Origin of the sequence: Microbacterium azadirachtae, from assembly GCF_000956505.1 — a bacterium.
Classification (GTDB): Bacteria; Actinomycetota; Actinomycetes; order Actinomycetales; family Microbacteriaceae; genus Microbacterium; species Microbacterium azadirachtae_A.
Window position 1 is genome coordinate 112,680 of the sequence record NZ_JYIX01000036.1, and the last position, 56,030, is coordinate 168,709.

The window sequence follows — 56,030 nt, forward strand, 5'->3', positions numbered from 1 at the left end:
CGGGCATTCCTGCGCATGTTCCTCTCCGGGGCGAGCGCCGAGATGCCGGACAGCCAGAACCGCATCACCATCCCCGCCCACCTGCGCTCCTACGCGGGCCTGGGCAAGGAACTCATCGTCACCGGTGTCGGCGCGCACGCCGAGATCTGGGACGCGGCGGCGTGGAACGCGTACGCCGAAGGACACGAAGACGCCTTCGCCGAACTCGAGGAGGAGGTGATCCCCGGCCTGTTCTGAACGGGCCCCTGGCTGTGACTCCCAGCCGCTCCCGCCCCGGCGCACCTTCCCCGGTGCCGGGTCGAGCGGATGGGGATCAGGGCCAGGGACCGGAGGGCCGAAGGAACCATGGACATCCGACGCATACACACCCCCGTGATGCTCGAGCGCTGCGTCGAGCTGCTGGCACCCGCCCTGCAGCACGACGGGGCGATCCTCGTCGATGCCACGCTCGGCATGGGCGGGCACTCCGAGGCCTTCCTCGAGCGCCTGCCGCACATCCGCCTGATCGGGCTCGACCGCGACACCGACGCCCTGCGGATCGCGGGGGAGCGGCTCGCCCGCTTCGGCGACCGCGTCACGCTCGTGCACACGGTCTACGACGCGATCGGCACCCACGCCGAGGGCGCATCCGGAATACTCTTCGACCTCGGCGTCTCGTCGCTGCAGCTGGACGAGGCCGAGCGCGGTTTCGCGTATGCCAAGGATGCGCCGCTGGATATGCGGATGGATCAGTCGAGCGGCATCACCGCCGCCGAGGTTCTCGCCACCTACAGCGAGGGCCAGCTGCGCCGCATCTTCGAGCGCTACGGCGAGGAGAAGCTGGCCGGTCGCTACGCCCGAGCCATCATCGCGGCCCGCCAATCCGCTCCGCTGGAGCGGTCGGGGCGCCTGGTCGAGGTGCTGCAGGAGGCGACCCCCGCCGCGGTGGCGCGCGCGGGGCACCCCGCCAAGCGGGTGTTCCAGGCGCTGCGGATCGAGGTGAACCGGGAGCTGAACGTGCTCGCCGACGCGATCCCGGCCGCGATGGACGCCCTCGTCCTGGGCGGGCGGATCGTCGTCATGTCGTACCAGTCCCTCGAGGACCGGCTCGTCAAGCAGGCGTTCTCCGCGGCCTCCGCCTCGACGGCGCCCGCGGGCCTGCCGGTCGAGCTGCCGGAGCACGCGCCGCGGTTCAAGACGCTCACCAAGGGCGCGGAGCTCGCCGACGAGGAGGAGCGCGCGGCCAACCCCCGTGCCATCCCGGTGCGCCTGCGCGCCGCAGAACGTGTGAGAGACGATCAGAGGAGCGCCGCGCGATGAGCCTGGCCGACAACGCCCTGCGGCAACCGGAGTTCGAAGAGCCGGAGCGCTCGCGCCACCTCCGTGCGGTCGAACGCCCCGCCCGCCGTCGTCGCCCGCGTCTGGCGTACGCCATCGTCGCCCTCGCCGGGGCCGCCCTCATCGCCGGGGCGCAGATCGCGCTCACGATCGCGACCACGCAGGACTCGTTCGAGGTCGCGAAGCTGAGCCAGCAGAACAAGCAGCTGACGTGGCAGGCGCAGGCCGCCGCGCAGGACCTCGACGGGATCAGCTCGCCGCAATCGCTCGCGGCGGAGGCCAGCAAGCTCGGCCTCGTGGTCGGCGGCAGCGCGAGCTACCTGCGACTGAGCGACGGCGGCGTCATCGGGGCCGCCGGTCCCGCACCGTGGGCCTCCACCGTCAACCCCACCGGGGGCAACGCCGTTCCGAACGCCCTGGTCCGCGACACGCCGCCGCCCCCCGAGACCAACCCGGGGGGAGCAGGCGTAGAACCGAAGGCACAGGAGGCGGCGCCGGTGCAGCCGGCGGCGCCGCCGACGGCCGAGGGACTGCCGACGCCGACCATCCGCTGACATGAGCAGCCGACGCACCCGCCCGAGACGATGACAGACCGCGAGCCCCGGATGGAGATCCGATGACACCCCGAGCCAGTCGGACCCCGCGCCGGCGGACCGTCCTCGCCCTCGCCGTGATCGTCGCGGTCATGTGCGGCTTCCTGGTGCGCCTCGTCGACATCCAGGTGGTGAGCGCAGCCGCGAACGTCACCCAGTCCGTCGACTGGAGCCTCGGGACGTCCCGGGAGATCGACGGCGCGCGCGGGAAGATCGTCGATTCGAACGGGACGGTGCTCGCGGAGAGCCAGCTCGTCTACGACATCGACATGGATCCGTCGATCATGCTCGGCCTCGAGACGGCCAAGACCCCTCCGAAGCTGCCGTGGGCACAGGCATCGGACAAGATCGCACAGATCCTCGGCGAGAAGGGCGATGCGATACGCGCCGTCGTCGCGGACAGGCTGAAGGAGGACCCCGAGGCGAAATGGGTCCAGCTGAAGAAGGGCGTGAGCGCCGACCAGTTCCTGAAGCTGCGCGCTCTCGACCTCGTCTACCTGCAGCCCAATCCGCGCTCGGTCCGCGTGTATCCGAACGGAGCGGTCGCGGGCAATCTCATCGGGTTCATCGCCGGAAACGGCGACAAAGAGGGCCTCGAAGAAGTCCAGAACCAGTGCCTGAGCGCGACCAAGGGCAAGGAGAGCTTCCTCACCGGCAAAGACGGCGTCGTCATCCCCGGGAGCCAGCAGGAGAAGCCGGCGATCGACGGCGGCACCGTGAAGCTGACGATCAACACGGAGCTGCAGTGGTATCTGCAGCAGATGATCTCAGAAGAGGTCAAGGCGCAGGCCGCGAAGGCCGGGACGGTCACCGTCGTCGAGGTCGGCACGGGCAAGATCCGCGCGGCTGCGGAGTTCCCGAGCGTCGATCCCAATGACCCGGGAGCGGTGAACCCCGAGGACCGAGGATCGCGGATCTTCTCGACGAGCTTCGAGCCGGGATCCACGTTCAAGGCGATCACCGCGGCCTCCGTCATGGAGTACGCGAACGCCGACGCCTCGACCTCGATCACCGGGGCGTCCAGCCACGAGGAGTTCCCGAACGGCGCGGTCATCAACGACGCCTTCGAGCACCCGGCCTACGACTACACGCTCGCGGGCGCGCTCATCGACTCGTCCAACGTGGCGCTGTCGAAGTTCGGCGACATGGTGACCGATCAGCAGCGCTACGACGAGCTGGTGAAGTTCGGGGTCGGCAGCAAGACCGCGATCGACTTCCCCGGTGAGGCCTCCGGCATCATCCACCCGGTCAAGGACTGGGACTACCAGTCGCACTACACGACGACGTTCGGCCAGTACTACACCGTCACCGCCCCGCAGGTCGCCAGCGCCTACCAGGCCATCGCTAACGGCGGCGTGAAGATCCCGCTGTCGCTCGTGGAGTCCTGCACGGACGGCACGGGCAAGGTCACCGACGCCCCGGCGCCCAAGCCGCAGCGCGTGTTCGACGCGACCAAGGACGCCGAGCTCAGCCGCATGATCGAGAACGTGGCCGAGCAGGGCAGCGTCTCCGACCTGATCAAGGTCCCCGGCTACCGGATCGCGGCGAAGACCGGAACCGCGCAGAAGCCGGATCCTGAGACCGGCGCGTACAAGGAGGGGATCTACTTCACCAGCATGGTGGGTTACGCCCCCGCCGACCACCCTGAGTACGTCGTCGTGGTCACCCTCGACGAGCCCACTAGGGTAACCTCGTCTGCGGCCACCGCGCCCGCCTTCCAGAAGGCCATGACGCAGGTGCTGAAGACCTATCGCGTGCAGCCCTCCACCACACCCATGGAACCGCTGCTGCCCAAGTTCAAGTGATGGCCGCCGTCGCCCGAGCACGGCGACATCGTCCACGGAGGATCCCATCCCCATGATCGCTCTGTCCCTCGCGGAGATCGCCGAGATCGTCGGCGGCGACCTGCGCCCCGCTGCAGGTCACGATCCCGCATCGATCGTGTCCGGTGTCGTCGACACCGACTCGCGGCAGATGACCCCCGGCGGCATCTTCGTCGCCAAGCCCGGCGAGACCACCGACGGGCACCGCTTCGTCGGCGCCGCGATCGAGAACGGCGCCGTGCTGGCCCTGGTCGAGCATCCCGTCGACGAGGCGATCTCGCAGATCGTCGTACCAGACGTCGTCGTCGCCATCGCGGACCTCGCCCGCGCCGTCGTCGCGCGCGTTCGCGCGTCCGGCGACCTGCGGATCGTCGGAATCACCGGGTCGAACGGCAAGACGACCACCAAGAACTTCCTCGCCCGGATCCTGCAGGACGAGGGCGAGACGATCGCGCCGATCGCCTCCTACAACAACGAGGTCGGCGCGCCGCTCACGATGCTGCGGATCACCGACACCACCCGCTTCCTGGTGTGCGAGTTCGGCGCGAGCGCGCCGGGCGAGATCGCGCGCCTCGCGGGACTCGTGCACCCCGACGTGGCGGTCGAGCTCATGGTCGGGCTCGCGCACGCCGGCGGCTTCGGAGGCATCGAGGAGACCGCTCGCGCCAAGGCGGAGCTCGTCGCGGCGGCGGCCCCCGGCGGGACCGCCGTGCTGAACCTCGACGACCCGCGTGTGGCGGGCATGGCGCCGCTCGCCGAGGAGCAGGGACTGCGCATCGTCGGCTTCGGCCAGGGACCCGCTGCCGCCGTGCGCGCGGCCGGCATCGATGTCACCGCATCCGGCACGTCGTGCATCGTGCATGTGGACGGCCAGGAACTGCCGCTGCGGCTGCAGGTGCTCGGCGCGCACCACGTCAACAACGCCCTCGCCGCGATCGCCGCGGCACGCGCGCTCGGCGTCGCCCCGGCGGACGCCATCGTGCGCCTGGAGACGGTGCAGCTCGCTGAGCGCTGGCGCATGCAGCCCATGGGCGGCGCCGAGGTGCGCATCATCAACGACGCGTACAACGCGAGCCCCGACTCCATGGCCGCCGCGCTCCGCACGCTGGCGCAGATCACCGGCCCCGACGAGCGCACCGTCGCCGTGCTGGGCGCGATGAGCGAGCTCGGCGAGACCGCCGGCGATGAGCACGACCGGATCGGCCTGCTGGCCGTGCGCCTGAACATCCAGCGCATCGTGGTCGTCGGCGCCGACGCGCGCCGGCTCTTCCTCGCGGCTGTGGGCGAGGGGTCGTGGGACGGCGAAGCCGTGCACCTCGCCGACGCCGACGCTGCGTTCGAGTACCTCCAGGGCGAACTGCGCCCCGGAGACCGCGTGCTCGTCAAGTCGTCCAACTCCGCCGGACTCCGTTTCCTCGGCGATCGTCTGGGAGAATCGTTCTCGTGAGATCTCTGCTTACCTCCGCCGCGATCTCCCTCGCGTTCACGCTCCTGCTGACCCCGGTCTTCCTCCGGCTGTTCCGGAAGTGGGGCTGGGGGCAGGTCATCCGCACCCCGGAATCGATCAGCAACCCCAGCCACCAGGCCAAGCGCGGCACGCCCACGATGGGCGGCGTGATCTTCATCCTCGGCACCGTCGTCGGATACTTGGTCGGCACCTTCACCGGCGGGAGCTATCCCACGGTCTCGGGCCTGCTGGTGATCTGGCTCATGCTGGGCTTCGGCGCGGTCGGGTTCATCGACGACTACATGAAGCTGCGCCAGCGCAACAGCCTCGGACTCTCCGGGTGGCGCAAGATCCTCGGACAGGTGCTCGTCATGGTGCCGTTCGGCATCGTGGCGCTGACGGTGCGCAGCGCCTCCGGTAACACCCCGGCCAGCGCCTTCGTCTCGCTCTTCCGCGACATCCCCGTGCTGTGGCTGTTCGCGCTCGGCCCGATCGTCGGCTGGCTGCTCTACCTGCTCTGGATCTCGGTGATCGGCATCGCCACCTCCAACAGCGTGAACCTCACGGACGGCCTTGACGGCCTGGCCGCCGGCTGCGCGGTGTTCGTGATCGGCGCCTACAGCCTCATCTCGTTCTGGCAGTTCAAGCAGTCCTGCGCCGCGGAATCGCTCTCGCCGTCGTCCCTGAACGGCTGCTACGACGTCGCGCACCCGTTCGACCTCGCCGTCATCTCCGCGTCGTTCGTCGGCGCGCTGATCGGGTTCCTCTGGTGGAACGCGCCCAAGGCGAAGGTGTTCATGGGCGATGTCGGATCCATGTCGATCGGCGGGGTGATCGCGGCGCTCGCGATCCTGACCCGCACCGAGCTGCTGCTCCTGCTGCTGGCCGGCGTCTTCATCATCGCCTCGGGTTCCGTGATCGTGCAGCTGGCCTATTTCAAGCTCACCCGCGGCAAGCGGCTGTTCCTGCAGAGCCCGTTCCATCACCACCTCGAGATGCGCGGGTGGCCCGAGGCCACGATCGTGGTGCGCATGTGGATCATCGCCGGGCTGCTGTCCGTGTCCGCCTTCGGCCTGTTCTACGTCGAGTGGCTGAGGCTGACCAGCTCATGACCCGTGATCTCGACGCCCTGACCAGCTGGCACGCCGACTGGCGGGGACTGCGGGTCGCCGTGCTCGGGCTGTCCGTGACCGGTTTCTCGGTCGCCGACACGCTGACCGAGCTCGGCGCCGAGGTGCTCGTGCTCTCCGAGAGCGCCACCGAGGAGTACGAGCGGCTGGTGCCGCTGATCGGGGCCCGGCTGTGGATCGGCGATCTCGGGTCCGGTCCGGAGCCGCTCGTCGAGTTCGCACCGGAGATCGTCATCGCTTCGCCCGGATTCGCGCCCGCCCATCCCGTGATCGCGTGGGTCCGCACGCAGCCGATCGCCCTGTGGGGCGACATCGAGCTGGCCTGGCGCGTGCGGGACAAGGTCCTCCGCGACGACGGCACCCCGGCCGAGTGGGTGCTGATCACCGGCACCAACGGCAAGACCACGACGACCCAGCTCACCGCGACGATGCTCGTCGCCGGCGGGCTGCGCGCGGCGCCGTGCGGCAACATCGGCGTGCCCGTCCTCGACGCGGTGCGCGACCCCGGCGGCTTCGACGTGCTCGTGGTCGAGCTGTCCAGTCACCAGCTCTGGTACCTCGGGCTCTCGGATCCCGCCGGTCAGCCGGTGCCGTGGGCGGCCACGTGCCTCAACCTCGCCGACGACCACCTCGTCTGGCACGGCAGCGCGGAGGCGTATCGCGAGGCGAAGGCCCTGGTCTATCGCAACACGCGGGCGGCCTGCGTCTACAACAAGGCGGACGAGGCCACGCAGCGCATGGTCGAGGACGCGGACGTGATCGAAGGCGCCCGCGCGATCGGATTCGGGCTCGGCATCCCGGGCCCGAGCGATCTGGGTGTGGTCGAGGGGATCCTGGCCGACCGCGCGTTCCTCGACGACCGGCGCAACAGCGCGCTCGAACTCACGACCGTGGCCGACCTCGCCGCGCACGGCCTGAACGCCCCGCACATCGTGCAGAACATCCTCGCCGCCGCAGCCCTCAGCCGCTCGCTCGGGACCGAGCCCGCGGCGATCAGGACGGCGCTGGACGGCTTCCGCCTCGACGCGCACCGGATCGAGGTCATCGCCCGGGCGGGTGGGATCACCTGGGTGGACGACTCCAAGGCGACGAACCCGCATGCGGCGCAGTCGTCGCTGCAGGCGTTCCCCGGCGCGATCTGGATCGTCGGGGGGGATCTGAAGGGCGTCGACCTGACGGATCTCGTCGCGGGCGCCGGAGCGACCGCGCGCGCCGCGGTGGTGATCGGCGTCGACCGCGATCATGTGCTCGAGGCGTTCGCGCGACACGCGCCGGCGGTGCAGGTCCTCGAGGTCGTCCCCGGCGACACTGAAGGGGTCATGACCCGCGTCGTGGAACTGGCCGCGGGCATCGCCCAAGAGGGGGACACCGTGCTCCTCGCTCCTGCGGCGGCGTCCTTCGACCAGTTCGAGAGCTACGCGGATCGCGGCCACCGCTTCGCCGAGGCGGTGCGGCAGTGGATCGATCAGGGACGGTCGAGCGATCAGGGGAGCACGGATGACGCAGGTGGCACCACGCCAGACACCGGCGCCTGAGCCCCGCGTCGACGGACTCGCCGCCCGGGTGCGACTGGGGCGCGTCTTCCGACCGATGTCCACCGAGTTCGCGCTGATCGCCTCGACCTCGCTGCTGCTCACCGTGTTCGGCCTGGTGATGATCCTCTCGGCCTCCAGCGCGAACGCCGTGGACCAGGGGCAGGGTCCGTTCTCGATCGTTCTGACGCAGGCGCTCGTGGCTGCGATCGGCGTGCCGCTGATGTTCCTGATGAGTCGCTTCCCCGTGCAGTTCTGGAAGCGCACCGCGTGGCTCGTGCTGATCCTCGCCGTGGGTCTGCAGATGCTCGTCTACACGCCTCTCGGCTACGAGAACGACGGCAACACGAACTGGCTCAAGATCGGCAGCCAGGTGATCCAGCCCTCCGAGTTCATCAAGCTCGCCCTCGCGGTGTGGGCCGGATTCATCCTCTGGCGCAAGCAGGAGCTCCTGGGCCGCTGGAAACACGTGTTCATCCCGCTGATCCCCGTCGGCTTCCTCGCGATCGCGGCCGTTCTGGGCGGCAAGGACCTCGGCACGTCGATGATCCTGTTCCTGATCATCCTCGGCGCGCTCTTCTTCTCGGGCGTGCGGCTGCGGATCTTCATCCTGCCGCTGCTCATCTCGGTGGTCGCGGTGCTCGGCTTCGCTTTCGCCGACGAGCGCCGCCGGTCGCTGATCCTCGGCGTCTTCGACCACTCGAACGACACCAGCTGCTACCTGACGACGTGCTACCAGCAGGTGCACGCGATCTGGGGGATGGCGAACGGCGGCATCTTCGGTGTGGGCCTCGGCAACTCGCGCGAGAAGTACGGCTGGCTCCCCGCCGCCTCCAACGACTACATCTTCGCGATCGTGGGGGAGGAGCTGGGCCTGATCGGCTGCGGGCTCGTGCTCGCCTTGTTCGTGCTGTTCGCGGTCGCGGTGTTCCGGATGATCCGTCGCACGAACGACCTCTTCGTCCGCATCACCGCCGGCGGGATCGTGGTGTGGATCCTCTCGCAGGCGCTCATCAACATCGGCGTGGTGCTGCGGATCTTCCCGGTGCTGGGCGTGCCACTGCCGTTCATGTCGCAGGGCGGCACCTCGCTGCTGTCGGTGCTGCTCGGCTGCGGGGTGCTCCTCTCCTTCGCGCGCACGCTGCCCGCGCCCGCGCAGAGCCTGCCCGCAGGCCGGTCGGGTAGCCTCGGGAAGTGACCACGTATCTTCTGGCCGGCGGTGGAACCGCCGGCCATGTCAATCCGCTGCTCGCCGTCGCCGACGGCCTGCGCGCCCGCGACTCTGAGACGGGAGTCCTCGTGCTCGGCACGCGCGAGGGCCTCGAGGCGCGACTCGTGCCGCAGCGCGGCTACGAGCTGCTCACGGTGGACAAGGTGCCGTTCCCGCGCCGCCCGAACGGCGCCGCCCTCGCGTTCCCCGTGCGGTTCGCGCGCGCGGTGAAGCAGGCGCGCTCGTACATCCGCGAGCACGGCGTCGACGCGGTGATCGGCTTCGGCGGCTACGCCTCGGCTCCGGCCTATGTGGCCGCCCGTCGCGAGCGCGTGCCGTTCGTGGTGCACGAGGCCAACGCCCGTCCCGGCATGGCGAACGTGCTGGGCGCCCGCACGGCGGCGGCGGTCGGCGTCGCGTTCCCCGGAACGCCCCTGCGCGGCGGCGAGGTCGTCGGGATGCCGCTGCGACGGGAGATCGTGGAGCTGGACCGTGCGGCCCTCCGTGCCGAGGCTGCGGCGGAGTTCGGCCTGGACCCCGAGCGGCCCGTTCTGCTCGTGTTCGGCGGCTCGCTCGGCGCGCAGCGCCTGAACGAGGCGATCGCCGGCTCCTGGCAGGACATCCTGGACGCGGGGTGGCAGATCCTGCACGCGACCGGCGACCGCTCCGACATGCCCGATCCGGGCGCTTCCGGCTACGCCCTGCGCCGCTACCTGGACCGGATGGATCTCGCCTTCGCCCTGGCGGACCTGATCCTCTCCCGTTCGGGATCGGCGACGGTGAGCGAGATCAGCGCACTCGGCATCCCCGCGATCTACGTGCCCTACGCCGTCGGCAACGGCGAGCAGCGACTGAACGCCGCCGCCGCCATCGACGCGGGCGCCGCCGTGCTGATCGAGGACGGGCAGCTCACCCCGGAGCGCGTGAGGGAAGAGGTGGTCCCGCTGCTGGGCGACGCCGCCCGCCGCGACGCGATGCGACAGGCGGCCGAGCGTGTCGGATCGCGCACCGGAACCGAGGATCTCATCGCCCTCGCCGATCGCGCACTCGCGCGCTGAGCGCCCCGCAGCCCTGACCCGGCGAGCCGGGCCTCAGGCCTCCTCGCCCCGACTTAGGATGATTCAGCCATGATCAGACCCGACCTCTCCCTGCCGATTCCGGACGACATCACCGCCGCGCACTTCATCGGCATCGGCGGCTCCGGCATGTCGGGCCTCGCCCGCATGTTCCTCGACGCGGGCATCCGCGTGTCCGGGAGCGATCGTGCGGACAGCGCCAACCTCCAGGCCCTGGCGGCTCTCGGCGCCGATGTGCACGTGGGCCATGACGCGGCGAACCTGGGCGATGCGGACACGGTCGTGCACACGGGCGCGATCTGGCCGGAGAACCCCGAGTTCCTGCTCGCCAAGGAGCGCGGTCTGCACGTGATCCACCGATCGCAGGCACTGCACTGGCTGATCCGCGGACGGCGCCTCGTGTCGGTGGCCGGCGCGCACGGCAAGACCAGCTCGACGGGCATGATCGTCACCGCCCTTCAGCAGCTCGGCGCCGACCCGAACTTCGTCAACGGCGGCGTGATCGAGCAGCTGGGCGCTTCCAGCTCCTCCGGCGCGGACGACCTCTTCGTGATCGAGGCCGACGAGTCCGATGGCACGTTCCTGCTCTACGACACCTCGGTCGCGCTGATCACGAACGTCGACCCCGATCACCTGGACCACTACGGATCCGACGAGGCCTTCCACGACGCCTTCGTGACATTCGCGAACGCCGCGAGCGAGGCCGTCGTGATCTCGAGCGACGATCCCGGCGCGCTGCGCGTGCGAGCGGGGATCACTCATCCGAACGTGATCTCGTTCGGCCTCGCGGAAGACGCGGATCTGAGGATCACCGACATCGTCACGGACGGCCCTGTCTCCGCGACCCTGACCATGCACGGGGCTTCCGCCCGCATGCAGCTCGCGGTCCCCGGCGTGCACAACGCGATCAACGCGGCCGGCGCGGTCGCCGTGCTCACGACGCTCGGCTACTCGCTGGCCGACGCCGCCCGCGCGATGGAGGGCTTCGCGGGCACGGTCCGGCGCCTCGAACTGCACGGCAGCGCACGCGGGGTGAGCGTCTACGACGACTACTCGCACCACCCGACCGAGGTCCGCGCCGCCCTGGAGGCCATGCGCACGATCGTCGGAGAGGGCCGGATCATCGCGATCCAGCAGCCGCACACGTATTCGCGCACGCAGCACATGTACCGCGAGTTCGCCGAGGTGCTCGAGACCTACGCCGACCACACCGTCATGCTCGACGTCTATGGGGCGCGCGAGGATCCGGTGCCAGGAGTCACCGGCGAGCTGGTCAGCGGCGCGTTCGCGGACCCGCACCACGTGCACTACGTCGCGGACTGGCAGCAGGCGGCCGACTACACGGCATCCGTCGCGCGCGGCGGCGACTACGTGATCACGCTCGGCTGCGGCAACGTCTACCAGATCATCCCGCAGGTGCTGGACGCCCTGCGCACCACCGCCGAGGGCTGACCGTGCGCCGGCCGTCCGCGATCCCCTCTCCCGCGCCTCCGGTCGAGCCGGAGCGTCCGGCAGGGGCGCAGCCGTTCGACGGCGCACGGAGACGGGCGACGGGCTTCGGCATCGACGCCTCCGCGGGTCCTGAGATGGACGCGATCCCGGCCGTACCGGATGATGCCGACACGACCGCGCCGATCCTGCTCGACCGCGGGGCCTCCGCCGTCTCCTCGACCGCGCGGGAGCGTGCGGAGGAGGCGGATCCGACGGCAGCGCAGGACGACGTGCCGCTGACCGCGCGCGACCTCTGGCATGCGACCAGGGCGCGCCGCAAGGCGCTGCGCACCGAGATCCGCCGCTTCACCCAGCGCTCCCGGCGCCGGAGGATCGGCTGGATCGTAGGAGCGGCGCTCGCCCTGCTCGTCGTGGGCGGCAGTATCGGCGCGGCGTACAGCCCGCTGTTCGCGGTGGAGACCGTCACGGTCGAGGGGACGAGTGCGCTCAAGGCCGCCGACGTGCAGAAGGCGCTGTCGGGGCAGGTCGGCAGGCCGCTGGCGCTCGTGGACTCCAGCGCCGTCAAGGCTGCGCTCGTCGCGTTCCCCCTGATCGAGACCTACCGCCTGGAGGCGCACCCTCCGCACGACCTCGTGGTGCGGATCGTGGAGCGCACGCCGGTCGGCGTCCTCCAAGCCGATGACGGTCGGTTCACGGTCGTCGACGCCGCAGGAGTCGCCCTCTCGACCGCGGAGGCGCGGCCCGCCGGTTACGCCCTGATCGACGTCGCCGGCGGCACAGGGTCCAAGGCGTTCGCCGCGGTGGGCACAGCCCTCCGCTCGCTGCCCGCCGAGTTGCGCGGCCAGGTCGACAGCGCCACCGCGTCGACCCCCGACGACATCGTGCTGAAGCTGTCCGGCGGCGCTCAGGTGGTGTGGGGGAGTGCGGAGCAGTCGGCCCGCAAGACCCTCTCCCTGCAGGCGCTGATGAAGGCGAACCCGAGCGCGGCGTCCTACGACGTGTCCTCGCCGGGCGTCGGAATCGTCGGCTGAGCACGAATATCCGAAACGATCGCGCCCAGGCGCGTGTCGCTTGGCTTCTGCGCGCCGTGCGCCGCTTACCTTCAAACCAGAAGAAAGCAATACCGGGAAATACTTTAACCTTCTGCTTGAGGTTTAAGGTTGCCGGCTCGGGGCTCGAAATACATCGGAGGACGGGATGAGCCAGAACCAGAACTACCTTGCCGTGATCAAGGTCGTCGGTGTCGGCGGTGGCGGCGTCAACGCCGTCAATCGCATGATCGATCTCGGCCTTCGCGGCGTCGAGTTCATCGCGATCAACACCGATGCGCAGGCGCTGCTGATGAGCGACGCCGACGTCAAGCTCGACGTCGGCCGCGACCTCACCCGCGGGCTCGGCGCAGGCGCCGACCCCGAGGTCGGACGCCGTGCCGCGGAGGACCACGCGGAGGAGATCGAGCAGGCGCTGACCGGCGCCGACATGGTCTTCGTCACCGCTGGCGAGGGCGGAGGAACCGGCACCGGTGGCGCGCCGATCGTGGCGCGCATCGCCAAGTCGATCGGCGCCCTGACCATCGGCGTCGTGACCAAGCCCTTCTCGTTCGAGGGTCGCCGTCGGCAGAGCCAGGCCGATGCCGGCGTGGCGAAGCTGAAGGAAGAGGTCGACACCCTCATCGTGGTGCCGAACGACCGTCTTCTCGAGATCAGCGACCGCGGCATCTCGATGATCGAGGCGTTCGCGACCGCCGATCAGGTGCTGCTCGCCGGCGTGCAGGGCATCACCGATCTGATCACCACGCCGGGTCTCATCAACCTCGACTTCAACGACGTCAAGTCGGTCATGCAGGGGGCTGGATCCGCGCTCATGGGAATCGGCTCCGCCCGCGGCGCCGACCGTGCGATCAAGGCGGCCGAGCTCGCGGTCGAATCGCCCCTTCTCGAGGCGTCGATCGAGGGCGCGCACGGCGTGCTGCTGTCGATCCAGGGCGGGTCGAACCTCGGCATCTTCGAGATCCACGATGCGGCGGACCTCGTCAAGGAAGCCGCGCACCCCGAGGCCAACATCATCTTCGGAACGGTCATCGACGACACCCTCGGCGACGAGGTGCGCGTCACGGTGATCGCCGCGGGCTTCGACAGCGGTGAGCCCACGCTGCGCCTCGACCCGCAGATCTTCTCGCGCACGACGACCCCTGCGGTCGCCGAGAAGCCCGCCGTCGAGGAGCGCGAGGACTCGGCCCAGGCCGAGGAGACGCCGCGCGAGACCGCTCCGGTGACCGTGCCCTCGATCCCGCCCGTGCACACCAGCATCGAGCCGGCGTTCGATGAGAGCGATCTCGACATCCCCGAGTTCCTGAAGTGACCGCGGTCGCCGAGCGGCTGTCCGCGATCGATGCAGCGATCGCGGACGCCGCGCGGCGCGCGGGACGGGATCCCGCGGAGATCACGCGGATCGTCGTGACCAAGTTCCACCCCGCCGCACTCGTGAGCGAGCTGTACGGCCTCGGCGTCCGCGAGGTGGGGGAGAACCGGCAGCAGGAGCTCTCCGCGAAGGCTGAGGCCCTCGCGGAGCTGGATGACCTGCGGTGGCACTTCATCGGGCAGGCTCAGACCAACAAGGCCGGCGCGATCCGTCGCGCGGCGCAGGCCGTGCACTCGGTGGATCGTCTGCGCATCGCCGAGGCACTCGACCGGGCCGCGACCGACGACCTGCTGCTCGACGTCCTGCTGCAGATCAACCTCACCGACGACCCGGGCCGCGGGGGCGTCGCGCCGACGGAGCTCGAGCGGCTCGCCGAACAGGTGCTCGCTCTGCCCACGCTGCGACTGCGCGGCGTGATGGCCGTCGCGCCCCTCGACGAGGACCCGGCCGCCGCGTTCGCCCGCGTCCACGAGTCCGCGCAGCGTCTGCGCGCGGTCGCGCCGGGTGCCGAGTGGATCTCGGCCGGGATGACCGGCGATTTCGCCGAGGCGATCGCGGCAGGCGCGACACACCTACGCATCGGCTCCGCAATCACGGGGCCACGACCCGCACAGGGTTAGCCTCGAAACAGAACCACCCCTACACGTTCGGAGGACACGATGGGGAACCCGCTGAAGAAGACCATGGTCTACCTCGGCCTCGCCGATGAGGAAGAGGTCTACGAGGAGCAGGCTCCGGCCGCGCAGAGCGCCCGCCAGGAGCAGATCCGCCACGAGCCCGTCCGCCGCGACGAGGTGCGTCGTGAGCGCGAGGAGGCGAAGCCGGCTCCTGTGACGCCGCTGCGCCGTCCGACCGCCGTGCGCCAGCCGTCCGTCGGCGCCGTGAACGAGATCCTCACGGTGCACCCGAAGCAGTACCGCGATGCTCAGGTCATCGCCGAGAGCTTCCGCGACGGGATCCCGGTGATCATCAACCTCTCGCAGATGAGCGACGCCGACGCGCGCCGCCTGATCGACTTCGCGAGCGGGCTCTCGCTCGGCCTGTACGGGCGCATCGAGCGCGTGACGAGCAAGGTCTTCCTGCTGTCGCCGGAGAGCATCGCGGTGTCGGGACAGGGCGGGATGGCCGGGGGCGACGAGCCCGCGCTCGCGCACTCCTGACGCGTGGTGGTGCCGGCCGCGGTCTCGACGATCGCAGCGATTCTCAACATCCTGCTCCTGCTGTACCTGCTCACGCTGTTCGCGCGGTTGATCCTGGAGTACATCCCCATCTTCAACCGTTCATGGCGCCCACGCGGTGCGGGCCTGATCGTCGCCGAGATCGTCTACACGCTCACGGATCCGCCGATCCGGCTGTTCCGACGCCTCATTCCTCCGTTGAGGATCGGACCCGTCGCGCTCGACCTGGGCTTCACGCTCACCATGATCATCGTGCTCATCCTGATGTCGATCACCCGATACTTCATCTAGGGCGCGTCGCCGCGCCCGCCCGCGCGCGCCTTCGCGGCGCCGCGATCGGAAGGCTATGCTTTTCTGAAGGTGCACGCCGAGGGGCAGGCGCCATTTCCACCCGGCCACCGAGAACTCATCGAAAGAGGAGCCACCCATGGCACTGACCCCGGATGACGTCGTCACCAAGCAGTTCCAGCACGTCCGTTTCAAGGACGGCTTCGACCCGGACGAGGTCGACGACTTCCTCGACGAGGTCGTGCTCGAGTGGCGTAAGGCCCTCGACGAGAACGCCGAGCTGAAGGCGAAGCTGGCCGCCTACGAGTCCGGCGAGAAGGCCGCTCCCGCGGCCGAGGCTCCGGTCGCCGCCGCGCCCGCGCCTGTCGCCGCCCCGGTCGCCGAGACCGGTGCGCCGGCCGCTGCGACCGCAGGCATCATCGAGCTCGCGCAGCGTCTGCACGACGAGCACGTCGCAGAGGGCAAGTCCCAGCGCGACCAGCTCATCGCGGACGCGAAGGCCCAGGCGTCGAAGATCCTCGCCGACGCCGAGCAGAAGCAGCGCGAAGAGACCTCGCGTCTCGAGCGCGAGCGCAACGTGCTCGAGGGCAAGATCACCGAGCTGCACGACTTCGAGCGCACGTACCGCACGCAGCTGCGCAGCTACATCGAGGGTCAGCTCCGCGACCTCGACGAGAAGGGCGGCCCCAACGGGGACGCCTCCTCCGCGCAGTAAGGGGCCCCGTTGACCCGGCGTCAACCGCTTCACGGTTCGGCGGCCGGCGCGATCATTGCGATCCTCGCAGTGCTCGTGCTGGCCGCCGACCAGTTTGTGAAGTACCTCACCATCACACATCTGCCCCAGGAGCAGGTCGTTCCCGTTCTCGGGGGCTTCCTGCAGCTCTTCTACATCCGCAATTCCGGGGCGGCGTTCTCGATCGGCGCGGGCTACACGTGGGTCTTCACGATCGCGCTGGCCGTCGTCGCGTGCGTGATCGTGTGGAAGGCGTTCTCCGTGCGCGCGCGGCTGTGGGCCGTCGTGCTCGGAGCGCTGCTGGGCGGGGTGCTCGGGAACCTCACCGACCGGATCCTCCGCGAACCGGGATTCGGTGTCGGGCACGTCGTCGACATGATCTCGATGCCGTGGATGCTGCCGGCGATCTTCAACGTCGCGGACATCTTCATCGTCTGCGGCATGATCTCGATCGCGCTGCTGATCATCGTGGGGCTCCGCCTCGACGGCACCCGTGAGCGGGACCACAAGGACGAGCCGGCGGAAGGCGCCGAGTCCGCAGCCGCTGTCGCCGAGGGCATCCCTGCCGACGACGCGACGCCCGGCCCTGATCCGAAGCGCACTGCGCGGCGCGACCGCGCCGGATCCGAGGACTGACCGTGGAATCCCGTTCCCTCCCCGTCCCGGACGGATTGGACGGAGTCAGGGTCGATGCCGCGCTCGCGAAGATGCTCGGCTTCTCGCGCACCTTCGCGGCGGAGGTCGCGGAAGCCGGGGGAGTGACGCTCGACGGCACCGTGCTGGGAAAGTCGGACAAGCTGCGCGCCGGCGGCTGGCTCGATGTGGAGTGGGCGCCGAAGCAGGCGCCGCGGATCGAGCCGATCGCCGTGCCGGACCTCGGCATCGTCTACGACGACGACGACATCGTGGTGGTCGACAAGCCCACCGGCGTCGCCGCGCATCCGTCCGTGGGCTGGGAGGGGCCGACGGTGGTCGGTGCCCTGGCCGCCGCAGGATTCCGGATCGCCACGAGTGGCGCCCCGGAGCGTCAGGGCGTCGTGCACCGACTCGACGTGGGAACCAGCGGCCTCATGGTGGTCGCGAAGTCCGAGGCCGCGTACTCGGAGCTCAAGCGCGCCTTCAAGGAGCGCACCGTCGAGAAGATCTACCACGCGGTCGTGCAAGGGCATCCCGACCCGCTCGCCGGCACGATCGACGCGCCGATCGGGCGGCACCCGAACCACTCCTGGAAGTTCGCGGTGATCCCCGACGGCAAGCCCTCGGTCACCCACTACGAGACGCTCGAGGCCTTCCCCGGCGCATCGCTCCTGGAGATCCATCTCGAGACCGGTCGGACGCATCAGATCCGCGTGCACATGGCTGCCCACCGGCACCCGTGCGTGGGGGATCCGCTGTACGGCGCCGACCCGACGATGTCGGCGCGTCTCGGGCTGACGAGACAGTGGTTGCACGCGCACCGGCTGGGCTTCGCCCATCCGACCACCGGCGCATGGGTCCAGACCGAGTCTCCGTACCCCGCCGACTTCCAGCACGCGCTCGACGTGCTCCGCGACGAGGACTGAGCCCCGTCGCTGAGGCCTCGGGCCTCAGAGGGGCAGCTCGCCCGTTGCGGACACCACGCCGTCGAGCGTCGCCTCCAGGAACCGGACGACGACCTGCGGATCCTCATCGCGGTCGATCACGAGGCTGATCAGGGTCTCCTCGGTGAAGGACACCCAGGATCGCAGGGCGATGCGCAGGGCAGGCGTGTCCGGCGTGCCGAGCTCGGTGAAGGCGTCGAGCAGCCGCTCCGCGTTGAGATCGCGCGACTCGTCGACCACCCGCCGGACGGCGGGGTCGCCGCTCGCGATGCCGCGCACGAGCGAGTGGAACGTGCCCTGGTGCTGGCTCACGAACTCCGTGATGCGCAGGAGCGTGTCGCGGATGCGTGCGCGCGGCTCCAGCTCGTCGCGGGGCTCCGAGGCGAGCAGCAGGCTGTCCCTGGCCATGGTGACGACCGCGAGGTGCATGCCCTGCCGGGTGTCGAAGTAGTGGAACAGCAGCGGGCGGGACACGCCGGCGCGCTGAGCGAGCACGTCCATGGTGAGCTCGTCCAGGGAGTGCTCGGCGAGGAAGTTCACCCCGGTCGCGATGAGCTGCGCACGACGCTCTTCCGGTGTCAGTCGGACGCGTCGCAGGTCGGGCATGCCCCGAGCCTAGTGGGAGGAGAGTGCTGACCGTGTCCGGTATTGACTCTGAGTCAATGGGCAATATACTCGACCAGGTGAGCGCCGCCATCGCAGCCGGCGCGCTGGAGGAGGATCGATGAAGTTCCCGAAGACCGACCGTGTCCGCAAGCTCGGCTCGTCCCATGCCGGCCGCATCGCCCTCGTGGCGATCCCCGCAGGCGTCGTCGCGGCAGCGCTGATGGGCGGAGTCGCCCAGGGAGCCGTGCCCGTCTCGTTCGCCGTGTCGGGGAGCCAGTTCCAGATCGGCGCCTCCCAGCTGGAGGGCACAGGCTTCTCGCAGTACGCCGGTGTCGCGAAGGACACGGAGGGCAAGGAGCACACGGTCGCCATCGCGAACATCAAGAGCGCGACGCTCACCGACCTCTGCCAGTCGGTCATCACCGACACACCGCTCGGCAAGGTCGGCGTGCTCATCAAGGCCGGCGGCAACGGCAACCCGGCGTCGGCCAGCGATCTGCAGATCGGCATGACCGGGCTCAAGGGCGACGCGTCGTTCGGCGCGATCCGCATCGGCGTGGACGCCTCGACCGTCAACACCGACGCCAAGGGCTCCGCGGGCGACTTCGCCCAGGACGCCGACACCGTCTCGATCAAGAACCTGCAGCAGACGGCTTGGAGCACCCAGGCCTCGGTGTTCACCCTCACGGGCATGACGCTGGAGCTGACGGACGGTTCGCAGGGATGCTTCTGAACGACGGGGCTGCGATGACCGACGACGCGAGCACCCGCGGGTCCGCACGGCGCGTGGCGCGAGACGCCGATGCGCCTGCGCGGGGATTCCGGCATTGGCGGCGGCAGCGGCCGTTCGTCGGCGGTCTGCTCGTGGCTCTCGGCGGCATCGAGATGTTCTTCTCGGGGCAGCTCGACATCGGACATCTGCACGTGCAGCTGGGGATCGAGGGCCTGCAGGCGACGATCATCCCGATCGCGCTGCTGCTGCTCGGGATCCTCGCCGTCACGATGCCCGCGCATCACGTGTTCTACGGGATCCTGGCCCTGGTCGTCGCGATCTATTCGCTGATCGGCGTGAACCTCGGCGGGTTCATCATCGGGATGCTCCTCGCCGGCACCGGGGCGGTGCTCGTGGTCGCCTGGATGGGACCGCGCGACCCCGCGCCCGTCGACGGAGCCGAGGAGGCGGCGTCGTGAAGCCGCAGCGCCGGCCCGGCGCCGCGCTCCTGGCTGCGCTCGCCCTCGTGGCGCCGATGACCCTCGGCGCCGCCGTGGCCCCGACATCGCAGCCGACGGGACTGTGCATCCCGCTGCTCTGGTGCCCTTCTCCGAGTCCGACGCCGACGACGCCCCCGCCGAAGTCGGGGACGCCCGGTCCCACGGTCCCGGGGCTGCCTGCGGTGCCCGGCGTGCCGTCGACGCCCGGGGCGACGACTCCGACGACTCCGGGAGATCCTGCGCCGACGCCCGCGCCGGCCCCGGTCGCCGCGACGAGGGACGAGAGCGCGCCCGTCTTCACGAAGATCCCGGCCTCGATGGGGTCGCAGGGTCTGTCCTTCACCGGTTTGAGCGGCATCTCGATCGTCGATGTGCCGACCATCGACGGCAGCACGATCCGCGCCCTCAAGATCTCCGCCGACTCGATCACGATCTCGGGGTTCTCGCTCACCGTCCGCCCGCCGGACAAGGCAGGACTCGTGACGAACGCCGACACCATGACCCTCACCGGGCACGTGAGCGTGTACCTCGGGTCGGTCACCGCGACCACGCAGGACGGCCGCGCGCTGACCCTGGGAACCGACACACCCCCGCCGCTGGACGATGTCAAGCCGGGCCTGCTGCGCGTCACGATGGGTCTTGTCGGCACGATCGCCGACTCGATCACCTACACGAACACGGATCAGCGCATCGTCGAGCCCTGACCCCGTTCCGCACCCGCGCGGATGTCCGACCGGCGGGGCAGGATGGGCTCATGAGCATCGAGGTGCGCCCTGCGACCGTCTTCGAGGACGTCGCGACGCTGGTCGGGCCGAAGAACCCGGCATCGAACGTGTGCTTCTGCCTCAGCTACCGGATCGGGAACAAGGAGAACGTCGCACTGCGCGGGCCCGCACGCGCCGAGCGGGTGCGAGAGCTGTGCCATCAGGATCCGGCCCCCGGCGTGATCGCCTATCTCGACGACGAGCCGGTCGGATGGGCGGCGGTGCATCCGCGGCGGGACACGAGCTTCGCGCGCAATCGACTGATCCCGCAGATCGATGATCTCGACGTCTGGTCGCTGTGGTGCCTCCGCGTGCGTCCCGGCCACCGGAAGCAGGGGATCTCGCACGCGCTGATCGAGGGCGCCGTCGCCCATGCGAGAGAGAGCGGCGCACCGGCGATCGAGGGATACCCGGTCGACAACGAGGGCGCGAAGGTGAACCTCACGATGGCCTACGCGGGCACGCGCTCCCTGTTCGAGTCCGCCGGCTTCGAGAAGGCCGCCGACACCGGCTCGGTCCTGGACGGCTTCCCGCGGGTGCTGATGCGACTCGACCTGCGGTGAGTGCTGCTCCGCAAATACCGTGAACCGGATGCGCGGGCTCAGACAATACATAGCGTGAGCACAGACAGCGAGATCATCCAGAGGTCTCTCGAGCAGCCGGAGGCGTTCGCCGAGTTCTTCGACCGGCACGCGAGAAGCGTGAACGCCTTCGCGACCTATCGTGTGGGTCGCGCTGCCGCGGAGGACGTGCTGAGCGAGACGTTCTTGACGGCCTTCCGCCGGCGCGCCGACTTCGACCTCGCCGCCGAATCGGGCGTTCCCTGGCTCCTCGGCATCGCCGCACGGCTGATCCGTCGGCATCGCGCGGTGGAGGCGAAGCACTGGAGGTCGTTCACGGCGTCCGCGCGGCGCGAGGAGCTCACATCGTCGGGCGGCGTCGACGAGGCGCTGTCACGTGTCGACGCGGAACGCGAGGTGGCGTCGCTCACGACGCGGATCGCCGCCCTCGCGCCGAGAGACAGGGAGACGCTCCTGCTCTACGCCTGGCAGGGGCTGAGCTACGAGGAAGTGGCGGAAGCCCTCGGCGTCCCCGTCGGGACGGTGCGGTCGCGACTCAATCGCGTGCGCCGCCGCCTGGATCCGGACCGCCGGATCGAGGCGTTCGAGAAGAAGCAGCAGAAGGGAGAGAGCGTTGGACGTGTTTGAGAAGGTCGAGAAGATCAGGCCCGAGATCGAGGGCGTCGAGGAGAGCCTCGCGGCTGCGCGGATGCGGTTGATGACGGAGATCCGCGGCGAGGAGCGCCCCGTGCGCGCGCGCCCCGTCCGACGGACGTGGTTCCTCGCCGCAGGAGCGGCCGGAGCCTTGGCCGCGGCGACCGCCGGGGTGCTCATCGTCGGTGGCATGACCGCACCGAAGCCGCCCGTCGTCGCGCATCCGGCGCCGACTCCGGCGCAGACCGCTCCTTCCTCTCCCGCACCGAGGCCGACGGCGTCCGCAGTGCCGGAGACGGCGCAAGGCGTGCTCAGCGCCGCGTCCGCTTCCGCGATCCACGGAGGGCTCACGCCGCAGCCCGGACAATACCTGCGCGTCACCTGGACATCGGACCGTGTCCTCCTCGGGGACGACTCGACGATCTCCCAACCCGGCTCCGGCTTGTTCTACCCGGCGGCGACGCACGCCTGGGTGGTGCGGAGCAGCGGCGCCACCTACATCCCCGCCGATCTGACCGGCGACTGGTACTGGGCGGCGGCAGAGCCGGCCGTGGTGACCGCCGCATACGGGCAGGACGCCGACGCCGATGCGCGTTTGCAGCTGCTTCTGGATCGGATGAGCGCCGCGGGCGGCGACGGACGCTTCGTCAGCGGTGGAGGCTCCCTGCCCGAGGGGGACGGGACCACCTACAGCGACTACCTGACGTCACTGCCCGCGGATGCCGACGGGGTGCTCTCGCAGCTCTCCGCCGGTCAGGGCAGCATCTCGGACTACCATCACGCCGCGATGGTCGGGTGGAGGCTGATCACCCTGCTCGGATGCAACGCGGGCACCGGCGACGTGCGTGCAGCGATGCTGCAGGCCCTCGGGCGGCTTCCCGGTTCGTCGATCGTCGACAGTCACGGGTCCCTGCGCACGATCTCGTTCGACTCGTCCTTCGGGAGCGAGCAGGGGGAGTCCGGCGATGTGCAGCGTCATCAGGCGATCACCGTCGATGTGTCCAACGGGCGCGTGACGGGCAGCTCAGACAGCACCAACCCCGGCGGGAGCATCGTCCCCGACGGCGTCCCCGATGTCAGGACCGACTACGTCGTCGACGTCGTGGACGGTCTGCCCGGCTGAGCCGCCCTCGGCGGCCTCCCGCCGCGGAAATGTGCAGGATCGTCCTCCGCCATGGCGAGGGCGATCTTGCGCACGTGGGCGTCGTCGACGTCGCCCATCGCGGCGAGGTCGTAGAAGCCGACCTCGGTGAGCTCACCGTCGGCCGGGTACGGCTCGCCCGAGACCCAGGTGCAGCGGAACACCAGATCGAGGTAGTCGACCTCGTCGCCGTTCGCGTAGGTCACGCGGGGGAGCTGCTGCACGAGGGCGAGACGCTCCACCTTCACCGCCACGCCGGCCTCCTCGAGGCATTCCCGCGCTGCGGCGTCCGCGGGCTCCTCGCCGGGCTCCACGATCCCGGACACCGCCTGCCATGCGCCGTTGTCCGCGCGCCTGCCGAGCAGCACCTTCTCGTCGCGGAACACGATCGCGGTGACGCCGACGAGGTTCAGCGGGGTGTGGCCCACATGCTCTCGGAGCGCGAGGACGAAGTCGGGGGTGGTCATGCGATCCAGGCTATCGGCGGGCGTCCGGGGCCTCGATGTCCCACCCCGAAACGTAGACTCGAAGCATGGCATCAGACTCCTTCGTCCACCTGCACGTGCACAGCGAGTACTCGATGCTGGACGGGGCCGCGCGTATCGCGCCGCTCGTGCAGGAGGCCGTCGCTCAGGGCATGCCGGCGGTCGCCGTGACCGACCACGGCAACACGTTCGCCGCGTTCGAGTTCTACAAGGCCGCGCAGGCGGCCGGAGTCAAGCCGATCATCGGCATCGAGGCGTACGTCACCCCCGGCACGCACCGCAGCGACAAGTCCCGCGTGCAGTGGGGCTCGCCGGAGCAGCGCCGCGACGACGTCTCCGGATCCGGCGCCTACACCCACATGACCCTGCTCTCCGAGACCACCGAGGGCATGCACAACCTGTTCCGGCTCTCGTCGACGTCGAGCCTTGAGGGCTACTACTTCAAGCCGCGCATGGATCGCGAGATCCTGCAGAAGTACTCCAAGGGCCTGATCGCCACCACAGGCTGCCCCTCCGGCGAGATCCAGACCCGGCTGCGGCTGGGCCAGTACGACGCGGCCCGTGCGGCGGCCGCCGAGTTCCAGGACATCTTCGGCAAGGAGAACTACTTCGCCGAGATCATGGACCACGGGCTCGAGATCGAACGGCGCGTCACCGGCGACCTGCTGAAGATCGCGAAGGATCTGGGGATCCCGCTCGTCGGCACGAACGACCTGCACTACACGCACCAGCACGACTCGACCAGCCACGCTGCGCTCCTCTGCGTGCAGTCCGGCTCGACCCTCGACGATCCGAACCGGTTCAAGTTCGACGGCGACGGCTACTACGTGAAGTCCGCCGCGGAGATGCGCCAGGTGTTCCGCGATCACCCCGAGGCGTGCGACAACACGCTGCTCATCGCCGAGCGCTGCGACGTCTCGTTCAACACCGGCGCCAACTTCATGCCGCGCTTCCCGGTCCCCGACGGCGAGACCGAGGAGAGCTGGTTCATCAAAGAGGTCGAGAACGGCCTGCGCGACCGCTACCCCGGGGGGATCCCGGACGCGGTGCGCACCCAGGCGAACTACGAGGTCGAGGTCATCTCGTCCATGGGGTTCCCCGGCTACTTCCTCGTCGTTGCCGACTTCATCAACTGGGCCAAGGACAACGGGGTGCGGGTCGGCCCAGGGCGCGGATCCGGAGCCGGGTCCATGGCGGCCTACGCGATGAAGATCACCGACCTCGACCCGCTCGAGCACGGTCTCATCTTCGAGCGGTTCCTGAACCCGGACCGCGTCTCCATGCCCGACTTCGACGTCGACTTCGACGACCGTCGTCGCGGCGAGGTGATCCAGTACGTCACAGAGAAGTACGGCGACGAGCGCGTCGCGCAGATCGTCACGTACGGCACGATCAAGGCCAAGCAGGCGCTGAAGGACGCGGGCCGCGTGCTCGGCTTCCCGTTCAGCATGGGGGAGAAGCTCACCAAGGCGATGCCTCCCGCCGTGATGGGCAAGGACATGCCGCTGGACGGCATGTTCAACCCGGAGCACCCGCGGTACAAGGAGGCCAGCGAGTTCCGCGTCGTGATCGAGTCCGATCCCGAGGCGAAGACCGTTTTCGACACGGCCCTGGGACTGGAGAATCTGAAGCGCCAGTGGGGCGTGCACGCCGCCGGCGTCATCATGTCCTCGCATCCGCTGATCGACATCATCCCGATCATGAAGCGCGAGCAGGACGGCCAGATCGTCACGCAGTTCGACTATCCGTCCTGCGAGTCGCTCGGGCTCATCAAGATGGACTTCCTGGGGCTGCGCAACCTCACGATCATCTCCGACGCGCTCGCCAACATCCGGATGAACCGGGGTGAGGAGCTCGTGCTCGAAGACCTCGCGCTCGACGACCGCCCGTCCTACGACCTGCTCACCAGGGGCGACTCGCTCGGCGTGTTCCAGCTCGACGGCGGCCCGATGCGCGCGCTCATGCGCCTGATGAAGCCGGACAACTTCGGCGACATCTCGGCCCTCATCGCGCTGTACCGGCCGGGCCCCATGGGCGCCAACTCGCACACGAACTACGCCCTGCGCAAGAACGGCCTGCAGGAGATCACGCCGATCCACCCGGAGTTCGCCGACTCGCTCAAGGACATCCTGGAGGAGAGCTACGGCCTCATCATCTACCAGGAGCAGGTGATGGCGATCGCCCAGCGCGTGGCCGGGTTCTCGCTCGGTCAGGCCGACATCCTCCGCCGTGCCATGGGCAAGAAGAAGAAGAGCGAGCTGGACAAGCAGTTCGAGGGCTTCCAGGGGGGCATGCACGCGAACGGCTATTCGGACGGCGCCGTCAACGCGCTCTGGGAGATCCTGCTTCCCTTCTCCGACTACGCCTTCAACAAAGCGCACTCCGCCGCCTACGGCGTGATCTCGTACTGGACCGCGTACCTCAAGGCGCACTACCCGGCCGAGTACATGGCGGCGCTGCTCACCAGCGTCGGCGACTCCAAGGACAAGATGGCGCTGTACCTGAACGAGTGCCGCCGCATGGGCATCAAGGTGCTGCCGCCCGATGTGCGGGAGTCGATCAACTTCTTCGCGGCCGTCGGCGAGGACATCCGCTTCGGTCTCGGCGCCGTGCGCAACGTCGGATCCAACGTCGTCGAGGGCATCGTGCAGGGCCGCCAGGAGGAGAACTTCACCTCCTTCCACGACTTCCTGAAGAAGGTGCCGCTGCACGTCGCGAACAAGCGCACGGTCGAGTCGCTCATCAAGGCGGGCGCGTTCGACTCGATGGGCGACACGCGGCGCGCTCTCGTGGAGATCCATGAGGACGCCGTCGAGGCGTCGGTGGGCCAGAAGCGCAACGAGGCGCAGGGCGCCATCGGCTTCGACTTCGACAGCCTGTACGACGAGATCGAAGAGGTCGCGCCGCCCAAGGTGCCCATCCGTCCGGAGTGGACCAAGAAGGACAAACTCGCATTCGAGCGCGAGATGCTCGGCCTGTACGTGTCGGATCATCCACTCGCCGGCCTCGAGGTCCCGCTCGCGAAGCACGCCTCGATCGCGATCAACAGTCTGCTGGAGTCCGAGGATCTGCAGGACGGCGATCAGGTCACGATCGCCGGGCTCGTCACGAGCGTGCAGCATCGCGTCGCCAAGGCCAGCGGCAACCCCTACGGCATGATCACCGTCGAGGACTTCGGCGGCGAGATCACCATCATGTTCATGGGCAAGACGTACCTCGAGTTCCAGAGCATGCTGCAGCAGGACTCGATCCTGGCGGTGCGCGGGCGCGTCTCCCGCCGTGACGACGGCATGAACCTGCACGCGCAGTCGGCGTTCACGCCGGACGTCGGCTCCTTCGACGCCGCGGGACCGCTGTCGCTGCTGGTGCCGGAGCAGCGGGCCACCGAGCGCGTCATCGAGGATCTGGCGGACGTGCTGCGCCGCCACGCCGGCGAGACCGAGGTGATGCTGAAGATGCATCGCGGCGGGCGCGCGAAGGTGTTCGAGGTGCCCATGCCGGTGACCGTGACGGCGGACCTGTTCGGCGATCTGAAGTCGCTGCTCGGTCCGCAGTGCCTGGGCTGATCGCGTCCGGACGTCGCTCAGGAGGTCTCCACCGTCGCCGGGTAATATCGGGTCCCGTTCGACGGCCGAAGCCCCCAGCGGCCGCACGACGAAAGGAAACACCGATGACCGGCGACGTCCCCTCCGCTGAGATGACGCAGGAAGTACAGGATTCGACTTCGAACGACGACCCCTCGTCCGACATGGAGGTCGACGAGGGCCCCCTGCCCGCTGCGGCGCCGCAGCAGGGCTGGTTCGGCTTCTCGCTGCGGGAGCTGATCATGATCGGCGCGTGGGTGATCGCCTTCGCGCTCTCCTTCGTGCCCGGCGGAGGGAGCGTCCTGGACAGCTCCGCGACGGTATGGACGATGAACGGCGCGTGGGCGCTCGCCATCGGCGTGCCCACCGCCGCCGTGTTCCTGATCGTGCTCCGCCGGCTCTCTCCCGAGGGGATCCGCCGGGTCGGATCCCTCGGCATCGATCAGTTCGCCTCCGTGGCCTTCTCGGTCGCGCTCGTGAGCTGGGTCGTCCTGCTGTGGCAGCAGCTGGATCTGGTCGGCGCGACCCGGCGGTCCCCGCTGGTCACCTGGCCGCTGTGGCTGGAGATCCTGCTGATGCTGGTCCTCGTCGCGGTGACGGTCTTCGCGGCGCTCATCCCCGGGCTCCGCGAGGACTTCGAGGAGCGGACGGAGACCCTCGCGCACCGCCGTGCGAATCCCGTCCGCCCGGTGTTCTCGCGCCCCCGTCCTGTGCGGGCGAGGGGAAGCGTCTCCGACCCGCAGAACGAGGACGACGTGGATCCGGGTCTGCTGCACGACAACGAGGTCGGCGCCGCCGGACACCTCTCGGCCACGGGCGTCACGGGCGCGGTGGTCCAGGGCGAGACGGGCTACGTCCCCGAGCACCACCGCGAATCCTTCCTGGCATCGGGGGAGACCCCCGTCGTCGCCGTCGTCGAGGCGCAGCCCTCGCCCGGCGCGCAGGAGACGGTGCCCTCTGATGACGCCCTCACCGGCGTCATGCCGACCGCGGACGCCCCGACCGAGACGATCTCGGACGCCGACCGCCCGGCCCTCCAGGACGAGGAGCCGCCGGCTCCCGCCGAGGAGGCGCGGGAAGAGGGCGAGCCCGCCACGCGTGCCGACGTCCGACGCGCCGCGGTCGTCGCGGAGCCGGAGCCCGAGCAGGAGTCCGACTCGTTCCCGGACGCCGCCCGCGGTCCCGTCGATGCGCCGGACTCGAGCGTCGCGCCGCACGATCTCTCCGACACCATGACGGAGGTGCTCGGCGACCTGCTCGATCCGTCGGCCGTGGACGAGGTGGCCACGCACGCGGTCGACGTCGTGCCGCAGGACAGCGTGCACGAGCCGGATGCGGTGAGCTCGGTGGCGACGGGGGAGCAGCTCCAGCCGTTCTGGGCGCTCGCGCCGGACACGCGCGTCGTTCATGACGCGCGGGGCGACTCGATTTTCACGATCGGGCCGGAAGCATGGATCCTTGTTCTCGAGGACCGTGGCGGCGCCTTCGTCGTGCGCCACGACGACGGTCGCGTGGGCTACCTGCACGACACCGAGAACATGACCCGAGGCTGAGGACGCATGCAGACGATCGACCTGAGGGGACGCACCCTCTCCACCGCTGAGATGCTGGCGGCCGTGCCGCGCGCCACTGCCGCGCGTGCGGAAGCGCTGGCCACGGCCACCGCGATCGTGGAAGACGTGCGTGTGCGCGGCGAGGAGGCGCTGCGCGAGCAGGCCGAGCGTTTCGACCACGTCGGCGGGCACGCGATCCGGGTGCCGCGAGAGCACATCGACGAGGCGCTCGCCGGCGTCGACCCGCGGGTCCGCGCCGCGCTCGAGGCCGCCATCGACAGGGTGCGTCAAGGCTCGGCAGCACAGGTTCCCGCGCCGCGCGTGACCGAGATCGGCCCCGGTGCCCGCATCGTGCAGCGCTGGCAGCCGGTCGGTCGGGTCGGCGTCTACATTCCAGGCGGCAAGGCGCCGCTCGCCTCGAGCGTCGTCATGAACGTCGTTCCCGCACAGGTCGCGGGCGTCGGCAGCATCGCGCTCGCCTCCCCGCCGCAGTCCGGTGAGGACGGCCGCATCCACCCGACGATCCTGGCCGCCGCAGGCCTGCTCGGGGTGGACGAGGTCTACGCGATCGGCGGCGCGGGCGCGATCGGCGCCCTCGCCTACGGCGTCGAGGCGATCGGTCTCGAGCCGGTCGACGTCATCTCGGGTCCCGGGAACAACTACGTCGCCTCCGCCAAACGCGCCGTCGCCGGCGTCGTCGGGACGGACTCCGAGGCCGGGGCGACGGAGATCCTCATCGTCGCGGACGCCGAGGCGGATCCTCGCCTCATCGCCATGGATCTGATCAGCCAGGCCGAGCACGACGAGCAGGCATCCGCCGTCCTCGTCACCGACTCCGCCGAGCTCGCCGACCGCGTGGCCGTCGAGGTCGCGAACGCCGCGGCCACGACTCGGCACAGCGTCCGCGTGCAGACCGCCCTGGACGGACCGCAGTCGGCGATCGTGCTGGTCGACGACCGGGCGGCCGCCGTGGCCTTCAGCAACGCGTACGCGCCGGAGCACCTCGAGCTGCACCTCGAAGATGCGGAGGAGGCTGCCGCCTCCTTCACGAGCGCGGGTGCCGTGTTCGTCGGAGACCAGACGCCGGTGAGCCTGGGCGACTACATGGCCGGAAGCAACCACGTGCTGCCGACCGGGGGACAGGCGCGCTACGCGTCCGGACTCGGGTCCTACACCTTCCTCCGTCCGCAGCAGGTGATCTCCTACGATCGGGACGCGTTGGCGCGCGCTCGCGACGGTGTCGTCGCGCTCGCCGACGCCGAGGTGCTGCCCGCGCACGGCGAGGCCGTCGAGGCCCGGTTCACAGCCGCGCCCGAGCCCGCCGCGGCGGCCGGGGCGTAGGCTTTCTCGAATGCACTGCCCGTTCTGCCGTCATCCGGACTCCCGCGTCATCGACTCCCGCACGAGCGACGACGGGCTGTCGATCCGCCGGCGCCGTCAGTGCCCGGAGTGCGGGGGCCGGTTCACGACCACCGAGACCGCGAGCCTGAACGTCATCAAGCGTTCCGGCGTGATGGAGCCGTTCAGCCGCGAGAAGGTGATCTCCGGCGTGCGCAAGGCCTGCCAGGGGCGACCCGTGACCGAAGCGGATCTCGCGATCCTCGCGCAGCGCGTCGAGGAGGCGGTGCGCCAGACCGGCGTCTCGCAGTTGGACACGAACGAGATCGGCCTCGCGATCCTCGGCCCGCTCCGGGATCTGGACGAGGTGGCCTACCTCCGTTTCGCGAGCGTCTACCAGGCGTTCGATTCGCTCGAGGACTTCGAGGCGTCGATCGCCGAGCTGCGCGCCGACCACCGCCGCGCCGCTGCGCAGACCGCGCTCTGAGCCGCCGGTCGGATCCATCGCGTCCGACCGGTAGCCTGGCAGGGATGTATGCCCTGCTCTTCCGCCTCGTCCTCGCGCGCTTCGATCCCGAGTTCGCCCACCATGCCGGCATGGTCGTGGTGCGGATCCTCGGCGTGCCTCCGTTCTCGTGGGCGGCGCGTGCGCTGACCCGACCGGCCTCCGGCGACGAGGTGCAGGCGCTGGGGCTCACGTTCCCCACCCCCTTCGGCATCGCCGCCGGCTTCGACAAGAACGCGGTCGGCGTGCGCGGGCTGTCCGCGCTCGGTTTCGGCCACGTCGAGGTCGGCACGATCACCGCCATTCCGCAGCCCGGCAACCTCAAGCCGCGCCTCTTCCGACTCATTCCGGACCGCGCGGTCGTGAACCGGATGGGCTTCAACAATGCCGGGGCCGAGGCCGCCGAGAAGCGGCTGTGGAAGCTCCGCCGCCGCAGGCCCTCCGCCGTGATCGGCGTGAACATCGGCAAGAGCCGCGTGGTCGCCGTCGAGGACGCGACCGCCGACTACGTCGCCTCGGCCGTGCGCCTCGCTCCGCTCGCGGACTACCTGGCGATCAACGTGTCCTCGCCGAACACGCCGGGGCTGCGCGGCCTGCAGGCCGTGGAGACCCTCGCACCGCTGCTGCGCGCGGTGAAGGCCGCCGCCGGCGCGACTCCGCTCCTGGTGAAGATCGCCCCTGATCTTCCCGACGACGAGGTCACCGCGATCGCGGAGCTCGCGGTCGCCGAAGGGCTGGACGGCCTCATCGCGACGAACACGACGATCTCGCGGGAAGGACTGAGCACGGACCCCGCGAAGGTCGCCGCAGCGGGGGAGGGCGGCCTGTCCGGCGCCCCGCTCAAGGAGCGCTCGCTCGCGGTCCTGCGTCTCGTCCGCGCCGCTGTGCCCGCCGATTTCTGCGTCATCTCCGTGGGAGGGGTCGAGACCGGTGCGGAGGTGCGGGAGCGGCTCGAGGCCGGTGCCACCCTGGTACAGGGCTACACCGCGTTCCTCTACCGCGGACCGTTCTGGGCGCGCCAGATCCGCGCCGGGCTGCGCACCCGCTGACCTGCATACGACGAGAAAGGTCCCGGGCGCTCGCTGCGCACCGGGACCTTCTCGTCTGTCAGGGGGATCCGGATCAGTCCGGGTACTGCCCGCGCTTGACCTGGGGCTTCGGCAGGCGCATGAAGCGCATCTGCAGCGACCGCATGGCGGCGTACCAGGCGAGACCGCGCTCGCGCTTGTCCTTGCCGTACTTCTCGGCGATGCGGCGGTTCACCCGGATGCCGAGGAACACCATGTCGATGACCGCGATCGCGATGAAGCCCCACAGGCCGATGAACGCCCAGTAGGCGACCAGCGTGTTCGGGATCAGCGAGACGACGATCACGACGACCATGAGGGCCATGATCCACTCGCTGACGTGCCAGCCGGCGTCGACGTAGTCGCGCACCCAGCGGCGCTGAGGGCCGCGGTCGCGGACGGGGAGGTACTTCTCCTCGCCGTTGGCCATGCCGATGCGCTGCCGGTCCTGGCGCTGACGCAGGTCGGCGCGCGCCTGGGCCTTGGCCTCCTTGGTGTCCGGCACGAGCGGCCGGCGACGGGCGGCCTCCTGCTCCGCGCGCGTCGGCGTGCGGCGTCCCTTGCCGCTCGCGTCGGCCGAGGAGTCCTCTGGTGCGGGGGTGGGAGTGCTGGGCACGAAGGCTCCTGAAGTCGAGAGACGGGAAACGGGTGTTCTCTAAGATTACCTGCATGACTTCTCCCTCCTTCTCGGTCACCGCCCCCGGTGACGTCGAAGCCGCCGTCACCGCCGCCGTGAGCACCGGGATCCCCGCCGCCCTCAGCGATCTCGGCACCCTGGTGCGCATCCCGGGGATCGCATGGCCCGCCTTCGATCAGACCCAGCTGGTGCGCAGCGCCGCAGCGGTCGCCGAGCTCGCCGAGGGGACGGGAGTGTTCGACAGCGTGCGCGTGCTGCGAGCGGCGATCCCCGGCACCGACGAAGTCGGACAGCCCGCCATCCTGGCTCGCAGGGCCGCGCGCAACGGCAAGCCCACGATCCTGCTCTACGCGCACCACGACGTGCAGCCCCCGGGGGCGGACGAGCTGTGGGAGACCCCGCCGTTCGAGCCGACCGTCCGCGACGGCCGGCTGTACGGCCGCGGGGCCGCCGACGACAAGGCGGGGATCATGGCGCACATCGCGTCCATCCGCGCGGTCGCTGAGGCGCTGGGCGACGACCTGGACCTTGGCATCGCGATGTTCATCGAAGGCGAGGAGGAGTACGGATCCCGCTCCTTCGCGCAGTTCCTCACAGACAATGAGGACGCGCTGCGCGCCGACGCGATCGTGGTCGCGGACTCGGGCAACTGGGACTCTGACACGCCAGGGCTCACGGTCTCGCTGCGCGGCGCGGTGCGTTTCACCCTCACCGTGCGCACGCTCGACCACGCCTCGCACTCCGGCATGTTCGGGGGAGCGGTGCCCGACGCCATGCTCGCGACCATCCGCCTTCTGAACACGCTGTGGGACGAGAACGGATCCGTCGCGGTCGAGGGGCTGACCGTACGCGACGCCGCCACGCCCGAGTACAGCGAGGAGACGCTGCGCGACGAGACGGGGCTGCTGCCAGGGGTGTCGCCCATCGGCGACGGCACGATCCTCAGCCGCATCTGGAACAAGCCGTCCGTGACGGTGATCGGCGTCGACGCCACGTCCGTCGCGGCGGCTTCCAACACCCTCTCGCCCGAGGCCACCGTCGTGCTCAGCTGCCGCATCGCGCCGGGGCAGAGCGCGGACGACGCGTACGCCGCACTGCAGGCGCACCTGCGGGCGCACGTGCCTTTCGGCGCTGAGCTCTCCTTCTCCGACGTCGATCTCGGCAACCCCTTCCTGGTCGACACCAGCGGGTGGGCCGTCGGCCTGGTGCGCGGCGCGATGGCGGACGGCTACGGCACGGCGCCGGTCGATCTCGGCATCGGCGGATCCATCCCGTTCATCGCGGACCTGGTGGAGCGATTCCCCGGCGCCGAGATCCTCGTGACCGGGGTGGAGGACCCGCACTCGCGGGCGCACAGCCCCAACGAGTCGCTGCACCTGGACACGTTCCGCCACGCCGTGGCGACCGAGGCGCTGCTGCTCACTCGGATGAACGAGATCACCCTCTGACGACCCGGAGTGCATCGAGACGCGGTCGTGACCGGCCGTGATCGATGCCCTGCGCGTGCGCGGCGGTAGACTCGACTGACGGAAACCGTGCCTGGCCACGGCCGATCCAAGGAGCGACATGAGCGACATCACCCTCACCCCCGAGACCACCGCCGCGCACGGCGTGAAGCTCACCGACGCCGCAGCGGCGAAGGTTAAGAGCCTGCTGGAGCAGGAGGGCCGCGACGACCTGCGCCTGCGCGTCGCCGTGCAGCCCGGAGGCTGCTCGGGCCTGATCTACCAGCTCTACTTCGACGAGCGCTATCTCGAAGGCGACGAGACCGTCGACTTCGACGGCGTCGAGGTGATCATCGACAACATGAGCGTGCCGTATCTCGACGGTGCGGCGATCGACTTCAAGGACACCATCTCGGAGCAGGGATTCACGATCGACAACCCCAATGCGCAGGGCTCCTGCGCGTGCGGCGACAGCTTCCACTGACCCGCAGAATTCCCCTCTCCCACCCCTGCGCCATCCACGCCGAACCTGCGTGGATGGCGTGAATCGGGTGTGAGCTTGCCCTAGACTGGGGTAGCCCACGTCCGTGATCTGAAAGGTGCATCGTGCCCTCGAAACGCCGCCTTCGTTGGGCCGCACTCCCCTTGGGAGTTGCGGCAGCCGTGGCCCTCGCGGGATGCTCTCCCACCGAGCTCCACGGATTCCTTCCGGGCTTCGTAGCCGATGGCACACCCGCCACCAACCAGACCGATCGCGTCGCCGCGCTCTGGGTCAACTCGTGGATCGTCCTGCTCATCGTCGGCCTCATCACCTGGGGTCTGATGGGCTGGGCCGCGATCGCCTACCGCCGCCGCAAGGGCCAGACCGGCCTCCCGGTGCAGCTGCGCTACAACATGCCGCTCGAGATCTTCTACACGATCGTCCCGCTGATCCTGATCTTCGGAATGTTCGCCTTCACGGCGCGTGATCAGACGATCATCGAGACGCAGTACGACAAGCCCGATGTGGAGGTCACCGCGATCGGCAAGCAGTGGGCCTGGGACTTCCAGTACGACGGCAAGGAGAAGGACAACTCCGACGCCGTGTGGACCATGGGTGTCCAGGCGCAGCCCGACAAGGCGGGCAACATCGATCAGTCGGCTCTGCCGACCCTGTACCTGCCGGTCAACAAGACGGTCAAGATCAACCTGCAGTCGCGCGACGTGATCCACTCGTTCTGGATCATCGACTTCCTGTACAAGAAGGACATGTACATCGGCAAGGACAACTCGTGGTCCTTCACGCCGACCCGCGAGGGCACCTACCAGGGCAAGTGCGCAGAGCTCTGCGGCGAGTACCACTCGATGATGCTCTTCAACGTGAAGGTCGTCAGCGACGCTGACTACCAGACGTACCTCGCCAAGCTCAAGGACGAGGGCAACACGGGTGACATCACCGATGCCTACAACCGCCTGACCAACTACCCCGGCACCGGCAAGCCCACGACCGACTCGGAAGCGAAGTAAGCAGAATGACGAGCACTCTTCCCGACACGTCAGAGGTCGGCGCGCGTCCGACGACGATCCCGCCGCGCCAGGCGGCCCTGCTCAGCTCGACCCGCGTCGAGCAGAAGGGCAACATCGTCGTCAAGTGGATCACCTCCACCGACCACAAGACGATCGGATACATGTATCTGATCGCCTCGGTGCTGTTCTTCCTCCTCGGCGGCGTGATGGCTCTCATCATCCGCGCCGAGCTCTTCTCGCCGGGCATGCAGATCATCCCGACGAAGGAGCAGTACAACCAGCTCTTCACGATGCACGGCACGATCATGCTGCTGATGTTCGCGACCCCGCTGTTCGCGGGCTTCGCGAACGCGATCCTGCCGCTGCAGATCGGCGCCCCCGACGTCGCATTCCCGCGTCTGAACGCCTTCGCGTTCTGGCTCTTCCTGTTCGGCTCCACGATCGCGGTCGCCGGCTTCCTCACCCCGCAGGGCGCCGCCTCGTTCGGCTGGTTCGCCTATCAGCCGCTCGCGAGCGCCTCGTTCACTCCCGGCGCCGGCGGAAACCTGTGGATGCTCGGCCTCGGCATGTCCGGTTTCGGAACGATCCTCGGTGCGGTCAACTTCATCACCACGATCATCACGATGCGCGCTCCTGGCATGACCATGTGGCGCATGCCGATCTTCTCGTGGAACACGCTGATCACGAGCCTGCTGATCCTGATGGCGTTCCCGGTCCTGGCCGCGGCCATGCTGGCCGCCGCCGCCGACCGCGTGCTCGGCGCGCACATCTACGACCCGGCCAACGGCGGCGTGCTCCTCTGGCAGCACCTGTTCTGGTTCTTCGGCCACCCCGAGGTCTACATCATCGCGCTGCCGTTCTTCGGCATCGTCTCTGAGATCTTCCCGGTGTTCAGCCGCAAGCCGATCTTCGGATACAAGACCCTCGTCTACGCGACGATCGCGATCGCCGCGCTGTCGGTGGCCGTGTGGGCGCACCACATGTACGTGACCGGCGGTGTCCTGCTGCCGTTCTTCGCGCTCATGACCATGCTCATCGCGGTTCCGACCGGCGTGAAGATCTTCAACTGGATCGGCACGCTCTGGCGAGGATCCGTGACCTTCGAGACACCCATGGTGTTCGCGCTGGGCTTCCTGGTCTCGTTCGTCTTCGGTGGTCTGACCGGTGTCATCCTGGCCTCCCCGCCGCTGGACTTCTTCCTCTCCGACTCGTACTTCGTCGTCGCGCACTTCCACTACGTGGTGTTCGGCACGGTGGTGTTCGCCATGTTCGCGGGCTTCTACTTCTGGTGGCCGAAGTGGACCGGCCGGATGCTCAACGAGCGTCTCGGCTACGTGCACTTCTGGATGCTGTTCATCGGCTTCCACATGACGTTCCTCATCCAGCACTGGCTGGGCGTCGACGGCATGCCGCGTCGTTACGCCGACTACTCGGCCTACGACAACTGGGCCTGGGAGAACCAGGTCTCCACGATCGGCGCCATCATCCTCGGCGCGTCGATGCTGCCGTTCTTCCTGAACGTGTGGCTGACCGCGCGCAAGGCGCCGAAGGTCACCGTGAACGACCCGTGGGGCTACGGCGCTTCGCTCGAGTGGGCCACGTCGTGCCCGCCGCCGCGCCACAACTTCACGTCGATCCCGCGGATCCGCAGCGAGCGTCCGGCATTCGACCTCAATCACCCGGAGGCCGCAGAGCACCCGGTTGCCGCGGCCGCCGACGGAAAGGCCCACTGACCCATGCGCGACAACATCGTTCTCTGGTGGATCCTCACCGGATTCTTCGCCCTCGTGGGCGTGATCTACACGGTCTGGAACCTGGTGGCGCACGCCGGTGAGCCGCCCGTGAGGGCCATCGAGTGGGTCGGCACCGTCGCGCTGTTCTTCGCTGCCTTCATGGCCGCGATGATCGCGTTCTACCTGGACCGCACGCACAAGGCCCAGGGAGGCAGCCTCCCCGAGGACATCCTCACGAGCGACATCGATGACGGCGACCCCGAGCTCGGCGAGTTCAGCCCCTGGTCCTGGTGGCCGATCGTGCTCGCCGGAGCCGCTGCCGTCGGGATGATCGCACTGGCCGTGGGAGTCTTCCTCTTCCCGGTCGCGCTGGCCATCTTCGTGGTCGCGATCGTCGGCTGGGTGTACGAGTACTACCGCGGTCATTTCGCCCGCTGAGTTCTTCTCACGAGGCCCCTGGAGCTCTTGCTCCAGGGGCCTCGTCGTCGCCTGAGGGCTGCTCACCCGGCACTGACTCACGGCGCAGAGACGCCGCATGACGTACGCTGATGGCAGGCTCGGAGGCCGACCGCCCCGTGTTGGCTGCCGCGCAAGGAGGAACGTGATGGGCGTGGTATTCCCGGAGGGGACGGTTTCCGTCACGACCGCGAACGGCGACACCGTCCTCCTGCGCATCTGCGATCTGTGCGGTGCGGCCGTCGTCGAGGCCGACGGCACCGACCTCGCGTTCCACAAGCGCTGGCATCGGACCACCGGGTCCGGCAACTGGGTCGACCCCGGGACCGGTCGCCTGCACCGTTCCTAGATGCCGTGTCAGGCGTTGGCGCGGATGCGCGGGACGCCAGTGAGAGGATCCACCGGTCGGCGATGCACGCCGTCGGCGTTCTCGACGGGGTAGCCCTCGCGCACCCAGTACTCGAAGCCGCCGATCATGAGCTTCACGTCGTAGCCGAGCTTGGCGAACTCCAGGGCGCCTTTGTCGGCCGCATTGCAGCCGGGGCTCCAGCAGTAGACGACCACGGGCGTGCCCTGGAGGATCTCCAGCGGCGCCCTCGCGGCGATCTCGCTGTAGTGCATGTGGATCGCGTCGACGATGCGACCCTGGGCCCACGCCTCGTCGCTGCGGACATCGACGACGGCGACCTCCTGGCCGGCCTTGCGGGCGGCATGCACGTCGCTCGCATCGGTCTCGTGGGCGAGCTTGGCGGAGAAGTGGTCCACGGCTGAGGTCATCTGGCCAGGTTACTGGCTCTTCGCGAACCAGGGTGTACTACAGGTACACGCTGATCAGGTCGTCGAGGGATATCACGTGGTCGACGTTCGCGGGTCGAGGACATCGAAGGCTGTGCCCATGTCGGTGAGGCGGCCGAGCGCCTCGTCGCGGTAGAGCCAGTCGGGATCCAGCGTCGTGTCGGCTGTGAGGGATCGCCAGACTCGCAGACCGCGCCGTCCTTCGTCCAGCATCGCGGGGGATAGCCTGCCGGTGACCTTGACCTGCCCGAGCGCTGTGGCGACACGAGAGCGGGCATCGAACGTCAGAGCCGCTTCATTCATGTCGTCCTCGGCCGCCCAGGCCAGCAACTCCTCCTCGGCGGCGTCGATCAGGTCGACCGGGATCTCGAACCCTGATTCGGTGAGGATCTGTGTCAGGTAGGTGGTCGGGTCGGCGTCAGCGCCGTGCTCGGACAGCCAATCCTCGAGCCCGCGGAGGGCGTCGCTGCCGTCGTCACTGCCGAACGGGGCGAAATCGTAATCCTCCTCGTAGAACCAGTCGGGCGCGATGGCGACGAATCGGGGGTGGCTCGTGTCCGGCGAAGTGCCTTCACCGTCCATGTCATCGATGAAGAGGTTCGTCATCCTTCTTTCCTTCCGTCGCTGCAGCTACTGAACTCCGCAAGCTCGAGCCAGGTTACTCCGGCGCGGAGGCACCGACGACGAAGGCCCCGTCAGATGACGGGGCCTTCGGCAGTGGTGGCGGAGCGGACTACTCGCCGCTCTCCTTCGCAGGCAGCGACTCCGGCGCGAGCGCGGAGCTCGGCGTGTTCGGGGTCTCACTGACGCGCGAGTTGTCGGCGGGCACGATCTCGTCCTCGCTCACACCTGCACGGGCGTGAGAGGCCACGATCTCCTCGTGCGCGGACTCGTTCGTGTCGTGCAGCGTGTGACGCTGGTGCGCGTCCGCAGCGGCGATCTCGGCCTGCGTGAGCGGGGACAGGCGGTCCTCGAAGAACCAGCGCGACATCGAGGAACGCAGGTTCTGCGTCCACGGGATGCGACCCTTGGCGTTCGGGCGGACCACGAGCGGCTCGTACACCTCGGTGTCGATGAGCTTCCAGCGGTCGTACACGTCGACCGGCTTGTGGACCTCGATGTACTCGCCGCCGGGCAGGCGGACGATGCGACCGGACTCGTAGCCGTGCAGGACGATCTCGCGGTCCTTCTTCTGCAGCGCAATGCAGATGCGCTTCGTGATGAAGTAGCTGAGGATCGGGCCGAGGAAGAGCAGCGCCTGGAGCGTGTGGATCACGCCCTCCATCGTGAGCGAGAAGTGCGTCGCGATCAGGTCGGACGACGCGGCCGCCCACAGCACCGCGTAGAAGATCACGCCGGCGACGCCGATCGCGGTGCGGGTCGCGGAGGTGCGCGGGCGCTGTGCGATGTGGTGCTCGCGCTTGTCGCCGGTCAGCCACGCCTCGATGAAGGGGTAGATGGCGACGAGCACGATGAACAGGCCCAGCACCAGCACCGGGATGATGATCCCGAACGACCAGGTGTGGTCGAGGAACACGACGTCGAGGTTCGACGGCGCCAGACGCAGAGCACCGTCGGCGAAGCCGATGTACCAGTCGGGCTGCGTACCCGCCGACACGGGGGACGGGTCGTACGGGCCGTAGTTCCAGATCGGGTTGATCTGGAACAGCGAGGCGATCAGGACGATCACGCCGAACGTGATGAACAGGAAGCCGCCCATCTTCGACATGTAGATCGGCATCATCGGGTAGCCCACGACGTTCTCGTCCGTGCGGCCGGGGCCGGCGAACTGCGTGTGCTTGTTGATCACCATGAGCATCAGGTGCAGCACGACCAGGCCGATCACCAGGAGCGGCAGGATCAGGATGTGCAGCGTGTACAGGCGTCCCACGATCTGGTCGCCCGGGAACTCACCGCCGAACAGCATGAACGAGGTCCAGGTGCCGATCAGGGGGAGGCCCTTGATCATGCCGTCGATGATGCGGAGGCCGTTGCCCGAGAGCAGGTCGTCGGGGAGCGAGTAGCCGGTGAAGCCCTCGGCCATCGCGAGGACGAACAGCACGAAGCCGATCACCCAGTTCAGCTCACGCGGCTTGCGGAACGCACCCGTGAAGAACACGCGCAGCATGTGCACGCCGATGCCGGCGACGAACGTGAGCGCGGCCCAGTGGTGGATCTGACGGACGAGGAGCCCGCCGCGCAGGTCGAAGGAGATGCGCAGCGTCGAGTCGAGCGCCGCGGACATCTCCACACCGCGCATCGGCGCGTAGGCGCCGGCGTAGTGCGTGGGGACCATCGACGCCTGGAAGAAGAACGTCAGGAACGTGCCGGAGAGCAGCACGACGACGAAGCTCCACAGCGCGATCTCGCCGAGCATGAACGACCAGTGATCGGGGAAGATCTTGCGGCCGAGCTCCTTGACGAAGCCGGAGAGGCTCGTCCGCTCGTCGATGTAGTTGGAGAGACCGCCGACGAATCGGCCGCCCAGCGGCGCCTCAGAGGGCTTCTCCGAAGGCTTCTCCGAGGATTTCTGCTCGGTAACAGTTGCGGTGCTCAATGACGCTCCCAGAAGCTCGGACCGACGGGTTCGTGGAAATCGCTCTGCGCGACGAGGTAGCCCTCGTCGTCGACGGTGATCGGCAGCTGCGGCAGCGGGCGGGCGGCCGGGCCGAAGATGACCTTGGCGTGCTCGGTCACGTCGAACTGCGACTGGTGGCACGGGCAGAGCAGGTGGTGGGTCTGCTGCTCGTACAGTGCGACGGGGCAGCCGACGTGCGTGCAGACCTTGGAGTAGGCGACGATGCCGTTGTAGGACCAGGTCTTGCGGTCCTCGGTCTCGATGAGCTGCTCGGGGAGCAGACGCATCAGCAGGACGATCGCCTTGGCCTTCTCCTCGAGGTAGCCGTCTTCATGGCCGACCTTGCTGAGGGGCTCGGGGATCACGTGCACGGCGGAGCCGATCGTGATGTCGGCGGCGCGGATCGGGGTGCCGTCGGGGTCGTGCGCCAGGCGCATGCCCTTCTCCCACATGGTGTGCTTGAGCAGCTGCACCGGGTCGCCCGCGATCGGGTTCTCGGCGGTGCTGTGCGGGGCAAGGCCGCGGAAGAGCGCGAGGCCGGGGACGACGGAGGCGACGACCGCGGCGATGAGCGAGTTGCGGATCATCACGCGGCGGCCGAAGCCGGACTCCTCGTTCGCGTCGGCGAACGCCTGGATCGCGGCCTCACGGGTCGAGTCGCGACCGCGGGTGGGGTGCCGGTACTCGATGTGCTCCTTGTCGGCCATGATGGCCTTCGACCAGTGGATCGCACCGATGCCGAGCGCGAGCAGGGCGAGGGCGATCCCGAGGCCGATGAACAGGTTGTTGTAGCGCACGTCGACGAGCGAGCCGCTCTCGATCGGGAACAGCATGTAAGCGGCGACCGCCCAGATGCTGCCCGCGAGGGAGAGGTAGAAGAGCGTGTAGACGGTGCGGGCGGCGTTGTTCATCGCCGTCGGGTCCTGGTCCGTGACGCGCTCGCGGTGCGCGGGCAGCCCCGGGTTCTTCGCGCGGTCGCTGACGTCGACGCTCAGCCCGACCGGTGCCTGATAGGTCCGGTCAAGAGCGTGCGGGTCGTCGTGTGCCATGGTTCTCCTCGTACGTTCTTCGATATGCCGGCGTCAGTTGGACTTCGCCGTGATCCACACGGTGATGGCGACGAGTGCGCCGATGCCGAAGATCCAGATGAACAAGCCCTCTGAGACGGGACCGAGGGATCCGAGATCCATGCCGCCCACCTGGGTCGCCTTCTGCTGGAAGAGCAGGGCGGAGATGATGTCGCGCTTGTCGTCTGCCGAAAGCGACATGTTGCCGAAGACCGGCATGTTCTGCGGGCCGGTGACCATCGCCGCGTACATGTGCAGAGCGCTGGTCTTCATCAGACCCGGCGCATACTTGCCCTCGGTCAGCGCGCCACCGGCGCCTGCCACGTTGTGGCACATGGCGCAGTTGATGCGGAACAGCTCGGCGCCGTGCGCGACGTCGCCCTTGCCGTCGAGGGTCTTCTCCTCGGGGTAGGTCGGGCCGGGGGCGACCGACTGCACCCAGGCGGCGACGTTCTTGATCTGCTCCTCGGAGAACTGCGGGTGCTTCTGCGGAGCCTGCGGACCCTGCATCTGCAGCGGCATGCGGCCCGTCGACATCTGGAACTCGACCGCGAGCTCGCCGACGCCGTAGAGGCTCGGTCCGGTGGCGGTCCCCTGCAGGTTCATGCCGTGGCAGGTGGCGCAGTTCGCCTGGAACAGCTTCTGCCCGTCCTCGGTCGAGACCGCGGCGGTGACGGACGCCGGCTCGGTCGCGGCGAACGCCGCACTCGCACCGGCGTAGACGCCGCCGGTGATCATCAGGCCTGCGCCGATCAGCGCCGCGGCAGCCAGGGGGCTGCGGCGGCCGGTACGGCGCTTCTTCTCACGTGCCATGTCGGGAATCCGCTCCGCTTCTTACTTGAGGAAATAGATGACGAAGAACAGCACGATCCACACGACGTCGACGAAGTGCCAGTAGTAGGACACCACGATGGCGGTCGTCGCCTCCTTGTGCGTGAAGTTCTTGACGGCGAATGCGCGGCCGAGGGTCAGCAGGAACGCGACCAGACCGCCGGTGACGTGCAGGGCGTGGAAGCCGGTGGTGATGTAGAACGCGGAGGCGTAGGAATCGGCCGAGATCGGCATGCCCTCGGCGATCAGCTGGGAGTACTCCCACACCTGACCGGACACGAAGAACGCGCCCATCGCGAAGGTCAGCCAGAACCACGGGACCATGCCCCAGCGCTTGCGGCCCCTGTCGTTGACCGACGTGTAGGGCTGCATGCGCTCCGCCGCGAACACGCCCATCTGGCAGGTGAACGAGGACGCCACCAGGACCAGGGTGTTGATCGCGGCGAACGGCACGTTCAGGCTCTCTGTGCGTGATGCCCAGAGCTCCGGAGAGGTGCTGCGCAGGGTGAAGTAGATCGCGAAGAGTCCCGCGAAGAACATCACTTCACTGCCGAGCCAGACAATGGTTCCCACAGCCACCGGGTTGGGGCGCTTGATCGTTCTCGCCACCGGGGCATACGTCGCTGAGGTCGTCACCTGTCCATTATGGCCGATCCTGGACGCCGATTGTCGCACCGGGGGCGGCGGTTCAGCTCGTCCGCGCCTCGGTGCAGCCTCGGAACCAGCCGCGAATCCCCTGGGAGACGCGTGGTTGCGGGCCGGGCGGAGAGCGTCATCGCGGGGATCACGACTGGATCACATCGATAGGATCGCTGGCATGGCGGAAGCTCTGACCTGGCCCGATGTCCTCTCCACACTCCTCGCCGGACGCGATCTGAGCGTCTACGAGTCGACCTGGGCGATGCGTCAGGTGATGCGCGGCCAGGCGACCGAGGCGCAGCTCGCCGGATTCCTGATCGGTCTCCGCGCCAAGGGGGAGACGATCGACGAGGTCGTCGGCTTCCGCGATGCGATCCTCGAAGCGGCCGTGCCGCTGCCGGTGTCCTCGGACGTCCTCGACATCGTCGGCACGGGCGGGGACCGCATCGGGACCGTGAACGTGTCGACCACGGCGGCCGTCATCATCGGCGCGACCGGAGTGCCCGTCGTCAAGCACGGCAACCGTGCGGCCAGCTCGGCGTCCGGATCCTCCGACGTCCTCGGAGCGCTGGGGCTCCAGCTCACCCTCGACCCGCAGGCCGTGGCCGAGATTCTCGATCGCACCGGCATCACCTTCGCCTGGGCCGGCGCCTTCCACCCCGGCTTCAAGAACGCGGGCGCCGTCCGTGCTGAGCTCGGGGTGCCGACCGTGTTCAACATGCTCGGCCCGCTCTGCAATCCCGCCCGCGCCGAGGCGAACGCAGTCGGCGTCGCCCAGCTGGATCGCGTGCCGCTCATCACCGGCGTGTTCCGCACCCGCGGAGCCACCGCGCTGGTGTTCCGCGGAGACGACGGTCTCGATGAGCTCACGACCACGGGCCACAGCCGCCTCTGGGAGGTCACCCGAGGCGACATCCACGAGCACGACCTGGATCCGCGAGACCTGGGCATCCCGCTCGCCGAGCTCGCCGATCTCATCGGCGGCTCGCCGGAGCACAACGCGGATGTGCTGCGCCGCACACTCGAGGGCGAGCGCGGCGCTGTGCGCGACATCGTGCTGCTGAACGCCGCGGCGGGCATCGTCGCCTATGAGCTGTCCCACGATGCGGCCCAGGCGCAGGTGCCCATCGTGGAGCGGCTGCGTGCGGCCCTGGCCCTGGCCGAAGCCGCGGTCGACGACGGGCGCGCCATCGCGAAGCTGGACGCGTGGGTGGCGGCATCCAAGGAGCTCGCCGCCGACTGAGCGGCGCAGACGGAAGGACCGGCATGGATCCGCAGGAGGCGCTGCTCGAGATCGCCCGGCTGCTCGAGCGCGAGCGGGCCTCGCGTTATCGGGCCAAGGCGTTCCGCGCCGCGGCGGCGACGTACGCCGAGCTCCCCGAGGATGCGAGATCGGACCTGAACCGGATCCAGCAGGCGAAGGGGATCGGATCCTCGACGTTCGAGGTCATCCGGCAGGCGCTCGAAGGGCGGACGCCGTCCTATCTCGTCGAGCTGCGCGGCGAGGTCGAGCCGGAGATCGCGTCGGAGCTGCGCCCGCGGCTGCGGGGCGATCTGCATGCGCACACCGAGTGGTCGGACGGGACGACCCCGATCGAGGCCATGGCGGATGCGGCCCGCGCGCTGGGCCACGAGTACCTCGCGATCACGGATCACTCGCCGCGACTGCGCGTGGCCCGCGGCCTCACGGCGGAACGGCTGCGCACGCAGCTGCCGCAGGTGCGCGCGCTCAGCGGCGGCGGACTCACGATGCTCACCGGGATCGAGGTCGACATCCTCGACGACGGCCGCCTGGACCAGGAGGACCGACTGCTCGGCGAGCTGGACGTCGTGGTCGCATCCGTGCACTCCAAGCTGGCCATGGATCCCGGCCCGATGACGCGGCGCATGGTCGCCGCGGTGTCGAACCCGCGCGTGAGCGTGCTCGGGCACATGACCGGACGGCTCGTGCAGGGGGAGCGGGGCACGAGGCCGCCCTCACGGTTCGACGCCCGCGCCGTGTTCGAAGCCTGCGCGGAGCACGGCGTCGCGGTGGAGATCAACTCGCGTCCCGAGCGACAGGATCCGCCGGACGGACTTCTGGCGCTCGCGCTCGAGATCGGCTGCCTGTTCTCGATCGACTCCGACGCGCATGCGCCGGGGCAGCTGTCGCTTCTGGACCACGGCGCGCAGCGCGCCGAGCGGGCCGGCGTCCCCGCTGAGCGGATCGTGACGACCTGGGGGCTCGACCGGCTGCTGCGCTGGGCGGAGTGAATTCAGGCCGTGCGGCCGAGCGCCTCCAGCGTGCGCGCCATCGACGTGCCGAGGTTCCAGTGCTCAGCGACCCCGACGGCGGTGGCGGTCTCCGCGGCGTCGAGCGGTCGCAGCGGCTCGGCGGGAACCGCGATCGGCAGGGCGGTCGCGACGCGCACCACGGTGGGGGCGACGTCAAGATAGTCCGACGCGGCGAGGATCTTCTTCGCGACGCCCGCCGACATGCCCTCAGCGCCTTCCGCGGCGGCGCGGATCGCCGTGAGGTCGCCGTGCACGGCGAGGAGGTTCGCGGCGGTCTTCTCGCCGACCCCGGCCACGCCGGGGAGCCCGTCGGAGGCGTCTCCTCGCATCGTGGCGAAGTCGGCGTACTGGCTCGGGAGCACGCCGTACTTGCGCACCACGGCCTCCTCGGTGAGGTCCTCGAGGTTGCTCATCCCGCGGCCGGTGTAGATCACCCTGACTCCGCGGGCATCGTCCACGAGCTGGAACAGATCCCTGTCGCCGGTGATGATGTCGACGGGCATGCCCGACACGGTCGCGAGCGTGCCGATCACATCGTCGGCCTCGTGCTCCGCGACGCCGATGACGGGGATGCGCAGCGCGGCGAGCGCCTCGCGGATGATCGGGATCTGCGCCTCGAGCGGATCCGGCACCTCCTCGACGTCGGCGCCGCCGGGGACGACCTCGACGACGCGGTGCGCCTTGTAGCTCGGGATGAGGTCGACCCGCCACTGCGGACGCCAGTCGTCGTCCCAGCAGGCCACGAGGTGCGTGGGCCGGTAGGTCGTCACGAGCTTCGCGATCATGTCGAGCAGCCCACGGGCCGCGTTCACCGAGGTTCCGTCCGGCGCCTTGACCGCGTCGGGCACGCCGTAGAACGCGCGGAAGTAGAGGCTGGCGGTGTCCAGAAGGAGGAGCTTCGGAGCGGCGTCGGTCATGTCCAAAGTCTGCCAGGCCCGCTGTCTTCGACGGGGGTGCGCGCGGGGAAACGCGATCACCGGAGCGCTCAGCGACCTGATAGCATGAGGTGTCACCCGTGGGGGCTTCCTCTCGCGTGCGTGACGGACAACACACATTCATTTCGCCGCGGTGCGATCCTCTGCTCTGTGGAGAGCGCGCGCCGCAGCCCGAGTATCCATCAACAAGGACAACCCACTACATGACTACCGCAACGGCCGCTCCGGCCACCAAGCAGGTCGCGATCAACGACATCGGATCTGCCGAGGACTTCCTGGCTGCGGTCGAGAAGACCCTGAAGTTCTTCAACGACGGCGACATCATCGAGGGCACGATCGTCAAGATCGACCGCGACGAGGTCCTCCTCGACGTCGGCTACAAGACCGAGGGCGTCATCCCCTCGCGCGAGCTGAGCATCAAGCACGACGTCGACCCCAACGAGGTCGTCTCCGTCGGCGACCAGGTCGAAGCCCTCGTTCTCCAGAAGGAGGACAAGGAAGGCCGTCTGATCCTGTCCAAGAAGCGCGCACAGTACGAGCGCGCCTGGGGCGACGTGGAGAAGATCAAGGAGAACGACGGCGTCGTCACCGGTCAGGTCATCGAGGTCGTCAAGGGTGGACTCATCGTCGACATCGGCCTCCGCGGCTTCCTGCCGGCTTCGCTCATCGAGCTGCGCCGCGTCCGCGACCTCACGCCGTACCTCGGCCAGGAGATCGAGGCCAAGATCCTCGAGCTCGACAAGAACCGCAACAACGTGGTCCTCTCGCGCCGCGCCCTGCTCGAGCAGACGCAGTCCGAGTCGCGCACCACGTTCCTCAACAACCTGCACAAGGGCCAGGTCCGCAAGGGCGTCGTGTCGTCGATCGTGAACTTCGGTGCGTTCGTCGACCTCGGCGGCGTGGACGGCCTCGTGCACGTGTCCGAGCTCTCCTGGAAGCACATCGAGCACGCCTCCGAGGTCGTCGAGGTGGGCCAGGAGGTCACCGTCGAGATCCTCGAGGTCGACCTCGACCGCGAGCGCGTCTCCCTGTCGCTGAAGGCGACGCAGGAGGACCCGTGGCAGGTCTTCGCCCGTACCCACGCGATCGGTCAGGTCACGCCGGGCAAGGTCACCAAGCTCGTCCCGTTCGGTGCGTTCGTGCGTGTCGCGGACGGCATCGAGGGCCTCGTGCACATCTCGGAGCTGTCCAGCAAGCACGTCGAGCTGGCCGAGCAGGTCGTCTCGGTGGGCGAAGAGGTCTTCGTCAAGGTCATCGACATCGACCTCGAGCGTCGCCGCATCTCGCTGTCGCTGAAGCAGGCCAACGAGTCGGTCGACCCGTACGGCACCGAGTTCGACCCGGCCCTGTACGGCATGCTCGCCGAGTACGACGAGAACGGCGAGTACAAGTACCCCGAGGGCTTCGACGCCGAGACCGGCGCCTGGAAGGACGGCTTCGACACCCAGCGCGAGGCATGGGAGCAGGAGTACGCGGCTGCCCAGGCTCGCTGGGAGGCGCACAAGGCTCAGGTCATCAAGGCCGCCGAGGCCGAGGCCGCTGCGGGCGACGACTTCGGCGCGAGCGCCCAGTCGTTCTCCAGCGACTCCACCGGTGCCGGCACGCTGGCCGACGACGAGGCTCTCGCGGCTCTGCGCGAGAAGCTCTCGGGCGGCAACGCGTAAGCATCACCCTTCAGAACGGGCCGTCACCTCGCCTTCGGGCGGGTGGCGGCCCGTTCCGCGTCCGCGGGCGGATCCCGGCTTCGGGTGGCGCCCCGGCCGGAAGCCGGGTGCGCGGACGTGTGAGGATGGAGGACATGGATCCGATCGCTCCCCGTCCCGGCATCGCGCGACGGCTGATCAGCCTCCGGTGACCTTCGCCGGTCATGCCCCCGGCTCGCCTGCGTACCGGCGGCTCATCCTCGGGCTGTTCTTCGCCGGAATCGCGACGTTCGCGCAGCTGTACGCTCCGCAGGCCGTGCTGCCGCTGCTGGCGCGCGATCTCGCCGTCGATCCGGCGACTGCGGCGCTGAGCGTCTCCGCAGCCACGCTGGGTCTGGCCGCATCGGTGATCGGCTGGTCGGTCGTCGCCGATCGGATCGGGCGCGTACCGGCGATGGCGGTCGGGGTGATCGCGGCGACGGCGCTGGGTCTGCTCGCGCCGTTCGCCGGCGACATCGGCATCCTGCTCGCGCTGCGGTGCGCGGAGGGGATCGCGCTGGGTGCGGTGCCCGCCGTCGCGCTCGCCTACCTGGCCGAGGAGGTGGGGCCTCGTCATGCGGCCGCCGCGGCCGGCAGCTACATCGCAGGAACCACGGTCGGCGGACTGGCGGGACGGATCGTGTCCGGCCTCGTCGCCGAGGCCGCGGGCTGGCAGGCCGGTGTGTGGGCGGCGACCGGTCTGTGCGCCGTCGCGGCCGCCCTCTTCCTCTGGCTCGCGCCGAGATCGCAGGGCTTCGTGCCGTCGCGGCGACGCGCCGAAAGCGGTGACGGCGTGCTGACGCGACTCCTGCGGCTGCTGCGTTCTCCCCGCCAGCTCGCGCTGTACGCGCAGGCCTTCCTGCTGATGGGCGCCTTCGTGGCGGTGTACAACTACCTCGGTTTCCATCTCTCGGCACCGCCGTTCGCGCTGCCCGCGTGGCTCGTCACGCTGCTGTTCCTCGCATATCTCGCAGGCACGGCGTCCTCGCCCTGGGCGGGCGTCCTCGCATCGCGGACGGGAAGGTACCCCGTGCTGCTGGGCTCGGTCGCGGTGATGGCCGGCGGCGCCGCGCTCATGCTCTCGCCGCTCACGATCATCGTGCTGGTCGGGCTGCTGCTCTTCACCGCGGGATTCTTCGGCGCGCACGCGGTGGCCTCAGGGTGGACGCCGGTCGCCGCCCCCGCGGAGAGCCGCGCGCAGGCGTCTTCGCTGTACTACTTCGCGTACTACGCCGGCTCGAGCCTTTTCGGATGGGCGCTCGGCATCGCGTTCGGCGCCTGGGGCTGGGCGTGGTTCGGGGGGATCGTGATCGGGATGTGCGCGCTGGCGGCTGTTGCCGCGGCGGTCGCACTGCGTGCGGCGGATCCGATGCGGTCCTGAGCTCTCGCGCGGGAGTCGCGTGCGAGACTGGCAGCATGCCCCTCATCGCGCTCACCGGCGGCATCGCGTCGGGCAAGTCCACGATCGCGGCCCGGCTCGCCGAGCACGGCGCCGTCGTCATCGATGCGGACCGGATCGTCCGTGACGTGCAGGCGCCGGGATCGCCCGTGCTCGCGCGCCTCGCGACTGAGTTCGGCGCCGAGATGATCCAACCCGATGGCGCGCTCGATCGCGCGCGGCTCGGGGCGCGGGTCTTCGGCGACGCGGAGGCGCTCGGCCGGCTGAACGCCATCGTGCACCCGGCCGTCAAGCAGGAGTCGCAGCGCCGGTTCGCGGCGGCACTGGCCGCGGATCCGGCTGCGGTCGTCGTCTACGATGTCCCGCTGCTGGTAGAGGCGCGGGTGGACGATCCCTGGGATCTGATCGTCGTCGCCGATGCGCCAGCCGCAGTGCGCGAGGAGCGGCTCGTGCATGACAGGGGCCTCGATCGCGCCGAGGCGCAGAAACGGATCGCGTCGCAGGTGCCGGACGACCGGCGCCGGGAGATCGCGGATGTGCTCATCGATACCGATGGGTCGCTCGAGGACACCCTTCGCCAGACCGATGCGCTGTGGGCGCGCCTGCGGACGGCGGCGTCGGCGTGACGGACCTGCTCGCGGCGTACGACGCCCAGCTGCGGGGTGAGTCGGAGCTGGCGGGCGCCCAGGAAGTGCGCCTCATCGGCCCCGTCTCCGTGGGGGTGTTCCCCGGCGGCACCGGTTTCGCGAGCTACGTCGACCTCGCAGGCCTGGGGGAGCGGCGCATCCGCTCGCTGGTCCTCGAGGTGCGCGCGCACTTCGAGGCGCTGCCGGACGTGCGCTCGGCGGAGTGGAAGACCCGCGGGCACGACGTCGCGCCCGGGCTCGAGGCCGCGCTGCGCGACGCGGGCTTCGTCCCCGAAGGGACGGAGTCGGTGATGCTCGGCGAGGCGGCCGCCCTCGCGGCCGATGTGCCGGTGCCGGAGGGAGTCGTGCTGCGCGAAGTCCGCGACGAGGTCGACATCGTGGCGATGGAGCGGATGCAGGCCGACGTGTTCGGGCACGGCGACGGCGAAGAGAGGGCGCAGCGCACGCTCGCCCGTGTCGCCGCCGGCGACGACGTCGTGCTGTGGGTCGCGGAGGCGGAGGGGCGCATGATCAGCGCGGGCCGTCTCGAGCCCGTCGCCGGTACCGAGTTCGCAGGCGTATGGGGTGGTGCGACGGTTCCGGAATGGCGCGGACGCGGCGTGTACCGCGCTCTGACGGCGAAGCGGGCGCAGGCCGCGCTGCGCCGGGGGCTGCGGTATCTGCACTCCGACTCGACCGAGTTCTCCCGGCCGATCCTGGAGCGCTCCGGGATGCGCAAGGTGACGACCACCACGCCCTACGTCTGGACGCGCGGGGCCTGAGGGCTACTCGGGGACGGCGCGCGCCCGGCGGCGCCGCGATCGCCGCCGCACCAGGATGACGATCGCCACGATCAGGCAGAGCAGCAGGATCGCCGCGACGACGGGCACGATGATCGCAGCCGCGCTCAGGACGAACGCGGCGATGTCCTCCGCCGCGCTGAGCACCGGGGCGGCGACGCCCGCCGTCGCCGCGTTGGCCGCGACTCTCCCCGTGGCCTTGGCCGCGTGCACGGCGAGGGCGATCACGACGCCCGCGACGACCGGGATCCAGGTGCGCTCCGAGAAGAACGAGCCGGGATCGTCGACCGCGATCGTCCGCGCGCTCGCACCGGCGCCGAAGGCGATTCCGCCCGCCGCCGGCCGGATGATGCTGTGCACGATGTCGTTCAGCGAGTCCAGTGCCGGGATCTTGTCCGCGATGATCTCCAGCACCAGCAGCGCGCCGATGACCCAGAGCGCGATGTCGCTGCTCAGCCATGACCAGCCGGCCGGGAGAACGACCGCGGGCAGCAGCTTCGCTGCCAGGCCGAGGAGGAACAGCGGGATCCACGCGTTCAGGCCCGCCGCGGCGGCGAGGCTGGACCCCATCACGAATTCGAGCACGGGACCACAGTAGGGGAGCCGAGGTGATATGCCACATATTGCCGCCTGAACAGGGTGAAACAATTGTCAACACGTGGAGAAACCAACCGATCGGACAGTTTGTTCGTATGGTTTGCATTATTCCCCAGGATGATATATCTTCGCTCGTGGGGCAGCGCCGGGAAGCGCTGTGGGGACAATGGGGAAAGCTCTGGGGAGTTTCTGGGTGCTGGACGCGTGGCGTCTCCGTCGTGCGCGTCGACCCTGAGACGTGCGCGATCTCGGTTTCCGAGCCTTGGCTCAACCGATATCTGGAGTGCAACATCATGACCGACGTCAAGAGCGGCCTCTCGCGCCGTACCGTGATCAAGAGCGCAGCATGGTCCGTGCCCGTCATCGCCGTCGCCGCCGCCGCACCGATGGCCGCAGCGAGCACGACCACCAACCCGAAGAGCGTCGGACCGCTCGTCGAGTCCTCGCCGAACGTGAAGGACAGTGTGCTGTCGGCGTCCTCGTCGCGCGTCGAGGCGTGCTTCCCCAACGACACCTTCTCCACCCCGTTCAACCTGATCGCCACGGTCACGTTCGACAACAGCGACCCGGCCTTCTCCCTCGCCGGAGCGACCGTCACGTCGGCGGGGAACGTGTGGACCGTCGCCAGCCGGACCGCGACGTCCGTGACGCTGACGGCGACGCAGACGGTGGCCTGCTACAGCGGGATCACCGGCTTCGACCTGGCGTACAACGCCGGTTCGGCCGTGCCCCCGCTGAACTCGCTGACCCTGAACATCTCGGGCGTGAGCACGGACGGGACCCGCAAGATCGACGGTCTCATCTCGTCCCTCGACAACGGCCCCGTCGTCGGACCGAAGGTCCACGACGCCTGACCCGCCGCGATGACAGAGGAGCCTCCGACGCCAATGTCGGAGGCTCCTCGTAGTGTTAAGGGATGCAACCCACACGTTCGGTCCGGCCGTTCGAAGTCATCTCGGAGTACGTGCCCGCGGGTGATCAGCCGCAGGCCATCGCCGAGCTCGCGACACGCATCAACGCGGGTGAGACCGACGTGGTGCTGCTGGGCGCGACCGGAACCGGCAAGTCCGCGACCACGGCCTGGCTCATCGAGCAGGTGCAGCGCCCCACGCTCGTGCTCGCGCACAACAAGACGCTCGCGGCGCAGCTCGCGAACGAGTTCCGCGACCTCATGCCGAACAATGCGGTCGAATACTTCGTCTCTTACTACGACTACTACCAGCCGGAGGCCTACGTCCCGCAGACGGACACCTTCATCGAGAAGGACTCCTCCGTCAACGCCGAGGTCGAGCGGCTGCGCCACTCCACGACGAACTCGTTGCTCAGTCGTCGCGATGTGGTGGTCGTCTCCACGGTCTCCTGCATCTACGGCCTCGGTGCTCCGGAGGAGTATCTCCGCGCGATGGTCGCGCTGCAGGTGGGGGAGCGCTACGACCGCGACGCGCTGATCCGGCAGTTCATCGCCATGCAGTACAACCGCAACGACGTCGACTTCTCCCGCGGCAACTTCCGCGTGCGCGGCGACACGATCGAGATCATCCCGGTCTACGAGGAGCATGCGATCCGCATCGAGCTGTTCGGCGATGAGATCGAGGCGCTGTACTCGCTGCACCCGCTCACGGGCGAGGTGATCGCCAAGCTCGATTCCGTGCCGATCTTCCCCGCCTCGCACTACGTGGCAGGCACGGATGTGGTGCAGAGGGCGATCGGCCAGATCGAGGAGGAGCTCACAGAGCGCCTCGCCGAGCTCGAGCGCCAGGGCAAGCTGCTCGAAGCGCAGCGGCTGCGCATGCGCACCAGCTTCGACCTGGAGATGCTGCAGCAGCTCGGCTTCTGCTCCGGCATCGAGAACTATTCGCGGCATATGGACGGACGCGAGGAGGGCGAGCCGCCGCACACGCTGCTCGACTTCTTCCCCGACGACTTCCTGCTCGTGATCGACGAGTCGCACGTGACGGTGCCGCAGATCGGCGCGATGTACGAGGGCGACGCGTCGCGCAAGCGCACGCTGGTCGATCACGGGTTCCGGCTGCCGAGCGCTCTCGACAACCGACCGCTGCGGTGGGACGAGTTCAAGAACCGAATCGGGCAGACCGTCTACCTCTCCGCGACGCCCGGCAAGTACGAGATGGGGATCGCGGACGGCATCGTCGAGCAGATCATCCGTCCGACCGGTCTTCTGGATCCGCAGATCGTGGTGAAGCCCTCGAAGGGGCAGATCGACGACCTGCTCGAGGAGATCCGGCTCCGCGCCGAACGCGATGAGCGCGTGCTCGTCACCACGCTCACGAAGAAGATGGCGGAGGAGCTCACGGACTTCCTCGGCGAGCACGGCGTCAGGGTGCGCTATCTGCACTCGGACGTGGACACGCTGCGCCGCGTCGAACTCCTCACCGAGCTGCGGGCGGGCGTCTATGACGTGCTCGTCGGCATCAACCTGCTCCGCGAGGGACTCGACCTGCCGGAGGTGTCGCTCGTCGCGATCCTCGATGCCGACAAGGAGGGCTTCCTCCGCAGCGGCACGTCGCTCATCCAGACCATCGGTCGCGCGGCGCGCAACGTGTCGGGCGAGGTGCACATGTACGCCGACAACATGACGGACTCGATGCGCAACGCGATCGATGAGACCGAGCGGCGGCGCGAGAAGCAGATCGCGTACAACACCGAGAACGGCATCGATCCGCAGCCGCTCCGCAAGCGCATCGCCGATATCACCGACGTGCTCGCCCGTGAGGGTGCGGACACGGCCGCGCTGCTCGCCAAGCGAACCAGGTCGGGGCGAGGCAAGTCGCCGACGCCGAACCTGCGCCGTGAGGGCATCGCAGCGGAAGGCGCCGAACAGCTCGAGGACACGATCGCCGACCTTTCCGCGCAGATGCTCGCGGCGGCCGGGGAACTCAAGTTCGAGCTCGCCGCGCGCCTCCGCGACGAGGTGCAGGACATGAAGAAGGAGCTGCGCGCGATGGAGCGGGCCGGACACGCCTGACGCGTGTCAGCCGGAAACTGCAGGCGGAGGAGGCGACATGGTGGATGCGTCGGTTGTCGAGCTGGCTGATCGGATCCGCGCCCTGCTGGGCGGCGCCGGTGAGATCGAGGAACGTGCGATGTTCGGCAGTCGCGCTTTCCTCAGCGGCGGCAGGATCCTGGTCGGCGCGCGCAAGGGCGGAGCGCTGCTGGTGCGCGTCGAGGCTGAGCGTGCCGCCGTGCTGCTGACAGAGCGCGGTGTGTCCCGTGCGGTCATGGGCGCACGCACGATGAGCGACAACTGGCTCGACGTGTCTCCCGAGGCGATCGCTGACGATGCCGCGCTCATGCAGTGGATCGACGTCGCGCGGGAGGACGCCGGCACGGCGTGATGCCGGTCGGCCGCCGATCGTGGGCGCGCCGTTGGTGACGCCGTCCTGGGCGGAGGGTCAGGGGCAGTGCATGAGCGGCTTCGGGCCGCTGCGGTCGATCTCGTGGGCCGTCATCGGTTCGCCGCACAGCGGGCATGCGCGTTGCGCTCGCTCCGCGGCGGACGGCGGAGGCGTCGCCTCATAGGGGCCGACGGAGGCCGGGCCGGCGAAGCGGATCAGGTTCGTGTTGATCCATGCGTACAGTCCGCCCGCCTCACGGATGCGCTGCCGGAGCGGTGGGCGCTCCGCGGGAGTGTTCGTCATGATGTTTAGTGTACTAATGATTAGGGCAGTTGGTAACATCGTGAGGTGACCGATCCCACACCCGACGACCTGCTCCGCCTGGAGAACCAGCTGTGCTTCGCGCTCGTGACGGCCGCGCGCAACGTGGTCGGCATCTATCGTCCGATTCTCGAACCGCTCGGTCTCACGCATCCCCAGTACCTGGCGATGCTGGCGCTGTGGGAGCAGTCGCCGCGGTCGCTCGGCGACCTCGCGAGCGCCTTGGCGATGGATCCGGCGACGGCCTCGCCGCTCGTCAAGAGACTCGAATCCGACGGACTGATCGAGCGTCGTCGCAGCGTCGCCGATGAGCGCCGGCTCGACATCGCCCTCACCGCGAAGGGAACGGCATTGCGCGAGCAGGCCCTGGACGTGCCCCGGCAGGTGATGACGCGGCTCGGCATGACGGTGCCTGAGGTGGAGTCCGTGCGCGATGGGCTGATCCGATTCGCCGGAGCCGTCGAGCTCTGAAGACATCGCTGGGAGTGCTCGTGGCACGACCTGCCGCGGGCCGTGATCGCGGGGACGAGTGCCACCCCGTAGGGTGAGGGCATGGTCCGCGACGACCCGCGAATTCGCACGTCTCCGCTGGCGGGAGCACTCGCGGGCGTGGTGCTCCTGGCTGCGCTGCTGATGGCGATCGCCGCTTTGCAGGGCGTGCCGCAGTTCGGCGACATCGCGGTCGAGCTCCGGAACCCGCTGCCCACCCCCACGAGCGGGACGCAGACGCCGGGCGGCGCACCCGTCGGGCAGTTTCCCGACAGCCCGATCCTCGGCATCATCGTCGCCGTCATCGAGCTCGTGATCGCCGCGTGCTTCCTGGCGCTCCTCGCGTGGCTGTTCTGGCGCCTGGTCCGCGCGCTCTGGGCCGCTCGCCCGTTGAGTCGCGAGGCGGGCGGCGCGAGCGATGCCGGTGCGGGCTCCGTCGCCGGAGACGAGTCCGTGGACGCGGGAGCGATCCGCAGCGCGACCGCGGATGCTCAGGAGGCGATCGAGGCGCACCGCGACCCGGGCGATGCGATCGTCGCCGCGTGGGTGCATCTGGAGGAGGCGGCGTCCCGCGCGGGCCGGTCGCGCCTCCCGTCCGAGACACCGGGGGAGTTC

At 69.2% G+C, this 56,030-nt stretch carries 58 protein-coding genes (2 of these 58 cut by a window edge); 46 read left to right on the forward strand and 12 right to left on the reverse strand.

Translation table 11 applies throughout. From position 1 onward, the window contains the following. The 18 genes from mraZ to RS86_RS11940 all read left to right on the forward strand — a co-directional run. Nucleotides 1–237, forward strand: the 3' portion of a protein-coding gene (gene mraZ / locus RS86_RS11855) for a division/cell wall cluster transcriptional repressor MraZ (RefSeq protein ID WP_045272464.1). Its footprint begins 195 nt before the window's first position; only the last 237 of its 432 coding nucleotides appear in the window; its start codon lies off the left edge, out of view; it ends in the stop codon at nt 235–237. Between the two features lie 108 nt (nt 238–345). Further along, a complete protein-coding gene (gene rsmH / locus RS86_RS11860; protein ID WP_152642152.1) occupies nt 346–1,299 on the forward strand; it encodes a 16S rRNA (cytosine(1402)-N(4))-methyltransferase RsmH in 954 nt (317 codons plus the stop codon). After that, nucleotides 1,296–1,871 carry a hypothetical protein gene (locus tag RS86_RS11865; RefSeq protein WP_045272466.1) on the forward strand — a complete coding sequence of 192 codons (576 nt, stop codon included), beginning with the start codon at nt 1,296–1,298 and terminating at the stop codon, nt 1,869–1,871. The genes rsmH and RS86_RS11865 overlap by 4 nt, the downstream gene beginning before the upstream one ends. Before the next feature lie 62 nt (nt 1,872–1,933). Further along, nucleotides 1,934–3,715, forward strand: a complete 1,782-nt coding sequence (locus tag RS86_RS11870; RefSeq protein WP_045272467.1) for a peptidoglycan D,D-transpeptidase FtsI family protein — start codon at nt 1,934–1,936, stop codon at nt 3,713–3,715. 52 nt (nt 3,716–3,767) lie between these two features. Further along, nucleotides 3,768–5,180 carry a UDP-N-acetylmuramoyl-tripeptide--D-alanyl-D-alanine ligase gene (locus tag RS86_RS11875; protein ID WP_045272468.1) on the forward strand — a complete coding sequence of 471 codons (1,413 nt, stop codon included), beginning with the start codon at nt 3,768–3,770 and terminating at the stop codon, nt 5,178–5,180. After that, nucleotides 5,177–6,292 (forward strand): phospho-N-acetylmuramoyl-pentapeptide-transferase, encoded by a 1,116-nt coding sequence (gene mraY, locus RS86_RS11880; protein ID WP_045272469.1) that lies wholly within the window; start codon nt 5,177–5,179, stop codon nt 6,290–6,292. Before RS86_RS11875 ends, mraY begins: the two co-directional genes overlap by 4 nt. Further along, entirely contained in the window at nt 6,289–7,845 is a 1,557-nt protein-coding gene (gene murD / locus RS86_RS11885; RefSeq protein ID WP_045272470.1) for a UDP-N-acetylmuramoyl-L-alanine--D-glutamate ligase, read from the forward strand. Before mraY ends, murD begins: the two co-directional genes overlap by 4 nt. Then, entirely contained in the window at nt 7,808–9,040 is a 1,233-nt protein-coding gene (locus RS86_RS11890) for an FtsW/RodA/SpoVE family cell cycle protein (protein WP_045272471.1), read from the forward strand. Before murD ends, RS86_RS11890 begins: the two co-directional genes overlap by 38 nt. Beyond that, nucleotides 9,037–10,110, forward strand: a complete 1,074-nt coding sequence (gene murG, locus RS86_RS11895; protein WP_045272472.1) for an undecaprenyldiphospho-muramoylpentapeptide beta-N-acetylglucosaminyltransferase — start codon at nt 9,037–9,039, stop codon at nt 10,108–10,110. Before RS86_RS11890 ends, murG begins: the two co-directional genes overlap by 4 nt. A 69-nt stretch (nt 10,111–10,179) precedes the next feature. Further along, nucleotides 10,180–11,580 carry a UDP-N-acetylmuramate--L-alanine ligase gene (murC, locus tag RS86_RS11900; RefSeq protein WP_045272473.1) on the forward strand — a complete coding sequence of 467 codons (1,401 nt, stop codon included), beginning with the start codon at nt 10,180–10,182 and terminating at the stop codon, nt 11,578–11,580. 2 nt (nt 11,581–11,582) lie between these two features. Further along, nucleotides 11,583–12,611, forward strand: coding sequence for an FtsQ-type POTRA domain-containing protein (locus tag RS86_RS11905; RefSeq protein ID WP_045272474.1), 1,029 nt, complete (start codon nt 11,583–11,585; stop codon nt 12,609–12,611). A gap of 166 nt (nt 12,612–12,777) precedes the next feature. Then, nucleotides 12,778–13,941 (forward strand): cell division protein FtsZ, encoded by a 1,164-nt coding sequence (ftsZ, locus tag RS86_RS11910; protein ID WP_045272475.1) that lies wholly within the window; start codon nt 12,778–12,780, stop codon nt 13,939–13,941. Next, nucleotides 13,938–14,621, forward strand: coding sequence for a YggS family pyridoxal phosphate-dependent enzyme (locus RS86_RS11915; RefSeq protein WP_045272476.1), 684 nt, complete (start codon nt 13,938–13,940; stop codon nt 14,619–14,621). The genes ftsZ and RS86_RS11915 overlap by 4 nt, the downstream gene beginning before the upstream one ends. Nucleotides 14,622–14,660: 39 nt before the next feature. Further along, the gene (locus tag RS86_RS11920) at nt 14,661–15,161 is read left to right on the forward strand and encodes a cell division protein SepF (RefSeq protein WP_045272477.1); all 501 of its coding nucleotides are present in this window, start codon (nt 14,661–14,663) and stop codon (nt 15,159–15,161) included. A 3-nt stretch (nt 15,162–15,164) separates the two neighbouring features. Further along, a complete protein-coding gene (locus RS86_RS11925) occupies nt 15,165–15,470 on the forward strand; it encodes a YggT family protein (RefSeq protein WP_235281762.1) in 306 nt (101 codons plus the stop codon). A gap of 136 nt (nt 15,471–15,606) precedes the next feature. Next, a complete protein-coding gene (locus RS86_RS11930; protein ID WP_045272478.1) occupies nt 15,607–16,182 on the forward strand; it encodes a DivIVA domain-containing protein in 576 nt (191 codons plus the stop codon). 9 nt (nt 16,183–16,191) lie between these two features. Continuing rightward, nucleotides 16,192–16,836 (forward strand): signal peptidase II, encoded by a 645-nt coding sequence (gene lspA / locus RS86_RS11935; RefSeq protein ID WP_045272479.1) that lies wholly within the window; start codon nt 16,192–16,194, stop codon nt 16,834–16,836. 2 nt (nt 16,837–16,838) lie between these two features. Beyond that, nucleotides 16,839–17,762, forward strand: a complete 924-nt coding sequence (locus RS86_RS11940; RefSeq protein ID WP_045272480.1) for an RluA family pseudouridine synthase — start codon at nt 16,839–16,841, stop codon at nt 17,760–17,762. A gap of 24 nt (nt 17,763–17,786) precedes the next feature. Here the strand turns inward: RS86_RS11940 and RS86_RS11945 are convergent, their stop codons facing one another. After that, nucleotides 17,787–18,386, reverse strand: coding sequence for a TetR/AcrR family transcriptional regulator (locus RS86_RS11945; RefSeq protein ID WP_045272481.1), 600 nt, complete (start codon nt 18,384–18,386; stop codon nt 17,787–17,789). A gap of 118 nt (nt 18,387–18,504) precedes the next feature. On the opposite strand from RS86_RS11945, the gene RS86_RS11950 reads away from it, so the two are divergent. From RS86_RS11950 to RS86_RS11975, 6 genes are read left to right on the forward strand one after another with little or no spacing between them, the layout of a single operon-like run. Next, nucleotides 18,505–19,119: a DUF6230 family protein gene (locus tag RS86_RS11950; protein WP_045272482.1), complete on the forward strand. Its 615-nt coding sequence runs from the start codon at nt 18,505–18,507 to the stop codon at nt 19,117–19,119. Nucleotides 19,120–19,133: 14 nt separating this feature from the next. Continuing rightward, complete coding sequence (locus RS86_RS11955; RefSeq protein ID WP_235281763.1) at nt 19,134–19,577, forward strand: DUF6114 domain-containing protein; 444 nt, start codon at nt 19,134–19,136, stop codon at nt 19,575–19,577. Beyond that, nucleotides 19,574–20,302: a hypothetical protein gene (locus tag RS86_RS11960; protein WP_052680234.1), complete on the forward strand. Its 729-nt coding sequence runs from the start codon at nt 19,574–19,576 to the stop codon at nt 20,300–20,302. Before RS86_RS11955 ends, RS86_RS11960 begins: the two co-directional genes overlap by 4 nt. A gap of 50 nt (nt 20,303–20,352) precedes the next feature. Further along, nucleotides 20,353–20,925, forward strand: coding sequence for a GNAT family N-acetyltransferase (locus tag RS86_RS11965; RefSeq protein WP_045272483.1), 573 nt, complete (start codon nt 20,353–20,355; stop codon nt 20,923–20,925). Between the two features lie 54 nt (nt 20,926–20,979). Continuing rightward, on the forward strand, nt 20,980–21,570 hold the full coding sequence (locus tag RS86_RS11970; protein WP_045272484.1) for an RNA polymerase sigma factor: 591 nt from the start codon (nt 20,980–20,982) through the stop codon (nt 21,568–21,570). Then, nucleotides 21,557–22,699: a hypothetical protein gene (locus RS86_RS11975; protein WP_160299688.1), complete on the forward strand. Its 1,143-nt coding sequence runs from the start codon at nt 21,557–21,559 to the stop codon at nt 22,697–22,699. The genes RS86_RS11970 and RS86_RS11975 overlap by 14 nt, the downstream gene beginning before the upstream one ends. Here the strand turns inward: RS86_RS11975 and RS86_RS11980 are convergent. Then, a complete protein-coding gene (locus RS86_RS11980; protein WP_045272486.1) occupies nt 22,663–23,184 on the reverse strand; it encodes an NUDIX hydrolase in 522 nt (173 codons plus the stop codon). The genes RS86_RS11975 and RS86_RS11980 overlap by 37 nt on opposite strands. Nucleotides 23,185–23,249: 65 nt before the next feature. Between RS86_RS11980 and dnaE the strand changes: the two genes are divergently transcribed. The 5 genes from dnaE (at nt 23,250) to RS86_RS12010 (ending at nt 31,231) form a co-directional block, all read left to right on the forward strand. After that, on the forward strand, nt 23,250–26,768 hold the full coding sequence (dnaE, locus tag RS86_RS11985; protein ID WP_045272487.1) for a DNA polymerase III subunit alpha: 3,519 nt from the start codon (nt 23,250–23,252) through the stop codon (nt 26,766–26,768). A gap of 104 nt (nt 26,769–26,872) precedes the next feature. Continuing rightward, nucleotides 26,873–28,339 carry a hypothetical protein gene (locus tag RS86_RS19915; protein WP_052680235.1) on the forward strand — a complete coding sequence of 489 codons (1,467 nt, stop codon included), beginning with the start codon at nt 26,873–26,875 and terminating at the stop codon, nt 28,337–28,339. A gap of 6 nt (nt 28,340–28,345) precedes the next feature. Beyond that, complete coding sequence (gene hisD / locus RS86_RS12000) at nt 28,346–29,680, forward strand: histidinol dehydrogenase (protein ID WP_045272488.1); 1,335 nt, start codon at nt 28,346–28,348, stop codon at nt 29,678–29,680. A 10-nt stretch (nt 29,681–29,690) separates the two neighbouring features. Further along, nucleotides 29,691–30,164, forward strand: coding sequence for a transcriptional regulator NrdR (nrdR, locus tag RS86_RS12005; protein ID WP_045272489.1), 474 nt, complete (start codon nt 29,691–29,693; stop codon nt 30,162–30,164). Between the two features lie 44 nt (nt 30,165–30,208). Further along, a complete protein-coding gene (locus RS86_RS12010) occupies nt 30,209–31,231 on the forward strand; it encodes a quinone-dependent dihydroorotate dehydrogenase (protein WP_045272490.1) in 1,023 nt (340 codons plus the stop codon). Between the two features lie 73 nt (nt 31,232–31,304). Here RS86_RS12010 and RS86_RS12015 read toward each other — a convergent pair whose 3' ends face one another. Further along, a complete protein-coding gene (locus RS86_RS12015) occupies nt 31,305–31,865 on the reverse strand; it encodes a DUF3043 domain-containing protein (RefSeq protein WP_045272491.1) in 561 nt (186 codons plus the stop codon). Nucleotides 31,866–31,918: 53 nt separating this feature from the next. On the opposite strand from RS86_RS12015, the gene RS86_RS12020 reads away from it, so the two are divergent. From RS86_RS12020 to RS86_RS12045, 6 genes are all read left to right on the forward strand, one after another. Then, entirely contained in the window at nt 31,919–33,334 is a 1,416-nt protein-coding gene (locus tag RS86_RS12020; protein WP_045272492.1) for a dipeptidase, read from the forward strand. A gap of 118 nt (nt 33,335–33,452) precedes the next feature. Continuing rightward, complete coding sequence (erpA, locus tag RS86_RS12025) at nt 33,453–33,815, forward strand: iron-sulfur cluster insertion protein ErpA (protein ID WP_045272493.1); 363 nt, start codon at nt 33,453–33,455, stop codon at nt 33,813–33,815. 122 nt (nt 33,816–33,937) lie between these two features. Continuing rightward, nucleotides 33,938–34,837 (forward strand): cytochrome c oxidase subunit II, encoded by a 900-nt coding sequence (gene coxB, locus RS86_RS12030; protein WP_045272494.1) that lies wholly within the window; start codon nt 33,938–33,940, stop codon nt 34,835–34,837. 5 nt (nt 34,838–34,842) lie between these two features. Continuing rightward, complete coding sequence (ctaD, locus tag RS86_RS12035) at nt 34,843–36,570, forward strand: cytochrome c oxidase subunit I (RefSeq protein WP_045272495.1); 1,728 nt, start codon at nt 34,843–34,845, stop codon at nt 36,568–36,570. A 3-nt stretch (nt 36,571–36,573) separates the two neighbouring features. Beyond that, nucleotides 36,574–37,008: a cytochrome c oxidase subunit 4 gene (locus RS86_RS12040; protein WP_045272496.1), complete on the forward strand. Its 435-nt coding sequence runs from the start codon at nt 36,574–36,576 to the stop codon at nt 37,006–37,008. 166 nt (nt 37,009–37,174) lie between these two features. Next, nucleotides 37,175–37,375, forward strand: coding sequence for a hypothetical protein (locus tag RS86_RS12045; RefSeq protein ID WP_045272497.1), 201 nt, complete (start codon nt 37,175–37,177; stop codon nt 37,373–37,375). 8 nt (nt 37,376–37,383) lie between these two features. Here RS86_RS12045 and RS86_RS12050 read toward each other — a convergent pair whose 3' ends face one another. From RS86_RS12050 to RS86_RS12075, 6 genes are all read right to left on the reverse strand, one after another. Continuing rightward, complete coding sequence (locus tag RS86_RS12050; protein ID WP_045272498.1) at nt 37,384–37,803, reverse strand: rhodanese-like domain-containing protein; 420 nt, start codon at nt 37,801–37,803, stop codon at nt 37,384–37,386. Between the two features lie 72 nt (nt 37,804–37,875). After that, nucleotides 37,876–38,427: a hypothetical protein gene (locus RS86_RS12055; RefSeq protein ID WP_045272499.1), complete on the reverse strand. Its 552-nt coding sequence runs from the start codon at nt 38,425–38,427 to the stop codon at nt 37,876–37,878. A 127-nt stretch (nt 38,428–38,554) separates the two neighbouring features. After that, nucleotides 38,555–40,378, reverse strand: coding sequence for a cytochrome b (locus tag RS86_RS12060; RefSeq protein WP_045272500.1), 1,824 nt, complete (start codon nt 40,376–40,378; stop codon nt 38,555–38,557). Further along, nucleotides 40,375–41,448 carry a ubiquinol-cytochrome c reductase iron-sulfur subunit gene (locus RS86_RS12065; RefSeq protein WP_045272501.1) on the reverse strand — a complete coding sequence of 358 codons (1,074 nt, stop codon included), beginning with the start codon at nt 41,446–41,448 and terminating at the stop codon, nt 40,375–40,377. The genes RS86_RS12060 and RS86_RS12065 overlap by 4 nt, the downstream gene beginning before the upstream one ends. A gap of 33 nt (nt 41,449–41,481) precedes the next feature. After that, nucleotides 41,482–42,279 carry a cytochrome c gene (locus tag RS86_RS12070; protein ID WP_045272502.1) on the reverse strand — a complete coding sequence of 266 codons (798 nt, stop codon included), beginning with the start codon at nt 42,277–42,279 and terminating at the stop codon, nt 41,482–41,484. 21 nt (nt 42,280–42,300) lie between these two features. Beyond that, entirely contained in the window at nt 42,301–42,933 is a 633-nt protein-coding gene (locus RS86_RS12075; protein ID WP_152642153.1) for a cytochrome c oxidase subunit 3, read from the reverse strand. Between the two features lie 181 nt (nt 42,934–43,114). Here RS86_RS12075 and trpD point away from each other — a divergent pair, with 181 nt between their 5' ends. Continuing rightward, nucleotides 43,115–44,179, forward strand: coding sequence for an anthranilate phosphoribosyltransferase (trpD, locus tag RS86_RS12080; protein ID WP_045272503.1), 1,065 nt, complete (start codon nt 43,115–43,117; stop codon nt 44,177–44,179). 23 nt (nt 44,180–44,202) lie between these two features. Then, nucleotides 44,203–45,189 (forward strand): PHP domain-containing protein, encoded by a 987-nt coding sequence (locus RS86_RS12085; RefSeq protein WP_045272504.1) that lies wholly within the window; start codon nt 44,203–44,205, stop codon nt 45,187–45,189. Between the two features lie 2 nt (nt 45,190–45,191). Here the strand turns inward: RS86_RS12085 and RS86_RS12090 are convergent, their stop codons facing one another. Beyond that, complete coding sequence (locus RS86_RS12090; RefSeq protein ID WP_045272505.1) at nt 45,192–46,127, reverse strand: 5'-3' exonuclease; 936 nt, start codon at nt 46,125–46,127, stop codon at nt 45,192–45,194. A 221-nt stretch (nt 46,128–46,348) separates the two neighbouring features. Between RS86_RS12090 and rpsA the strand changes: the two genes are divergently transcribed. From rpsA to RS86_RS12110, 4 genes are all read left to right on the forward strand, one after another. After that, entirely contained in the window at nt 46,349–47,809 is a 1,461-nt protein-coding gene (rpsA, locus tag RS86_RS12095) for a 30S ribosomal protein S1 (protein ID WP_045272506.1), read from the forward strand. 187 nt (nt 47,810–47,996) lie between these two features. Then, entirely contained in the window at nt 47,997–49,208 is a 1,212-nt protein-coding gene (locus RS86_RS12100) for an MFS transporter (protein WP_045272507.1), read from the forward strand. Nucleotides 49,209–49,243: 35 nt separating this feature from the next. Next, nucleotides 49,244–49,852 carry a dephospho-CoA kinase gene (coaE, locus tag RS86_RS12105; protein WP_045272508.1) on the forward strand — a complete coding sequence of 203 codons (609 nt, stop codon included), beginning with the start codon at nt 49,244–49,246 and terminating at the stop codon, nt 49,850–49,852. Beyond that, a complete protein-coding gene (locus RS86_RS12110; RefSeq protein ID WP_235281764.1) occupies nt 49,819–50,634 on the forward strand; it encodes a GNAT family N-acetyltransferase in 816 nt (271 codons plus the stop codon). The genes coaE and RS86_RS12110 overlap by 34 nt, the downstream gene beginning before the upstream one ends. A 3-nt stretch (nt 50,635–50,637) precedes the next feature. Here the strand turns inward: RS86_RS12110 and RS86_RS12115 are convergent, their stop codons facing one another. Beyond that, nucleotides 50,638–51,237 carry a DUF4126 domain-containing protein gene (locus tag RS86_RS12115; protein WP_045272509.1) on the reverse strand — a complete coding sequence of 200 codons (600 nt, stop codon included), beginning with the start codon at nt 51,235–51,237 and terminating at the stop codon, nt 50,638–50,640. 305 nt (nt 51,238–51,542) lie between these two features. On the opposite strand from RS86_RS12115, the gene RS86_RS12120 reads away from it, so the two are divergent. The 3 genes from RS86_RS12120 to RS86_RS12130 all read left to right on the forward strand — a co-directional run bounded on the left by RS86_RS12120 (nt 51,543) and on the right by RS86_RS12130 (nt 54,605). Next, nucleotides 51,543–52,103: a hypothetical protein gene (locus RS86_RS12120; protein WP_045272510.1), complete on the forward strand. Its 561-nt coding sequence runs from the start codon at nt 51,543–51,545 to the stop codon at nt 52,101–52,103. A gap of 62 nt (nt 52,104–52,165) precedes the next feature. Next, nucleotides 52,166–54,235 (forward strand): excinuclease ABC subunit UvrB, encoded by a 2,070-nt coding sequence (uvrB, locus tag RS86_RS12125; protein ID WP_045272511.1) that lies wholly within the window; start codon nt 52,166–52,168, stop codon nt 54,233–54,235. A 37-nt stretch (nt 54,236–54,272) separates the two neighbouring features. After that, nucleotides 54,273–54,605 carry a TfoX/Sxy family protein gene (locus RS86_RS12130; RefSeq protein ID WP_045272512.1) on the forward strand — a complete coding sequence of 111 codons (333 nt, stop codon included), beginning with the start codon at nt 54,273–54,275 and terminating at the stop codon, nt 54,603–54,605. A 57-nt stretch (nt 54,606–54,662) separates the two neighbouring features. On the opposite strand, the gene RS86_RS12135 is transcribed toward RS86_RS12130, so the two are convergent. Further along, nucleotides 54,663–54,908 (reverse strand): hypothetical protein, encoded by a 246-nt coding sequence (locus RS86_RS12135; RefSeq protein WP_045272513.1) that lies wholly within the window; start codon nt 54,906–54,908, stop codon nt 54,663–54,665. Nucleotides 54,909–54,953: 45 nt separating this feature from the next. Between RS86_RS12135 and RS86_RS12140 the strand changes: the two genes are divergently transcribed. Both RS86_RS12140 and RS86_RS12145 read left to right on the forward strand, forming a co-directional pair. Beyond that, nucleotides 54,954–55,397: a MarR family winged helix-turn-helix transcriptional regulator gene (locus RS86_RS12140; RefSeq protein ID WP_045272514.1), complete on the forward strand. Its 444-nt coding sequence runs from the start codon at nt 54,954–54,956 to the stop codon at nt 55,395–55,397. 81 nt (nt 55,398–55,478) lie between these two features. Beyond that, a protein-coding gene (locus RS86_RS12145; protein ID WP_052680236.1) for a DUF4129 domain-containing protein crosses the window boundary here: on the forward strand, nt 55,479–56,030 show its 5' portion. 159 nt of this gene lie beyond the right edge of the window; 552 of the gene's 711 nt are visible here — the first part of the coding sequence; it begins with the start codon at nt 55,479–55,481; the stop codon falls past the right edge of the window.

Coding starts and splice junctions, on each gene's coding strand:
- RS86_RS12130 (WP_045272512.1), top strand. CDS start 54,273: ATGGTGGATGCGTCGGTTGTCGAGCTGGCTGATCGGATCCGCGCCCTG.
- rpsA (WP_045272506.1), top strand. CDS start 46,349: ATGACTACCGCAACGGCCGCTCCGGCCACCAAGCAGGTCGCGATCAAC.
- RS86_RS12085 (WP_045272504.1), top strand. CDS start 44,203: ATGGATCCGCAGGAGGCGCTGCTCGAGATCGCCCGGCTGCTCGAGCGC.
- RS86_RS11955 (WP_235281763.1), top strand. CDS start 19,134: ATGACCGACGACGCGAGCACCCGCGGGTCCGCACGGCGCGTGGCGCGA.
- RS86_RS12070 (WP_045272502.1), bottom strand. CDS start 42,279: ATGGCACGTGAGAAGAAGCGCCGTACCGGCCGCCGCAGCCCCCTGGCT.
- murC (WP_045272473.1), top strand. CDS start 10,180: ATGATCAGACCCGACCTCTCCCTGCCGATTCCGGACGACATCACCGCC.
- RS86_RS12120 (WP_045272510.1), top strand. CDS start 51,543: ATGACCGACGTCAAGAGCGGCCTCTCGCGCCGTACCGTGATCAAGAGC.
- RS86_RS11965 (WP_045272483.1), top strand. CDS start 20,353: ATGAGCATCGAGGTGCGCCCTGCGACCGTCTTCGAGGACGTCGCGACG.
- RS86_RS11870 (WP_045272467.1), top strand. CDS start 1,934: ATGACACCCCGAGCCAGTCGGACCCCGCGCCGGCGGACCGTCCTCGCC.
- RS86_RS12065 (WP_045272501.1), bottom strand. CDS start 41,448: ATGGCACACGACGACCCGCACGCTCTTGACCGGACCTATCAGGCACCG.
- RS86_RS11930 (WP_045272478.1), top strand. CDS start 15,607: ATGGCACTGACCCCGGATGACGTCGTCACCAAGCAGTTCCAGCACGTC.
- RS86_RS11890 (WP_045272471.1), top strand. CDS start 7,808: ATGACGCAGGTGGCACCACGCCAGACACCGGCGCCTGAGCCCCGCGTC.
- rsmH (WP_152642152.1), top strand. CDS start 346: ATGGACATCCGACGCATACACACCCCCGTGATGCTCGAGCGCTGCGTC.
- RS86_RS12050 (WP_045272498.1), bottom strand. CDS start 37,803: ATGACCTCAGCCGTGGACCACTTCTCCGCCAAGCTCGCCCACGAGACC.
- RS86_RS12135 (WP_045272513.1), bottom strand. CDS start 54,908: ATGACGAACACTCCCGCGGAGCGCCCACCGCTCCGGCAGCGCATCCGT.
- nrdR (WP_045272489.1), top strand. CDS start 29,691: ATGCACTGCCCGTTCTGCCGTCATCCGGACTCCCGCGTCATCGACTCC.
- RS86_RS19915 (WP_052680235.1), top strand. CDS start 26,873: ATGACCGGCGACGTCCCCTCCGCTGAGATGACGCAGGAAGTACAGGAT.
- ctaD (WP_045272495.1), top strand. CDS start 34,843: ATGACGAGCACTCTTCCCGACACGTCAGAGGTCGGCGCGCGTCCGACG.
- murD (WP_045272470.1), top strand. CDS start 6,289: ATGACCCGTGATCTCGACGCCCTGACCAGCTGGCACGCCGACTGGCGG.
- RS86_RS11875 (WP_045272468.1), top strand. CDS start 3,768: ATGATCGCTCTGTCCCTCGCGGAGATCGCCGAGATCGTCGGCGGCGAC.
- hisD (WP_045272488.1), top strand. CDS start 28,346: ATGCAGACGATCGACCTGAGGGGACGCACCCTCTCCACCGCTGAGATG.
- trpD (WP_045272503.1), top strand. CDS start 43,115: ATGGCGGAAGCTCTGACCTGGCCCGATGTCCTCTCCACACTCCTCGCC.
- RS86_RS11950 (WP_045272482.1), top strand. CDS start 18,505: ATGAAGTTCCCGAAGACCGACCGTGTCCGCAAGCTCGGCTCGTCCCAT.
- RS86_RS12055 (WP_045272499.1), bottom strand. CDS start 38,427: ATGACGAACCTCTTCATCGATGACATGGACGGTGAAGGCACTTCGCCG.
- RS86_RS11920 (WP_045272477.1), top strand. CDS start 14,661: ATGGGGAACCCGCTGAAGAAGACCATGGTCTACCTCGGCCTCGCCGAT.
- RS86_RS12010 (WP_045272490.1), top strand. CDS start 30,209: ATGTATGCCCTGCTCTTCCGCCTCGTCCTCGCGCGCTTCGATCCCGAG.
- uvrB (WP_045272511.1), top strand. CDS start 52,166: ATGCAACCCACACGTTCGGTCCGGCCGTTCGAAGTCATCTCGGAGTAC.
- coaE (WP_045272508.1), top strand. CDS start 49,244: ATGCCCCTCATCGCGCTCACCGGCGGCATCGCGTCGGGCAAGTCCACG.
- RS86_RS12090 (WP_045272505.1), bottom strand. CDS start 46,127: ATGACCGACGCCGCTCCGAAGCTCCTCCTTCTGGACACCGCCAGCCTC.
- RS86_RS11865 (WP_045272466.1), top strand. CDS start 1,296: ATGAGCCTGGCCGACAACGCCCTGCGGCAACCGGAGTTCGAAGAGCCG.
- RS86_RS12020 (WP_045272492.1), top strand. CDS start 31,919: ATGACTTCTCCCTCCTTCTCGGTCACCGCCCCCGGTGACGTCGAAGCC.
- ftsZ (WP_045272475.1), top strand. CDS start 12,778: ATGAGCCAGAACCAGAACTACCTTGCCGTGATCAAGGTCGTCGGTGTC.
- RS86_RS12045 (WP_045272497.1), top strand. CDS start 37,175: ATGGGCGTGGTATTCCCGGAGGGGACGGTTTCCGTCACGACCGCGAAC.
- RS86_RS11980 (WP_045272486.1), bottom strand. CDS start 23,184: ATGACCACCCCCGACTTCGTCCTCGCGCTCCGAGAGCATGTGGGCCAC.
- RS86_RS11945 (WP_045272481.1), bottom strand. CDS start 18,386: ATGCCCGACCTGCGACGCGTCCGACTGACACCGGAAGAGCGTCGTGCG.
- RS86_RS12040 (WP_045272496.1), top strand. CDS start 36,574: ATGCGCGACAACATCGTTCTCTGGTGGATCCTCACCGGATTCTTCGCC.
- dnaE (WP_045272487.1), top strand. CDS start 23,250: ATGGCATCAGACTCCTTCGTCCACCTGCACGTGCACAGCGAGTACTCG.
- erpA (WP_045272493.1), top strand. CDS start 33,453: ATGAGCGACATCACCCTCACCCCCGAGACCACCGCCGCGCACGGCGTG.